The sequence below is a fragment of the Arthrobacter oryzae genome (genome assembly GCF_030812315.1).
Taxonomy (GTDB): Bacteria; Actinomycetota; Actinomycetes; order Actinomycetales; family Micrococcaceae; genus Arthrobacter; species Arthrobacter oryzae_B.
Map to the genome: position 1 here is coordinate 111,812 of NZ_JAUSSM010000002.1, position 54,624 is coordinate 166,435.

Annotated in this window: 62 protein-coding genes and 1 pseudogene (2 of these 63 only partly in view); 37 read left to right on the forward strand and 26 right to left on the reverse strand. The window is 64.1% G+C overall.

Translation table 11 applies throughout. The features are described from left to right. Both J2S97_RS03860 and J2S97_RS03865 read right to left on the reverse strand, forming a co-directional pair. On the reverse strand, positions 1-60 hold the 5' portion of the coding sequence (locus tag J2S97_RS03860; RefSeq protein ID WP_307046777.1) for a sugar porter family MFS transporter. 1,389 nt of this gene lie to the left of the window's left edge; only the first 60 of its 1,449 coding nucleotides appear in the window; it begins with the start codon at positions 58-60; the stop codon falls past the left edge of the window. A gap of 409 nt (positions 61-469) precedes the next feature. Next, on the reverse strand, positions 470-1,624 hold the full coding sequence (locus J2S97_RS03865; protein WP_307046779.1) for a flavin-containing monooxygenase: 1,155 nt from the start codon (positions 1,622-1,624) through the stop codon (positions 470-472). 330 nt (positions 1,625-1,954) lie between these two features. Between J2S97_RS03865 and J2S97_RS03870 the strand changes: the two genes are divergently transcribed. After that, positions 1,955-2,329 (forward strand): cupin domain-containing protein, encoded by a 375-nt coding sequence (locus J2S97_RS03870; protein WP_307046781.1) that lies wholly within the window; start codon positions 1,955-1,957, stop codon positions 2,327-2,329. A gap of 440 nt (positions 2,330-2,769) precedes the next feature. On the opposite strand, the gene J2S97_RS03875 is transcribed toward J2S97_RS03870, so the two are convergent. Beyond that, positions 2,770-3,429, reverse strand: a complete 660-nt coding sequence (locus tag J2S97_RS03875; RefSeq protein ID WP_307047734.1) for a DNA alkylation repair protein — start codon at positions 3,427-3,429, stop codon at positions 2,770-2,772. 89 nt (positions 3,430-3,518) lie between these two features. Next, positions 3,519-4,259, reverse strand: a complete 741-nt coding sequence (locus tag J2S97_RS03880) for a GAF and ANTAR domain-containing protein (RefSeq protein ID WP_307046783.1) — start codon at positions 4,257-4,259, stop codon at positions 3,519-3,521. A 221-nt stretch (positions 4,260-4,480) separates the two neighbouring features. Here J2S97_RS03880 and J2S97_RS03885 point away from each other — a divergent pair, with 221 nt between their 5' ends. Beyond that, complete coding sequence (locus tag J2S97_RS03885) at positions 4,481-4,939, forward strand: MarR family winged helix-turn-helix transcriptional regulator (RefSeq protein ID WP_307046785.1); 459 nt, start codon at positions 4,481-4,483, stop codon at positions 4,937-4,939. A gap of 56 nt (positions 4,940-4,995) precedes the next feature. Continuing rightward, positions 4,996-6,237, forward strand: coding sequence for an MFS transporter (locus tag J2S97_RS03890; protein ID WP_307047736.1), 1,242 nt, complete (start codon positions 4,996-4,998; stop codon positions 6,235-6,237). Between the two features lie 119 nt (positions 6,238-6,356). Here the strand turns inward: J2S97_RS03890 and arfB are convergent, their stop codons facing one another. Next, positions 6,357-6,779, reverse strand: coding sequence for an alternative ribosome rescue aminoacyl-tRNA hydrolase ArfB (arfB, locus tag J2S97_RS03895; RefSeq protein ID WP_307046787.1), 423 nt, complete (start codon positions 6,777-6,779; stop codon positions 6,357-6,359). A gap of 433 nt (positions 6,780-7,212) precedes the next feature. Here arfB and J2S97_RS03900 point away from each other — a divergent pair, with 433 nt between their 5' ends. From J2S97_RS03900 to J2S97_RS03910, 3 genes are all read left to right on the forward strand, one after another. Continuing rightward, positions 7,213-8,217, forward strand: a complete 1,005-nt coding sequence (locus J2S97_RS03900) for a manganese catalase family protein (RefSeq protein WP_307046790.1) — start codon at positions 7,213-7,215, stop codon at positions 8,215-8,217. Between the two features lie 165 nt (positions 8,218-8,382). Beyond that, on the forward strand, positions 8,383-9,183 hold the full coding sequence (locus tag J2S97_RS03905) for an alpha/beta fold hydrolase (RefSeq protein WP_307046792.1): 801 nt from the start codon (positions 8,383-8,385) through the stop codon (positions 9,181-9,183). Further along, complete coding sequence (locus tag J2S97_RS03910) at positions 9,180-9,866, forward strand: esterase/lipase family protein (protein WP_307046794.1); 687 nt, start codon at positions 9,180-9,182, stop codon at positions 9,864-9,866. Before J2S97_RS03905 ends, J2S97_RS03910 begins: the two co-directional genes overlap by 4 nt. Before the next feature lie 62 nt (positions 9,867-9,928). Here the strand turns inward: J2S97_RS03910 and J2S97_RS03915 are convergent, their stop codons facing one another. Both J2S97_RS03915 and J2S97_RS03920 read right to left on the reverse strand, forming a co-directional pair. Then, positions 9,929-10,279, reverse strand: a complete 351-nt coding sequence (locus tag J2S97_RS03915) for an ArsR/SmtB family transcription factor (protein WP_307046796.1) — start codon at positions 10,277-10,279, stop codon at positions 9,929-9,931. A 131-nt stretch (positions 10,280-10,410) separates the two neighbouring features. After that, positions 10,411-11,148: an aquaporin gene (locus J2S97_RS03920; RefSeq protein ID WP_307046798.1), complete on the reverse strand. Its 738-nt coding sequence runs from the start codon at positions 11,146-11,148 to the stop codon at positions 10,411-10,413. Between the two features lie 45 nt (positions 11,149-11,193). On the opposite strand from J2S97_RS03920, the gene J2S97_RS03925 reads away from it, so the two are divergent. From J2S97_RS03925 to J2S97_RS03970, 10 genes are all read left to right on the forward strand, one after another. After that, positions 11,194-11,868, forward strand: a complete 675-nt coding sequence (locus J2S97_RS03925; RefSeq protein WP_307046800.1) for an arsenate reductase/protein-tyrosine-phosphatase family protein — start codon at positions 11,194-11,196, stop codon at positions 11,866-11,868. A 102-nt stretch (positions 11,869-11,970) separates the two neighbouring features. After that, positions 11,971-12,393: an arsenate reductase ArsC gene (locus J2S97_RS03930; RefSeq protein WP_307046802.1), complete on the forward strand. Its 423-nt coding sequence runs from the start codon at positions 11,971-11,973 to the stop codon at positions 12,391-12,393. 46 nt (positions 12,394-12,439) lie between these two features. Continuing rightward, entirely contained in the window at positions 12,440-13,417 is a 978-nt protein-coding gene (gene trxB / locus J2S97_RS03935) for a thioredoxin-disulfide reductase (protein ID WP_307047738.1), read from the forward strand. Positions 13,418-13,628: 211 nt separating this feature from the next. Then, the gene (locus J2S97_RS03940; RefSeq protein ID WP_307046805.1) at positions 13,629-15,014 is read left to right on the forward strand and encodes an FAD-dependent oxidoreductase; all 1,386 of its coding nucleotides are present in this window, start codon (positions 13,629-13,631) and stop codon (positions 15,012-15,014) included. A 40-nt stretch (positions 15,015-15,054) separates the two neighbouring features. Continuing rightward, positions 15,055-15,714 (forward strand): arsenate reductase ArsC, encoded by a 660-nt coding sequence (locus tag J2S97_RS03945; protein ID WP_307046807.1) that lies wholly within the window; start codon positions 15,055-15,057, stop codon positions 15,712-15,714. Beyond that, positions 15,711-16,145, forward strand: a complete 435-nt coding sequence (locus J2S97_RS03950; RefSeq protein WP_307046809.1) for an arsenate-mycothiol transferase ArsC — start codon at positions 15,711-15,713, stop codon at positions 16,143-16,145. The genes J2S97_RS03945 and J2S97_RS03950 overlap by 4 nt, the downstream gene beginning before the upstream one ends. 54 nt (positions 16,146-16,199) lie before the next feature. Then, on the forward strand, positions 16,200-16,643 hold the full coding sequence (locus tag J2S97_RS03955; protein WP_307047740.1) for a universal stress protein: 444 nt from the start codon (positions 16,200-16,202) through the stop codon (positions 16,641-16,643). A gap of 217 nt (positions 16,644-16,860) precedes the next feature. Continuing rightward, positions 16,861-17,091 (forward strand): hypothetical protein, encoded by a 231-nt coding sequence (locus tag J2S97_RS03960; protein ID WP_307046812.1) that lies wholly within the window; start codon positions 16,861-16,863, stop codon positions 17,089-17,091. A 107-nt stretch (positions 17,092-17,198) separates the two neighbouring features. Further along, on the forward strand, positions 17,199-18,134 hold the full coding sequence (ppk2, locus tag J2S97_RS03965) for a polyphosphate kinase 2 (protein WP_307046814.1): 936 nt from the start codon (positions 17,199-17,201) through the stop codon (positions 18,132-18,134). Positions 18,135-18,312: 178 nt separating this feature from the next. Further along, positions 18,313-18,570, forward strand: coding sequence for a hypothetical protein (locus J2S97_RS03970; protein WP_307046816.1), 258 nt, complete (start codon positions 18,313-18,315; stop codon positions 18,568-18,570). Positions 18,571-18,715: 145 nt separating this feature from the next. Here the strand turns inward: J2S97_RS03970 and J2S97_RS03975 are convergent, their stop codons facing one another. Further along, positions 18,716-19,144, reverse strand: a complete 429-nt coding sequence (locus tag J2S97_RS03975) for an SRPBCC family protein (RefSeq protein ID WP_307046818.1) — start codon at positions 19,142-19,144, stop codon at positions 18,716-18,718. Between the two features lie 245 nt (positions 19,145-19,389). Between J2S97_RS03975 and J2S97_RS03980 the strand changes: the two genes are divergently transcribed. Next, positions 19,390-19,596, forward strand: a complete 207-nt coding sequence (locus tag J2S97_RS03980; protein ID WP_307046820.1) for a hypothetical protein — start codon at positions 19,390-19,392, stop codon at positions 19,594-19,596. A gap of 260 nt (positions 19,597-19,856) precedes the next feature. Here J2S97_RS03980 and J2S97_RS03985 read toward each other — a convergent pair whose 3' ends face one another. Both J2S97_RS03985 and J2S97_RS03990 read right to left on the reverse strand, forming a co-directional pair. Further along, on the reverse strand, positions 19,857-20,201 hold the full coding sequence (locus J2S97_RS03985) for a histone-like nucleoid-structuring protein Lsr2 (RefSeq protein WP_307046822.1): 345 nt from the start codon (positions 20,199-20,201) through the stop codon (positions 19,857-19,859). 208 nt (positions 20,202-20,409) lie between these two features. Continuing rightward, positions 20,410-20,667 (reverse strand): hypothetical protein, encoded by a 258-nt coding sequence (locus tag J2S97_RS03990; RefSeq protein WP_307046824.1) that lies wholly within the window; start codon positions 20,665-20,667, stop codon positions 20,410-20,412. A gap of 164 nt (positions 20,668-20,831) precedes the next feature. Here J2S97_RS03990 and J2S97_RS03995 point away from each other — a divergent pair, with 164 nt between their 5' ends. Then, complete coding sequence (locus J2S97_RS03995; RefSeq protein ID WP_307046826.1) at positions 20,832-21,491, forward strand: cyclodeaminase/cyclohydrolase family protein; 660 nt, start codon at positions 20,832-20,834, stop codon at positions 21,489-21,491. 30 nt (positions 21,492-21,521) lie between these two features. Here the strand turns inward: J2S97_RS03995 and J2S97_RS04000 are convergent, their stop codons facing one another. From J2S97_RS04000 to J2S97_RS04015, 4 genes are all read right to left on the reverse strand, one after another. Continuing rightward, on the reverse strand, positions 21,522-22,106 hold the full coding sequence (locus tag J2S97_RS04000) for a 5-formyltetrahydrofolate cyclo-ligase (RefSeq protein ID WP_307046828.1): 585 nt from the start codon (positions 22,104-22,106) through the stop codon (positions 21,522-21,524). Positions 22,107-22,534: 428 nt separating this feature from the next. Continuing rightward, positions 22,535-23,665: a hypothetical protein gene (locus tag J2S97_RS04005; protein ID WP_307046829.1), complete on the reverse strand. Its 1,131-nt coding sequence runs from the start codon at positions 23,663-23,665 to the stop codon at positions 22,535-22,537. 106 nt (positions 23,666-23,771) lie between these two features. Next, on the reverse strand, positions 23,772-24,557 hold the full coding sequence (locus J2S97_RS04010; protein WP_307046831.1) for a TIGR03943 family putative permease subunit: 786 nt from the start codon (positions 24,555-24,557) through the stop codon (positions 23,772-23,774). Next, entirely contained in the window at positions 24,547-25,608 is a 1,062-nt protein-coding gene (locus tag J2S97_RS04015; RefSeq protein ID WP_307046834.1) for a permease, read from the reverse strand. Before J2S97_RS04015 ends, J2S97_RS04010 begins: the two co-directional genes overlap by 11 nt. A 546-nt stretch (positions 25,609-26,154) precedes the next feature. Here J2S97_RS04015 and J2S97_RS04020 point away from each other — a divergent pair. Together J2S97_RS04020 and J2S97_RS04025 are read left to right on the forward strand one after the other, a co-directional pair. Further along, positions 26,155-26,418 (forward strand): GlsB/YeaQ/YmgE family stress response membrane protein, encoded by a 264-nt coding sequence (locus J2S97_RS04020; protein ID WP_307046836.1) that lies wholly within the window; start codon positions 26,155-26,157, stop codon positions 26,416-26,418. A gap of 165 nt (positions 26,419-26,583) precedes the next feature. After that, entirely contained in the window at positions 26,584-26,907 is a 324-nt protein-coding gene (locus J2S97_RS04025) for a hypothetical protein (protein ID WP_307046838.1), read from the forward strand. A gap of 7 nt (positions 26,908-26,914) precedes the next feature. Here the strand turns inward: J2S97_RS04025 and J2S97_RS04030 are convergent. Together J2S97_RS04030 and J2S97_RS04035 are read right to left on the reverse strand one after the other, a co-directional pair. Beyond that, a pseudogene (locus J2S97_RS04030) lies at positions 26,915-28,231 on the reverse strand (flavin monoamine oxidase family protein); the annotation flags it as partial. A 27-nt stretch (positions 28,232-28,258) separates the two neighbouring features. After that, entirely contained in the window at positions 28,259-28,612 is a 354-nt protein-coding gene (locus tag J2S97_RS04035; protein WP_307046840.1) for a cupin domain-containing protein, read from the reverse strand. Between the two features lie 123 nt (positions 28,613-28,735). On the opposite strand from J2S97_RS04035, the gene J2S97_RS04040 reads away from it, so the two are divergent. The 4 genes from J2S97_RS04040 (at position 28,736) to J2S97_RS04055 (ending at position 31,781) form a co-directional block, all read left to right on the forward strand. Further along, on the forward strand, positions 28,736-29,332 hold the full coding sequence (locus J2S97_RS04040; RefSeq protein WP_307046842.1) for a TetR/AcrR family transcriptional regulator: 597 nt from the start codon (positions 28,736-28,738) through the stop codon (positions 29,330-29,332). 77 nt (positions 29,333-29,409) lie between these two features. Continuing rightward, entirely contained in the window at positions 29,410-30,075 is a 666-nt protein-coding gene (locus tag J2S97_RS04045) for a lytic transglycosylase domain-containing protein (RefSeq protein ID WP_373460492.1), read from the forward strand. 71 nt (positions 30,076-30,146) lie between these two features. Further along, positions 30,147-30,785 (forward strand): MerR family transcriptional regulator, encoded by a 639-nt coding sequence (locus J2S97_RS04050; RefSeq protein WP_307046846.1) that lies wholly within the window; start codon positions 30,147-30,149, stop codon positions 30,783-30,785. Between the two features lie 9 nt (positions 30,786-30,794). Further along, positions 30,795-31,781 carry a hypothetical protein gene (locus tag J2S97_RS04055; protein WP_307046848.1) on the forward strand — a complete coding sequence of 329 codons (987 nt, stop codon included), beginning with the start codon at positions 30,795-30,797 and terminating at the stop codon, positions 31,779-31,781. On the opposite strand, the gene J2S97_RS04060 is transcribed toward J2S97_RS04055, so the two are convergent. Next, positions 31,754-32,296: a dihydrofolate reductase family protein gene (locus tag J2S97_RS04060; protein ID WP_307046849.1), complete on the reverse strand. Its 543-nt coding sequence runs from the start codon at positions 32,294-32,296 to the stop codon at positions 31,754-31,756. The two genes, J2S97_RS04055 and J2S97_RS04060, sit on opposite strands and share 28 nt — an antisense overlap. Before the next feature lie 210 nt (positions 32,297-32,506). Here J2S97_RS04060 and J2S97_RS04065 point away from each other — a divergent pair, with 210 nt between their 5' ends. From J2S97_RS04065 to J2S97_RS04080, 4 genes are all read left to right on the forward strand, one after another. After that, positions 32,507-34,033, forward strand: a complete 1,527-nt coding sequence (locus J2S97_RS04065) for an NCS1 family nucleobase:cation symporter-1 (protein ID WP_307046851.1) — start codon at positions 32,507-32,509, stop codon at positions 34,031-34,033. 182 nt (positions 34,034-34,215) lie between these two features. Continuing rightward, positions 34,216-34,986, forward strand: a complete 771-nt coding sequence (locus J2S97_RS04070; RefSeq protein ID WP_307046853.1) for a hypothetical protein — start codon at positions 34,216-34,218, stop codon at positions 34,984-34,986. A gap of 142 nt (positions 34,987-35,128) precedes the next feature. Next, positions 35,129-35,425, forward strand: a complete 297-nt coding sequence (locus tag J2S97_RS04075) for a hypothetical protein (protein ID WP_307046855.1) — start codon at positions 35,129-35,131, stop codon at positions 35,423-35,425. A gap of 80 nt (positions 35,426-35,505) precedes the next feature. Beyond that, positions 35,506-35,721, forward strand: a complete 216-nt coding sequence (locus J2S97_RS04080) for an AsnC family protein (protein WP_373460493.1) — start codon at positions 35,506-35,508, stop codon at positions 35,719-35,721. A gap of 41 nt (positions 35,722-35,762) precedes the next feature. Here the strand turns inward: J2S97_RS04080 and J2S97_RS04085 are convergent, their stop codons facing one another. From J2S97_RS04085 to J2S97_RS04095, 3 genes are read right to left on the reverse strand one after another with little or no spacing between them, the layout of a single operon-like run. Then, complete coding sequence (locus tag J2S97_RS04085; protein WP_307046859.1) at positions 35,763-36,425, reverse strand: hypothetical protein; 663 nt, start codon at positions 36,423-36,425, stop codon at positions 35,763-35,765. A 34-nt stretch (positions 36,426-36,459) separates the two neighbouring features. Then, positions 36,460-37,068: a hypothetical protein gene (locus J2S97_RS04090; protein ID WP_307046862.1), complete on the reverse strand. Its 609-nt coding sequence runs from the start codon at positions 37,066-37,068 to the stop codon at positions 36,460-36,462. Next, positions 37,065-37,421, reverse strand: coding sequence for a PEP-utilizing enzyme (locus J2S97_RS04095; RefSeq protein ID WP_307046864.1), 357 nt, complete (start codon positions 37,419-37,421; stop codon positions 37,065-37,067). The genes J2S97_RS04090 and J2S97_RS04095 overlap by 4 nt, the downstream gene beginning before the upstream one ends. Before the next feature lie 216 nt (positions 37,422-37,637). Here J2S97_RS04095 and J2S97_RS04100 point away from each other — a divergent pair, with 216 nt between their 5' ends. Beyond that, positions 37,638-38,057, forward strand: coding sequence for a YciI family protein (locus tag J2S97_RS04100; RefSeq protein WP_056626880.1), 420 nt, complete (start codon positions 37,638-37,640; stop codon positions 38,055-38,057). Between the two features lie 39 nt (positions 38,058-38,096). Beyond that, the gene (locus tag J2S97_RS04105; protein WP_307046867.1) at positions 38,097-39,353 is read left to right on the forward strand and encodes an RNA polymerase sigma factor; all 1,257 of its coding nucleotides are present in this window, start codon (positions 38,097-38,099) and stop codon (positions 39,351-39,353) included. Between the two features lie 188 nt (positions 39,354-39,541). On the opposite strand, the gene J2S97_RS04110 is transcribed toward J2S97_RS04105, so the two are convergent. After that, complete coding sequence (locus tag J2S97_RS04110; protein WP_307046869.1) at positions 39,542-40,465, reverse strand: AraC family transcriptional regulator; 924 nt, start codon at positions 40,463-40,465, stop codon at positions 39,542-39,544. Positions 40,466-40,742: 277 nt separating this feature from the next. Between J2S97_RS04110 and J2S97_RS04115 the strand changes: the two genes are divergently transcribed. From J2S97_RS04115 to J2S97_RS04140, 6 genes are all read left to right on the forward strand, one after another. Beyond that, positions 40,743-42,095, forward strand: a complete 1,353-nt coding sequence (locus tag J2S97_RS04115) for an ABC transporter substrate-binding protein (RefSeq protein WP_307046871.1) — start codon at positions 40,743-40,745, stop codon at positions 42,093-42,095. Positions 42,096-42,115: 20 nt separating this feature from the next. Then, positions 42,116-43,084 (forward strand): carbohydrate ABC transporter permease, encoded by a 969-nt coding sequence (locus J2S97_RS04120; protein ID WP_307046873.1) that lies wholly within the window; start codon positions 42,116-42,118, stop codon positions 43,082-43,084. Further along, positions 43,081-44,010, forward strand: coding sequence for a carbohydrate ABC transporter permease (locus J2S97_RS04125; RefSeq protein WP_307046875.1), 930 nt, complete (start codon positions 43,081-43,083; stop codon positions 44,008-44,010). Before J2S97_RS04120 ends, J2S97_RS04125 begins: the two co-directional genes overlap by 4 nt. A gap of 50 nt (positions 44,011-44,060) precedes the next feature. Next, positions 44,061-45,122 (forward strand): NAD(P)-dependent alcohol dehydrogenase, encoded by a 1,062-nt coding sequence (locus tag J2S97_RS04130; RefSeq protein WP_307046876.1) that lies wholly within the window; start codon positions 44,061-44,063, stop codon positions 45,120-45,122. Positions 45,123-45,160: 38 nt separating this feature from the next. Beyond that, positions 45,161-45,508, forward strand: coding sequence for a hypothetical protein (locus J2S97_RS23955; protein ID WP_373460494.1), 348 nt, complete (start codon positions 45,161-45,163; stop codon positions 45,506-45,508). A 147-nt stretch (positions 45,509-45,655) separates the two neighbouring features. Further along, the gene (locus tag J2S97_RS04140) at positions 45,656-46,171 is read left to right on the forward strand and encodes a flavin reductase family protein (RefSeq protein WP_307046878.1); all 516 of its coding nucleotides are present in this window, start codon (positions 45,656-45,658) and stop codon (positions 46,169-46,171) included. 25 nt (positions 46,172-46,196) lie between these two features. Here the strand turns inward: J2S97_RS04140 and J2S97_RS04145 are convergent, their stop codons facing one another. Further along, positions 46,197-48,212 carry an S-layer homology domain-containing protein gene (locus tag J2S97_RS04145; RefSeq protein ID WP_307046880.1) on the reverse strand — a complete coding sequence of 672 codons (2,016 nt, stop codon included), beginning with the start codon at positions 48,210-48,212 and terminating at the stop codon, positions 46,197-46,199. Positions 48,213-48,623: 411 nt separating this feature from the next. On the opposite strand from J2S97_RS04145, the gene ribA reads away from it, so the two are divergent. Next, the gene (gene ribA / locus J2S97_RS04150) at positions 48,624-50,498 is read left to right on the forward strand and encodes a GTP cyclohydrolase II RibA (protein ID WP_307046882.1); all 1,875 of its coding nucleotides are present in this window, start codon (positions 48,624-48,626) and stop codon (positions 50,496-50,498) included. Between the two features lie 67 nt (positions 50,499-50,565). Here ribA and J2S97_RS04155 read toward each other — a convergent pair whose 3' ends face one another. The 4 genes in view from J2S97_RS04155 to J2S97_RS04170 are tightly spaced (at most 56 nt apart) and all read right to left on the reverse strand, a layout consistent with a single transcriptional unit that may run on beyond the window. Further along, positions 50,566-51,699: a cytochrome P450 gene (locus tag J2S97_RS04155; protein ID WP_307046884.1), complete on the reverse strand. Its 1,134-nt coding sequence runs from the start codon at positions 51,697-51,699 to the stop codon at positions 50,566-50,568. Positions 51,700-51,755: 56 nt separating this feature from the next. Continuing rightward, positions 51,756-52,433 carry a dethiobiotin synthase gene (bioD, locus tag J2S97_RS04160; RefSeq protein ID WP_307046886.1) on the reverse strand — a complete coding sequence of 226 codons (678 nt, stop codon included), beginning with the start codon at positions 52,431-52,433 and terminating at the stop codon, positions 51,756-51,758. Continuing rightward, the gene (locus J2S97_RS04165) at positions 52,430-53,602 is read right to left on the reverse strand and encodes an 8-amino-7-oxononanoate synthase (protein WP_373460505.1); all 1,173 of its coding nucleotides are present in this window, start codon (positions 53,600-53,602) and stop codon (positions 52,430-52,432) included. The genes bioD and J2S97_RS04165 overlap by 4 nt, the downstream gene beginning before the upstream one ends. Before the next feature lie 8 nt (positions 53,603-53,610). Beyond that, positions 53,611-54,624, reverse strand: the 3' portion of a protein-coding gene (locus J2S97_RS04170) for an adenosylmethionine--8-amino-7-oxononanoate transaminase (RefSeq protein ID WP_307046889.1). It continues 327 nt past the right edge of the window; the window shows 1,014 of its 1,341 coding nt (coding positions 328-1,341); the start codon falls outside the window, past its right edge; the stop codon is at positions 53,611-53,613.

The window sequence follows — 54,624 nt, forward strand, 5'->3', positions numbered from 1 at the left end:
AGTCAGGGCCGGGAGCGAGGCCGGTCTGGACGTTCCGCTTTGCACGTGGGCAGTAGCCATCAGGGACTCCTTTGTCAGGGTTTCGCGGCAGATGTGAGCCGCATCTCAGCAATACTAACCCGCAAAAGGGCCTAATGTCAGGTCAAACTGACAAACTTCCTTGACGTGGCGCTTACAGGACACCACGTAGCACTCGGGGACGCTACCCCGAACCGTGCCGATGTCAGGAACGCCCGGTTGCGTGACTGAACCAGTCATCGTCGATGCCCAGGCGGCGTCGCTCTTCAGGGGTGTCCTCATAGACGCGCCATTCAGTCAGTTCCTCCCGGGCGGCAATAGCAGTCCACAGCGCAGGTCCCTCAAGAGCGGGGCCGCGCCAGCCCCGTCAGGTCTCGCGCGTTGATGCGTTCGTTGAATCCAACGGCCAATGCTGCTGCGTCATGCATGCGGAACGGTACCACCCGCTGTCCTATCCGTTGACGGGGGCTTCAGCCTTCTGCAGTTCGCGTGCGATCGCCTTTGCCGCCAGCTTCGCTTCCTTGGCGATGTAGCCGAGGGCTCCGGGCCGCGGCACGAAACCAACGAAACGCAGTCCTTCGGCAGCAGCCTTCTCGCCCCGCACCTTCGGTACTCCGCGGACGTCGAGGACGTCGAGATGCCCCACCAACGGCTCAAGGTTGCGGCGGTAACCGGTGGCGCAGATGACAGCGTCGGGCTCCACTTGCATACCGCGATCAAGCAGGACCGCTGAGCCGGCCAACGATCGCACGGCACCGACTACCTCAAAACGCCTTGCCTTGATCGCCTCTATTACCTCCCTGTCGATAATGGTCGGTTCCCCGCCGTTGCGCGCGATGCGTGCGAATACACCGTCGTCGGGGAAGGGCAGCCCGTACTCGCTGAGGTCGCCAAAATCAGAGCGCTGGCCATAACGGGTCACTGTGTCTGCCAACTTGAGCGGAAACTTCAGCAAAGCCACGCCGATGATATCGCTGGGGATAGGTCCGGGACTTGTTCTCAGCAGGATGTTGGGCGGGGTCCGAACCGCGAGCCACACTTTGGCGGCCCCTCCCGTTGCGAGGTCGTAGGCGATCTCCATGCCGGAACAGCCAGGCCCCACCACCAGAACCGCCTTGTCCTTATACGCGGAGGGATTCCGGTAGTCAGCCGAGTGGAGAATCGTACCTGCAAAGCTGTCGCGGCCCGGCCAGTCAGGGATAACGGCCTTGTTCTCGTATCCGGTGGCGACAACAACCTGCTCGGCTTCGATCCCTTCACCGGTGGACGTCCGGATCACCCATCCTTTGGAGCCAGGCTCGATGCGGTCGGCCCCTACCCCTAGCCGCAGTTTCACGTCCTGATTCTGCGAGTGCTGCTCAAGATACCCGACCAATTGGTCGCGCGTTGGGAACATGGGAGTACCCTTCGCGAACCGCCTTCCCGGAAGGTGAGAGAACGGACGGCTTGTGTTGAGGCGCAACCTGTCATAGCGGCCCCGCCACGACGAGGCGACGTTTTCGGCCCGGTCCAGGATCAAAGGTTGAACGCCGCGGTCCACGAGCGACAGCGCAACGGACAATCCGGCGGCGCCGGCGCCCACGATGACGGCACGGTTCCCGTTCATGACACTCCAACCCCGGCCCTCCGGCCCGTCAGCAATTTTCGGCAGCACCGCCGGTACGGACTCCGCGCCGGCGGTGTCTGGAGATCAAGCTGTTGCCAGTTTATCGCCGGCTTACCGCAGGCGACAGCGACGGGGCCCAGCCCGGATGACGGTCGGGGGAGTGGCGTCCGCATATTGACACCGCCTACCGCTGAGAGCACGCTGATATCGCCAGTTGGATGTTGGGCAGGCGCTGAACGGGCACAGCCCGTGCCTGCCGAACTCTTTCCCGGGGACCCTGATCGAGCCTCCGGATGACCAGTGAACTCACGCCACACTGAGGAGGGCAAAATGCCCGCAATGACTGTCAAGACCCTTGAGTCGAAGTCATTCAATGAACCCGATGAAAAGCGCCGACCGCCGAAGACTGAGGTTGACGTGGTCACCCTCGGTGACACCACGTTGGGCAGGTTCACTTTTGAGCCTGGCTGGCGATGGTCCGAAACCGTCAAGACCGTGGTTCATACCGAGAGCTGCCAGAACAACCATCTGGGATTCTGCACCGGCGGAACGTTAACAGTGGAGATGGAAGACGGAACGCGTGCCACGGTTCGTGCCGGGGACGCCTATGCAATTCCCGCCGGGCATGATGCCTGGGTAGAAGGTGATGAGACGTTTGTTGGCTACGAAATCATGAGTGCGGCCACCTACGCCAAGCCTGCCTAGGGGTTGCGGGGTCCAGAGGCTGGCGACGTCATGCTCCATTGCTTCCGTCGCACCAATGACCCTGTAGGGCCGGCACTGAAGCCCTGACCCGGGACTTCCGCCGTGATCCCATCTGGCTGCGCAAACAGTTGTCAGACTCCGTCATGCGCCCCACCGTACGTGCGGCGGTGGAGGATCACGGCCACCAGAAATTCATCCTTGCCACCAAAGAGAGCACCGAGCGGCCAACAGTATAGTCTCATGCCGCGGACGCCAGCGCGGCCGGCAAGCCGATATACGCCAGTTCGAACCATCATGGTTCCGAGGCGTCACAGTCCCGACCTGAAAGCTGATGTTTGCAGGGTGGGAAACCCGCTGCAGATAACGTGAATCGAGAGATAGCGACCGACCGAACGCGCGGCTGGGGCTGCCCAGCCAGGCGTTTGCGTGGCCGTTCGTACTTATCGTGCTTGTCGGCGCACCATCTCGTTGATCCAGATGGGCGCGAACGGAGACGTGCAGTTCGGGGGAGTCGGGTAGTCCTTGAGCACTTCCAGGCACTCACCGATTCCGATGGCACGGGCACGGTGCCCGGCATGCTCGATCCCGATCTGGGCCAGGCAGTGGTTCATCGCCCACTGCAGGCGATCCGGGGCGTCCTTCATCTCTGCCTCGATGACGTCGAGCAGTCCTGCGAGGTCGAGGCCCCCGGGCGTCTTCGCCACGCGTTCGGTAGTCAGCGCCCAGCCGGCGCTCGCGACCACTGGATCCGGATCGGCGGACCAGGCCAGACGCAGCTCTTCGGAGTGCGCGCTCTTCTTCACCACGTAGTTCACGAGCCAGTCGTGCACCTTGGGAGTGCGTACTGAGCGCAACATAACGTCCAATTGCTCACGCTCGAACCCCTTCGGGCGGCAAATCAGGAGCGCCAGCAGTCTCCCGGCGGTGTCTTCCGTCTCCCAGAGTTGGCGCGCGAGTTCCTGCTGCGTCTTCAGCCGCTTCCCGAGCTCGCGCAGTTTGCTGAGGTTCACACCGTGATCGTCACCGTGCTTCCCGTTCACCTCGCGTATCCTCGGGTCCTCGAGCGCGGCCAGCTCAGCCATCACCTCGGTCACCGTCATCCCGGCCAGTGTCGTCTCAGCCACCTCAGCCTCCTGTCCTCTCGCGTGAGCATCAGCCTACTAGGAGGGGGGCGGTCAAACCCCGCGCTTCACTTCTTGCGAGTGGTGATGACTTCCCCACTGTGCGTCAAGTGCGCGGCCACGTCCCTAAGTTTGATGTTTGACTCCGAGCTTGCCCGGGTGAGGATGACGAAAGCCTGCTGATGGGTGATCTTGAACCTTTCCATCAGGATGCCCTTGGCCTGCCCGATCAAGTCCCTGGTTCCCAAGGCCTCCGTCAATTGATCGATTTCGCGTGCGTCTGACAGCGCTACCGCGGCGTGGGCGCCAATAAGAAGGGCCGTCTGTTCTGAATCCTCATCAAAGGGATTTACATCAGCGCCATACAGGTTCAGGGCGCCCAGGTTGTCACCGTTCACGAAGAGCTGGATGCACAGCATGCTGCGGGCACCGATGTCGTACGCTGCCCGGGCGAACGCCGGCCAACGTACCTCATTGCTGAGGTCCGGTACCCGTACAACGCGCTGTTCATACGCAGCATCAAGGCAGGGCCCCTGGCGCATTTCGCTTTGGAGTTCGTCGGCCTTCCTGGGGAGCTCACCTGACGCTGCCCGCGACTCAACGGTCCGGCGGCCAGTAACCAGGCTGATCGAAGCATCCACCGCGCCGGGGACCAGTTCCAGAACCGCACGGACCACGTCCGTCAGGACCGCTTCGGTGTCCTGATCATGCTGCAGGTCCCTGGCCAGTTCACTCAGCCGGCCAGCAAGAATTGCGCTGATCACCGAGGCTCGGTCAGCAGAATCCTGGGTATTCGTGAAGGCCGTCATCTTTCGTCTCCTCGGAGTAGTGTCACCGCGGCCAAGACGGGGGTGGCGCTGTGGTTGATGTTTGTATTTTCCCGCAATCCGGGCTTTTTGTGGATGTGCGCGAACAGCGCGATTTAGCGGGTCCCTCGCATCCGGCCGGCTGGGAACAAAGGCGCTATGATATTACTTAGCACTGCTAATTAGCGTCGCTAACTATCTTGCCGTAAAGGCCAGGAGGCACAATGACCACCAGCACAGGGGACGCTGGCCACCCAGCGGATGGCATCCGGCCGGACATATTGGCGATTGAGCTCCGGACTGCCGTTATGCGGACATCCCGCCGGCTACGCATCGAGGCAACCGGCGATGTGATTACGCCAGGACAGTACACGGTCCTGGCGCATCTTCGTGCGGGCTCCCAAACCCTGCGCGAACTGGCCGAGCGGGAGCACGTCCAGGCGCCGTCGATGACCCGGATAGTTAACGCGTTGACCGACCAAGGCTTTGTGTCGCGGTCAGCGCACCCCGACGACGGCCGCCAGATTCTCGTCTGGATCACCCCGGCCGGTGAGGAAGTCCTGAACGAGGCCCGCAGCCAGCGGACGGCCTGGCTAGCACAGCGGGTCGCCGTACTCAGTGAAGGGGACCGTCTGACGCTCAGCCGCGCCGCACACATCATGCAGGAGCTGAGCGCCAAATGAGCGCCACATTCCGGGCGCTGGGGAACCACAACTACCGCTGATGGGCCGGTGGTGCGCTGGTATCCAACATCGGCACGTGGATGCAGCGGGTGGCGCAGGACTGGCTGGTGCTGACGGTGTTGACCGACCATTCCGGTACGGCGGTCGGCATCACGACGGGGCTGCAGTTCCTGCCGATGCTGCTGCTTGGCCCCTATGCGGGAGTGCTCGCGGACCGCTACCACAAACGCATCATCCTACTTTGGACGCAGTCGGCCATGGGCCTCTGCGGATTGCTGGTCGGGCTCTTGGTGCTGACCGGCTCGGCGCAGTTGTGGCAGGTCTATGTGGCGGCACTGTGCCTTGGGGTAGCCAGCGCCATCGACGGACCGGCGCGCCAGGCCTTTGTCTCCGAACTGGTCGGGCAGGAAAACATTTCCAATGCCGTGGCACTCAACTCTGCATCCTTCAACACTGCCCGGCTCACCGGACCCGCCATCGCCGGAGTGCTCATCGCCTGGATCGGCACCGGACCGGTGTTGCTGCTCAACGCTGCCAGCTTCGCCGCCGTCCTCCTGTCCCTGTGGCGCATCCGCCCTTCGGGGCTGTTCCCGACAGCGTCCGCGACCCGTGGCAAGCATCAGGTTGCCGAGGGCTTGGGGTACGTCAGACGGCGCCCGGATCTGGTGCTGATCCTCGTTATGGTTGGAATCCTTGGGGCATTCGGCATGAATTTCCCTATCACTAATGCGCTGATGTCCACCGCGGAATTCGGGATGGGACCGGGGGAGTTCGGGTTGCTTGGCTCCATCATGGCCGTAGGCACGCTGGCCGGTGCGTTGCTGGCGGCCCGCCGTTCCGGCCCCCGGCTGCGATTCCTGCTCGGCGGAGCCCTCGGCTTAGGCTTCTTTACCCTCGTTGGCAGCGTGTCCCCGTCTTTCTGGCTCTACGCAGCCGTCCTGGTGCCGGTCGGCCTTGCCTCGATCACCTTCCTGAACAGCTGCAACACAAGTATCCAGCTCACGGTGCACCCAGAATTCAGGGGCCGTGTGTTGGCACTGTACCTGGCCGTCCTACAGGGCGGGACCGCTCTCGGGGCGCCCCTGACGGGATGGATCGGCACTGAATTCGGTCCGCGCTGGTCGGTGGCGGCCGGCGGAACAATCGTCCTGCTCACCGGCCTGTGCTCCGTGATCGTGGTCAGCCGGAGCAGCACGATGACATGGCGGCAGCAACTTCGGACTGTGTTCGCTCGGAAGCAATCGCGCAACCGGTGGGGTCGGGGCCCGGAAACCGCCGGCCAGGCCGAGGGCATCTGAAGCGCCCACACCGCGAGGCATCCGCTGCGCCCCCAACCACAGCACGCAAAAGCGTACGACGCCGGGAAGTCCCCGCCGTCGTACGCCTGACCCGTGATTGGGGTGCTTCGCCGATGCCGCTACTCCGCGGCCGGCCGCTGCCGTTGCCGCTTAGTTGCGGAGCGCTGTTGTTTTGTCACGAGGTGTCGCCGCTTCGAGCCCCGGGTGGGCTTGGTCGGTCGGCGGTGTGCCGCCTCGGGAGCAAGGCCCTCGATGACGATTTCGGCGAGTTTGACCAGGGCAATCTCGCGGTTCCGGAGCTGGGATCGACGCTCGGAGGCGGTCACGGTGATTACTCCGGCTATGAGGCGTCGTCCGAGGCGGCTAACCAACATCGTCCGCTGTTCGTCGGAGACCGCAGCCGAGTCGGCGACGTTCCACGAGAGTTCAACACGGCTGTCCGAGGTGTTCACGTGCTGACCGCCCGGTCCGGATGAGCGCGAGAACCTCCAGCTGAGTTCCGACGCCGGAATGGTGAGCGCTGGCGACACCTCCAAATCCATGCACCCAGTGTTGCACGGATGCATCGAGCGGCGTTGGAGCGATGTAGGCAGCCTTGGGATCCTTCGGCTGGATCGCATCGGGATCCTTGCCAAAAATACTAAGTATGCTTATGGTAGCGGTGGACTGGATGGCATAAAGACAACACCAGAACCAGCGCAGAAGACCGAACCGGGAGACGACGTGATCGCAGGAACGAAGTCTGACCGCATGATGCGGCCCATCCCGCGGCCGCCGTCAACATTCGGGACCCCCTTAGTCGCGGCCCAAGCCCAAGGTTCGCCGGGCGCAGCGTGCCGGGCGCCGCCGTCGCCCGGCGGGCAAGACACGGACCTGCCACCCAAACCGAAACCACCCCCGGGCGCCGAAGGGCAGCCCTGACCCACGGGCTACCGAGCCCAGCACAGCAGCAGATCGAACCGTGAGGAAACAACGATGTACCTACACACACAGCTTCTGATCAACGAAATTGCCGCCGACGAGCCGGATCCTGCGGCAGCCAACGCCCTGCAGGAAGGCCTGGGCGGGCAATTCGGTGAGATGCGCACCATGATGCAGTATCTGTTCCAGAGCATGAACTTCCGCGGGGACGCAGCTGCAAAACCTTACAAGGATCTGCTTCAGGGCGTCGGTACCGAGGAGATCAGCCATGTTGAGCTCATCGGAACGACCATCTCCCAACTGCTGGACGGATCCCCGCGGTATCAGGGCAAGAAGACCGACCCGCTGGACGAGCCCGGAGCCAAGGGGGCCACGCCGCTGAAAATCGCCCTGGACACCAGCAACATCCATCACTACCTCGTCGGTGCCCAGGGCGCCCTGCCCGTGGATGCCGCCGGCAACCCGTGGAGCGGTTCCTACGTGTACAACAGCGGCAACCTGGTCCTGGACCTGCTCTACAACCTGATGCTTGAATCCACCGGCCGGCTGCAGAAATGCCGGATCTACGAGATGACGGAAAACAAGACCGCCCGCTCCACGATCGCGTATCTCATCGTCCGGGACCAGGCGCATGAGAACGCCTTCGCCAAGGCCCTGGAAAGCCTTGGCATGAACTGGGGCAAGGTGCTGCCGATCCCGAAGACCAATGCCGAGCAGTTCCCGGAAGTAAAGAAGCTACTGGATAAAGGCCTGCAGAGCATCCAGTACACCTTCAGCGCCGACAATCTCAGCGAAGCCGGCAAGCTGTACCGCGGTGCCTCGCCATCGAACGACGGTACCGAGCTGAGCACGGATGTAATGCCCGAAGGCTTCCCCATGACGATCTCTCCGGAACGACGCGAAGAGTTCGCGCCGGGTCTTGACCCGGACCTGCTGGCACTGATTCAGGCCACCGCGGAAGTCGAACTCAAGGAAGCGAACAATCCGAAGGGAACCAGCGCTCCCAAACAGGATAAGAATCCCACGCCGGCAAAGAGTCCCAAGCAAACCAAGAAGTAACCGGTTCGAAAAGGAACTGGGGCGGGCAGCCCATGCCCCACGACTTGTGGCGGGCCGCTTTCAGGACAGGAAGCGGGCCGCCGCCGGGGGAGGGCCCTATCCTCAGGTATTTTCGGGCGTCCAATGATTCGGTCCATGCAGCGCGCCACTCGAGGGAGCATCAAATTGACAACCACCCAAGTCGGTGACGCCTTCATTTCCGACGTCCGCCTTGGGGACCTGGTGGGGCGACTGTATGCCTCGCGCCGTCCCGGCGTGGAACGCTCGGGGCCGCCAATGGTCCTCGTCCACGGGATAGGCGTATCCCACCGCTACCTGAACCGGCTGCACAGGCTCCTGGCCGAATCGGCAGATACGTATTCACTGGATCTTCCCGGGTTCGGCGGAACACCGAACCCGGGCCGTCAGCTGACCGTCGCGGACTACGCAGGCTTTGTCCTGGCGGCCCTGGACCAGGCAGGCGTTGGGCCGTGCGTCCTCATTGGGCATTCGATGGGAGTTCAGTTCGCCGTGGAGGCCGCACGGCAACAACCGGGCCGGTTCACACAGCTCGTTCTGATGGGGCCGGTGGTCGACGAGAAACGCCGTACGGTGGCCCGCCAGGCCCTTGACCTGACTCTTGACTGCCTCTTCTTCGAGACCGCGGCCTCGAACTTCCTAGTCCTCACCGACTATTTCCGCTGCGGGCCACGCTGGTACCTGACCGAATTACCCGTGATGATGTCCTACCGCACCGAGGAATCTATCGCCGAGGTGGCAACGCCGGTTCTTATCCTGCGGGGATCCCGGGATCCGGTGGCATCCCGGGACTGGTGCCGCCTGCTCGAGCAGCGAGCCGGTGACGGTGAATTCCATGAGATCCCCGGTTGCGGTCATGTCGTTCAACACGCCGGCGCCGGAAGAGTCGCGGAAGCCATCCAAGACTTTGCGCGCACCCCGGGCAACCCGCTGGAAGCACCCGCATGAACGGAGCGTTCCGGAGGGCGGTCTGGTGGATCCGGGACTACGCCTATGCGGCCGGGTGGCAGGTCCGGGGCGCGGTGTCCCGCACTCCCGCCGATGCCTTCCACAGCGGTGACCGCACTCCCGTCGTCGTGATTCCGGGCGTTTACGAGAACTGGCAGTTTATGCTGCCCCTGATTACAGCCCTGCACCGCGCCGGGCACCCCGTCCACGTCGTGACCCTTCTGCAGAGGAACCGGCTGGACGTGCCCGTCGCTGCCCGGCTCGTGGCTGACCACATCGCAGCCGCCCGGCTGACGGACACTGTGATCGTCGCCCACAGCAAGGGCGGCCTCATAGGCAAATACATCATGCTTGCCTTGGATCCGGACGGACTCATCGATCGCATGATCGCCGTCTGCACGCCCTTCTCCGGATCGCGCTATGCCCGCTACCTGCTCATCCCCAGCCTCCGCGTCTTTTCACCCCGAAACGCACTGACTGTGCAAATGGCACGGGAAGAAGCCATCAATCACCGGATCACGTCCATCTACGGCGTCTATGACCCGCATATCCCCGAAGGCAGCATTCTGCCCGGAGCCACGAATATCCGGCTCCAGGCAACCGGGCACTTCCGGATCCTGGGGGATGAACAGACCGCCCGGACCATTCTGGAGCAGCTACAAGTGGAGCTTCCCGGGCAGTAGAACCCTATGCCGCAAGCCGCGGAAGCAACTGATGGTGCTCCCTCGGACTGAGTTCTGCACGGTCACAGGGTGGCCAGGAGCCCGGCCGTCTGTTCAAGGGCCCCGGGTACCAGGGAGTAATAGGCCCAGGTTCCGCGCTTTTCCCGGTGCAGCAGGCCGGCATCAACCAGGATCTTGAGGTGGTGGGAGACCGTGGGCTGGCCCAGGTCCAGCGGCCCGGTAAGGTCGCATACGCAGGATTCGCCGGAGGCCTCGGCCTTGACGATCGAGAGAAGCCGCAGCCTGTTCGGATCGGCCAGTGCCTTGAAGACCAAGGCTTTCTGCTTAGCGTCCTCGGCGCTCAGGGCGGGCGGCCCTCCCGGGACGCAGCACGCTTCATCCGTGGCTGTCTCGAGTACGGGCAGTAAGTTCATGTACCCATTATGCCTCAATATTGATCATCATCAATGTATGGAGGACAAGGCCAAGGGGGCGCGCTCTCCGGCGCCGGTCCCGCCGAGGCTGAGGCGCGGCCGGCCGGCCGGCAGGCAGGTGTGGGCGAATGCTAGGGCGTGGCCCTCTCGGTGTGCGGTAGAACGACGTTGTCCGCGGTGCGGTTGGCGGCGGGAAATAGGATGAGCAAGAGCCCAAGGCCTATTCCCGCGCCGATCAGCTGCGCGATCACGAAGCCGGGAACGGACCCCGGAGCGATGCCGGCGAAGGTGTCACTGAAGATGCGGCCGACTGTCACGGCCGGGTTTGCGAACGACGTCGAGGACGTGAACCAGTAGGCGGCTCCGATGTAGGCGCCCACCGCCGGCGCGGCGAGTGCGCTCCGCTTGGTGGCGGCGAGGGCGAAGATCAGCAGGATGAGCCCGGCGGTAGCAATAACCTCACCCAGCAGGTGTCCGGCGGTTGCCCGCTCCTTGGCAGAGATGGACGTGCCCACTTCAAACATGGCGTTTGCGGCCACACTGCCGCTGATCGCACCCACGGTCTGCGCAATGGCATAGGTGCCGAGCTCCGGCAGGGTCAGTCCGCTGCCGCTGCGTCGGCCCAGGATCCAGTCGGCGAGGGTCACCGCGGGATTGAAGTGCGCTCCGCTCACGGGGCCGAGCACGAGGATCAGCACCGTCAAACCCAGCACGGTCGCGGTGCTGTTCTGGAGCAGTTGCAGGCCAACGTCATTGGGGGAGAGCTGCTGCGCAGCGATCCCGGAGCCCACGACGATCATCACGAGCAGGCTGGTGCCCAGTAGTTCAGCAACGGCACGACGCCACAGTGGAGGCTGGTTGGAAGTCATGCCAACAGCTTGACCGAAAGAATTACCTCAGTCAAAATTGAATCAATGAATACTGAGGCAGTTATCGGATTTCAGGCGAGGGTAGCAAAACATGCCGCCCTTGCCGACCCTGCGCGGCTGCGCATCGTTGACCTGCTGACTATGGGTGACTTCTCTCCGACAGAGCTGCAGGCAGAGCTGGGGATGCCGTCGAATCTGGTGTCGCATCATCTGCGCGCACTGGAAGAGGCCGGCCTGACAATCCGCCACCGCTCAGAAGCCGACAGGCGCCGGAGCTACATTCGGCTTGCTGCCGGGGCGCTGGAGGGCCTGCTGCCGGGGGTTGAGCACGGAGCGCGCCGCATCCTCTTCGTCTGCACGCGAAACAGTGCGCGGTCCCAACTGGCCACGGCACTCTGGAGACAGGTCAGCGAAATCCCGTCGACGTCGGCGGGGACGCACCCGGCGGAACGCATCGCCCAAGGCGCCATCGACGTCGCCCGCCGTCACGGCGTTGCCCTCTTGGACCTTCCTCCGCGCAACCTGGACCGGGTGGCGGGGAAGGGTGACTTCGTGGTGACCGTGTGCGACAGTGCCCATGAGGAGCTGGCGGGCTTGGGTGGTGTCCATTGGTCGGTGCCGGATCCGCTGCGCCTGGGCACCGAGGAAGCCTTCGAGAACGCCTTCGAGGACATCGCCCAGCGCATCAATGGCCTGGCGCCGCGCATGTCGGCCGCCTGATACGCGCCGGATCAATATTGACAATCATCAATCTATGGCCCGATACTCACTGTATCGATGAATATCAATGTATTGCGCACTAACTGATTCCAGGAGAACCCCGTGAGCACCGCAACCGCCAAGAAGCCCTCCGTCCTGTTCGTCTGCGTCCACAACGCCGGCCGCTCCCAGATGGCCGCCGCCTTCCTGACGACCCTTGCCAAGGGTGAGATCGAAGTCCGCTCCGCCGGGTCCCGGCCCGCCGACACGGTGAATCCGGCCGCCGTCACCGCGATGGCCGAACTGGGCATCGACATGTCCGCCGAAATTCCGAAAGTCCTCACTACCGAGGCTGTCAAAGAATCGGATGTGGTGATCACCATGGGATGCGGCGACGAGTGCCCGTACTTCCCCGGCAAGCGTTACGAAGACTGGGTCCTGGAGGACCCGGCAGGCCAAGGCGTGGACGCCGTCCGCCCCATCCGCGATGAAATCAAGACTCGCATCGAGGGCCTGATCGCTTCCCTCATCCCTGCCGCCAAGTAACCGCGGCCCCGAAACGAGGAGACACGTCGTGAGCACTCAAAACAACGTGAGCACCGAGCAGCTGATCATTATCGGGTCCGGGCCTGCGGGCTATACGGCGGCCATTTACGCTGCCCGGGCAGGTCTGAAACCGCTTGTCATCGCGGGGTCCGTGACCGCGGGCGGTGCGTTGATGAACACCACCGAGGTGGAGAACTTCCCCGGCTTCCCGGCCGGTATCCAGGGACCGGAACTCATGGACGGCCTGCAGCAGCAGGCGGAGCGGTTCGGCGCGCAGGTGGTGTTCGACGACGTCACCGAAGTGACCCTCACCGGGCACCTCAAGCGCGTGGTGACCGGCGCCGGCGACACGCACGAGGCGCCGGCGGTCATCCTCGCCACCGGCTCCGCGTACAAGGAACTCGGCCTGCCGGAGGAGAAGAAGTTCAGCGGCCACGGCGTGTCCTGGTGCGCCACGTGCGATGGCTTCTTCTTCCGCGACCAGGACATCATCGTCGTCGGCGGCGGGGACTCCGCCATGGAGGAAGCCACGTTCCTGACCCGCTTCGGGCGGTCCGTCACCGTCGTCGTCCGGAAGGACGAACTCCGGGCCTCCCGGATCATGGCCCAGCGGGCCAAGGACAACCCGAAGATCAGCTTCGCCTGGAACTCCGCCATCACCGCCATTCACGGGGACGGCAAGGTCACCGGCGTCACGCTCAAGGACACGCGCACCGGCGAGACCCGCGAACAGGCAGCCACCGGCATCTTCGTGGCCATCGGGCACGTGCCGCGCACCGAACTGGTGGCCGGCCAGGTGGAGCTGGATGCCGAGGGCTACATCACGGTGGATTCCCCCACCACGGTCACCAACCTCACCGGCGTGTTCGCCTGCGGAGACGCCGTGGACCACCGCTACCGCCAGGCCATCACCGCCGCCGGCACCGGCTGCGCCGCCGCCCTCGACGCAGAGCGCTACCTGGCCGCCCTCGACGACGCCGACAGCATCGCCACCGCCCTGGTGGAAGAACCCACCCACGCCTGACCCAAAGACGGGAGAGGGGGTGAGCTGAATGAACACCGGATGCTGCGACGACGGTTGCTGCGACAACGATCAGGACTGCTGCTAACACCCGGCTCCTGCCCAACTAGGTAGCAGCAGGTGTCGTTATGAGCCTCAAAACGGCACTTACTGCCACCTAGTTGGGCGCCTTCCGCACTACCCGACAAACTTACGGATGAGAACGAGGACAGACATGGATTCGACGAAGAACCTTCCCGTGGCAGTGATCGGTGCCGGCCCCGTGGGCCTGGCCGCCGCAGCCCACCTGCTCGAGCGCGGCATGGAACCGCTGATCTTCGAAGCCGGCCCGTCTGCCGGTGCCGCCATCGAGCAGTGGCGCCACATCCGGCTCTTCTCCCCATGGCGGTTCAACATCGATGCCGCCGCCGTCCGCCTGCTCGAGACCACCGGCTGGGAATCGCCGCGGCCCACAGCCCTTCCCTACGGCGGGGAGCTCATCGACCAATACCTGACACCGCTGGCCGCCCTTCCCGAGATCGCTTCCCGGTTGCAGACCGGCGCCCGTGTCATCGCTGTGACCCGCGCCGGCCTGGACAAGACCCATACCCGCAACCGCGACACCACACCGTTCGTCGTCCGGGTCCAGCACGAGGATGGAGAAACCCGCGACCACACCGTGGCAGCGGTCATTGACGCCTCCGGCACCTGGTCCATCCGCAACCCGCTCGGGACCTCGGGCCTGGCCGCCATCGGCGAGGACGCCGCGGCGGGCAGGATTTCCGCCCCGCTCCCGGACGTCACCGGCCGCGACCGCGCAGGCTTCGCCGGCCGCCGTGTCCTGGTCGTCGGCGCCGGCCACTCCGCCGCCAACACTCTGATCAGCCTCGCCGATCTCGCAAAGGAAGAACCGGACACCCGGATCCTGTGGGCGGTCCGCGGCGCGTCCGCCGAGAAGGTCTACGGAGGCGGCGATGCCGACGGGCTGCCCGCCCGCGGCCAGCTCGGCGCCCGCCTGCGCCGCCTAGTCGAGGCCGGCACCATCGAACTGCACACGGGCTTTGGCATCAGCTCGCTGAAATCCCTCGACTCGCAGGTGACCGTTGAATCCGTTGACGGCCGGACTCTGGATGCGGACGTCGTAGTTCCCTGCACCGGGTTCCGGCCGGACCTGGGCATCCTGCGCGAACTCCGCCTCGAACTGGATCCGGCCGTCGAAGCTCCCCGGGAGCTGGGCCCGTTGATCGACCCCGAATTCCACTCCTGCGGCACCGTCCAGCCGCACGGCGCGAAGCTGCTGGCCCACCCGGACAAGGACTTCTACATCGTCGGCATGAAATCCTACGGACGGGCACCGACCTTCCTCCTGGCCACCGGCTACGAGCAGGTCCGCTCCGTGGCGGCAGCCCTGGCCGGAGACCGGGTGGCTGCGGACACCGTCAGGCTCGTACTGCCCGAGTCCGGAGTCTGCTCCTCCGATGCCGGCACCAGCTGCGACGTTCCCGCCGCCTCCGTCGAGGACGCGGCCGGCTCGGCTGAGTCAGGCTGCTGCGCTGCTCCGGACCCGGTGCTGGTCGGCTTCCGCACCGGACTGTCCCACGGGCGCTCCGTCAGCAACTGAACAACACCATCCGTCGGTAAACCCATCATTGGAGTGCTGTATGACTGAACACCGTGAAATCAGCCTGGGCCTGCAGGACACTACCGAGCTACTGCACCGCATCAGTGCGCGCCTCTCGGACAGGTTCGCCGGGGTCTTCGCTGCCGAAACCGTCGAACGCTACGTTTTCGAGTCGTACACGGCGCTGGCCAGGACAGCGAAGATCACCACTTACCTGGCCGCCACCACCGAACACTTCGCCAGCGACCGGCTCAACGCCCTGGCCAAATCCAAGGGAGCGGTCGCCTCCGCGGTGCCCGAGGTCTTGTTCGTTTGCGTGCAGAACGCCGGACGTTCCCAGATGGCAGCCGCGCTTCTCGCCGTCGAGGCCAAGGGCAGGATCCATGTCCGCTCCGCCGGCTCCCTTCCCGAAGCCGAACTCGATCCCGCAGTCGTGACGGTGATGTCCGAGATGGGCCTGGACCTGTCCCGGAACTACCCCAAGCCCCTCACCGATGATGTCGTGCGCGCCTCCGATGTGGTGATCACGATGGGCTGCGGTGATTCCTGCCCGATTTATCCCGGTAAACGCTACGAGGACTGGGAACTTCCGGACCCCGCGGAACAGCCCCTCGAAACGGTCCGGGAAATCCGGGACCAGATCCACGACCGGGTCAAGGCCCTGGTCGACTCACTAACAAAGGAAACAACGCACTCATGACCCAGGAAACACCGGACGCCCGGAAGACCCCCGCAGTGCTCTTCGTCTGCAGCAAGAACGGCGGAAAATCCCAAGTCGCCGCAGGCTTGATGAAGCAACTGGCAGGCGGGGCGGTCACGGTCTACTCCGCAGGGACCAAACCCGGCAAGTCCCTCAACCCACAGGCCGTGGAGTCCCTGACCGAACTCGGCATCGACATCACCGGCGAACACCCGAAGCCTGTCACAGCTGAGGTCCTGGACGCCGTGGACGCAGTCATCGTCCTGGGCACCGAAGCGAAGCTCGAACCGCACGAAGGCACACGGTTTGAGGTGTGGGAAACGGACGAACCGTCCGAACGCGGCATCGAAGGCATGGAGCGCATGCGCCTGGTTCGGGACGACATCCAGGCCCGGGTCCAGACGCTCTACGCGGAGCTCACCGGGAACTAGGCATGCCCACCGAACGTGTCCGTGCCGGGTGAAGGATGGCCGGACGGGCCAGTTGTGCTCGGAGTAGGGTGGAAGTTTTCCGCGTTTGTGGTCCGCACTGCAGCTGAGCTCGCGGACGCCCTGGGAGCGCATCTTGTCTGTGCCTTTGTGGATCCAGCCAGTTACCTGACGGAATGGGAACCAGAGGGCCAACGGGCAGCCCTTTCCTTGGAACCGATCATCAACGAAGAGGCCGACTTCCCCTCTCAGGAGCTACAGCGGAAGCTGGAAGCCATTCTCGGGCAGCCGGGGGAGACGTGGTCCTTCCGCGTGCTGAACGGCGATGTCTCCAAGGCCCTCAGCCGACTGGCAGAGAGCACAAGCGCATCATTGCTGGTTGTTGGCGCTGGCCGGCCAGGATCATTGGCATGGGTGGATAGACTCCTCGAGGGATCCGTTTCCGCGTCCCTGATGCACAGCCAGCAGCGACCGGTCCTCGTTGTCCCCTCTAACCGATGAAGGTCCTCCGGCGTTGTGCACTATTTTTTCAGCGGTCCCTGGGGGACAGGAAGATGGGGTTAGGATGCTTGACCAGTTCGCAGCAATGGCCGCGTGTACGGTTTTGGCCGGCCTTGCCGTTTTTCAGGGTGCACTGATCGGCGGGGCGTCTCTGGGGAGGTTGGCTTGGGGCGGACAGCACGAGGTGCTGCCGGCCGGTCTGAGGGTCGGCAGTGCCGTGTCCATAATCCTTTATGCCCTGTTCGGGTACGCGGCGATGGCCAAAGCAGGCATGGTTCCTCCGTTGGTAAGCGAGACTGTCACGTCGGTCTCAATGTGGGTGCTGACCGCATATTTCGCCCTCGGTGTGATCATGAACGGGATCTCCCGCAGCAAACCGGAGCGCCTCATCATGACGCCCACCGCGCTGGTCCTCGCGGGCCTCTACCTGATCCTTGCCCTCAGCTGATTCTCGACCGGCGTCTGCCCAAGCGGGCCTTCCATGCAATCTTCTCGGCTCCCTGTTCGTCCTGTAAACTGCCGTCGACGCTATGGCGGTGCCGGAAGGAGACCCTGATGGCGCAGGCACACAGGCCGTGGATGCCCGGGGATCAGTGGTGGGTCAGGGACAATCTCCGCCACGCCATCGACCGTCTTGTGGAGTTGGGCTACACCGTGAGGGGCGGGCAGGGCGAGGACCCGGAACTCATTGACCCCGGCGGCTCGGCGGTGGAGACCTGGCGGGAGGACTACCCGTACGAGGAACGGATGTCCCGGGAGGAATACGAGCTCGAGAAGTACCGACTCCAGGTCGAACTCCTGAAGTTCCAGTACTGGGGCCAGGACCGCGGCCTCAAGAACGTGATCGTTTTCGAGGGCCGCGACGCCGCCGGCAAGGGCGGGACGATCAAGCGATTCACCGAACACCTGGATCCCCGTTCGGCCCGGACCGTGGCACTGAGTAAGCCATCGGATCGCGAACAGGGCCAGTGGTACTTCCAGCGCTACATCCAGCACCTGCCCACCGCAGGTGAAATCGTGATGTTCGACCGTTCCTGGTACAACCGGGGAAACGTGGAACGGGTCATGGGTTTCTGCACCGACGGGGAGTACCAAACTTTCATGGAGCAGGCGCCGGTCTTTGAGAAGATGCTGGTGGACTCGGGAATCCACCTGAACAAGTTCTGGTTCTCGGTGACCCGCCACGAACAGCGCACCCGGTTTGCAATCCGCCAGATCGACCCGGTGCGGCGCTGGAAGCTGTCGCCCGTGGACCTCGCCTCCCTGGACCGGTGGGAGGCTTACACGGAGGCCAAGGAACAGACGTTCCTGCGCACCGATACCGACCACGCGCCGTGGATCACCATCAAGTCCAACGACAAGAAACGCGGGCGAATCAACGCCATCCGATTCTTCCTCAATCAATTCGACTATGACGATAAGAACACCTCAGTCGTCTACGACCCCGACCCGCTCATCGTGCGCCGCGGCCGCGAAGCCGTCGGAGACTGAACCTGGGCCCCGACCGCGTGGAGTTGGCCCATGGCCGGCTGACCTCCCGGATGTCACATCTCCGAACGGGCTGAGGGAACGCTGCGCATTAGCACGAAAAAATCATGCGGCGGAAACTTTGGAGCAACCTTGAACGTGCACTCTGAGAGAGCGGAACACTTCGGAAGGGATGCGACTCATGACCATGGGTGAAGAGACTGTTGTTGATACCTGCTACGACCTCACTGCCGGGGACGTCATCGTAGCCCGGTACAAGGGTTCCCTCGTTCACCGGGGGAGCGTGACAGAGCGGGTCCCCGAGCATGGCCTGTTCTGGATCCTGGACGAGCTGTCCGGCGGGCGGCGCCTGTTGGACATGGCCGATCTTGAAATCGTCCGCGTGCGCAGTGCCGGTTCCGTGCCAAAGGAACCGGGCGCCGAACCGGCGGCTGCCTGAGTCACACCGCCTAGGGGACCCGTTCACCAAGGAGCGTGGGGAGGTCCCTGACCCCATCCGGAATGTGGTGGTGCGGGTACTGTTCCAAGGCGCGGCCAGCAGGTCATTTTGCGGTGTCCCGGGAGGACCCGGGCCTGGTGGTGGGCTATGAGCTCCGGTCAAGGAGCTCGGCGCGTTTGGTGACCGCATGGACGTAATCGTTCAGGGTCCGGGCGGTGTCCGGCCGGGTATTTCCGAGGAGCCCCGCCAGAAGACCGCTGACTTCTTCTTTGACCTTCAGATGGGTGAGGCCGGCCCGTGGCGAGAGGGTGAACGTGCGTATCCGCTTGAACAGCCCCAGCGGCAGGCTACTGGTCCAGGTCATGACCTCTCCCGGCATCTGCTGGACACGGAGCCGGAGGCTGCGCCCGCGGGCGTCGGTGGTTTTGATTCGGATAGTGCCGCCGTTGCGCAGCTCGCCGTCGATGGCGGTGATACCGGACTCCCAGACAGTGAGGTTTCCGGTATCGGTAATGATTTCCCACACTGTCGACGCGCGTGCATTGATCAACGCTTCCGACTCAAAGTACTCCACCAGCCCAGATTAGACAGGAGAAAATTCGGCTGCCCCCGAAGTGGGCCTAATTATGTCAGACTTCACCAAGAATTCGTTTCGCTACGGTTCCGTCTTGCCCCAGCAGAATCTGGCTCGTTTGTGCTGACCAGTAAGGCGCCGTTTCCCTGGCGTATCCTCCGCAGATGGCTGACTCGAAGCAGGCTTACGGTTCCCCTGCCCCGGTGCTAGCGTGAATATCCCACGACAGGATTCAGGAGGCCGATATGAACGATGAAGAACAGGTTGAGAGGGAGCGCCCGGAAGACGACGCTGCCGCCAACCAGAAGCTGCCGGGTTCTAAGGCACCTGACCGAAGTGACGGGATTCCCGTCTCCGGAGACGGCGTTGGGCTCGGTGCCGGCACTGAGGCGAACACGTTCGAACCGGAAGAGGATCCGGAAGCCACCGACGACGAAAACGCATCGGGGTAAACTGGCGAGAATCGGCATAAAGCCCGCCACGAGGTTCCCGTACTTGTGGAATTCACCGGCAGGGCGGACGTTTATGCCTGTTCATTCCGTCCGTGTTTGAGCGGAGAATGTCAGCAGCCCGAATCAAAAAATGACTTCATCAATAGACAAATGGGGACCGGAAGCAATCGTGCTTCCGATCCCGATTCTGTTTTTCATAGAGATCAATCTCAGGTCTTTACCGTTGCCGTAGGGACTGCGTCCCGCTCCGGGTGTCCGCCCTAGTGGGCGGCTGAGTAGCGCTCCATCACGTCAGCCTGGACCCGTCCGCGGGCGCTTACGGGGATGCCGTTCGCGATCGCCCAGGCGCGGATCGCTTTTGTGTCCTTTGCGCCGCCCGTGCCCGCGCGGCGTGCCAGCCTGCCGCGGGCGGCTGATTTGCGTGAAACAGACGTGTATTTGCTCATTGCCGTGCGGAGTTCGCGCGCGTTGGTTTCATTGAGATCAATCTCATATTCGGCGCCGTCGAGCGAGAAGGTGATTGTCTCGCTCGCTTCAGTGCCGTCGAGATCATCTTCAAGTGTGGTTATTACTCGTTGTGCCATGCGGGAAAGATTATCATTCATGTTCCGGACTGAATCCAGTATCGCCATTGCCGAATTTAAAGGAGACATTTGGCCGGAATGGAGGTCCATATCTGCATCCGTCGGATCCAACAAAGATTTACTGGGCGGATCGCGGATGTGGCACGGAATGACGTGCTGCGGCGATAGCTACAGCAGGAACACGATTCCCCAGGAGGGGCTGGCACACGCCGGCCCCTCCTGCTGCGGATCAGACGACGTTCGGCGCGCTGGAGACGATATAACCCGTAGCGGCCGGGCCGGTCATGGACAGATCGTTGTTCTTCGGTTCGATGCGCTCGTCCCTGAGCGCGGCCCAGAGAACTTTAGGGCATTCCGGCTGGAGTCGGTTGATGACGCACCAACTGGTGGACAACCCGTACAGTTCATCCTCGCCCAGGCCGCCGTCCGTTTCCCGGTCGGTTCTCACGGCTTCCTTGAGGAACCTGTCAAAATGTATTGAATCCAAGTCAGTTCCTTTACGCCGTCACAGGTGCACCGGTCTTCTTCAGTGCGAAATGAGATTCGCGCCCTCCGCACGGCTCAAGCCCAAAACTAGCGATAGACAGACCGTTCTGTCTATCCGTTGTTCCAAAATGTCCTCTAGGACCGGCTAAGGGGCACACTTGTGTCATGGCTGATTCTGAAGCGGTTACCACCCGGAACTCGACGGTTAACGATTGGACGCGGGCTTTGGCAGAGTCCGCCGGTTCGCCAGGCGGCGGCGCCGGGACCGGAGTAATGCTTGCCATTGCCGCATCCTTGACGTCGATGGTTGCCGGATACACCGAAGCTGAGGAGCACCTGCGCACGGAACTCGCTGATGTTCATGCGAGGGCGGGTTGCCTCCGGGAAGCCGCCCTTCAACTAGCAGATGACGACGCTGCAGCATCCGAAGCTTTCGGTGCAGCGTTTCGTCTGGAACCGGGGCCGGAACGCGAGGACGCGGTACACCGGGCATCAGTGGACGCTGCCAAGGCATCTGCCGTGCTCGGCGAACGGGGCATCGATGCCATTGGAGATCTGGAGTGGCTTGCTAGAAGGGGTAATCCGGCGCTCATTGCCGACATCGTCGTCGCATTCGGTGCCCTCAGGGCAGCGGTGACAGGGGCACGCACCAACGTCAGTTTCGATCTCGCCGCGCTCACCTCCGCGGGTGCCACCCTCGAACAGATCCGGGAACAGCATCCCGACTTGTGGGCGACGGTCGAGCGTCTCAACACCGCACTTGACCGAATCGACAGACTCACTGCTGATATCGATCACCGTGCCGCCCCCACGGATGCCATCTAAGCCGGCGAGGGTTCGTCCAGGCAAAGCTGGTCAGAAGTGGCGGGTCTGACGTGGGGTGACAACCCCGTCAACGGGCCTGTCGTGGCTCTCGTTCGGAACCGACTCACGCAGCTCATCGTCGTAGACAACCGCGAACACCGGAGGCGGTTCCTCCAACGACGCGAGAGCCCGGTCAAAGTAACCACGCCCCCAGCCCATCCTCATTCCCGAAGAGTCGACGGCGGCAGCGGGAATGAGCAGCAGGTCAACACTCTGGAACACGCCGGCTGCCACAGCATCACCGACGATTTCAGAGATACCGAAGAGCCCAGGTTGTTCGGTCCCTCCGCGGGCATGTACCCAGTCCAGGAGCCCGTCCGGTCTGCTGACGGGGACGAGGACGTCCACGCCATTTGCGTCGGCCCAGCTCAGGAATGGCCGCGTGTTCGGTTCATCCGCAGCCGACAAGTAGCACCCCACCAAAGTGGGGGAACGGCCAAGGACCAGAGCGATCAGATTCTCCGTCAGGTCCGCTGTAGCAGCCTCGCGCTCGCTCACCGATCGGGTGCTGCGACGGAGGCGAATCTCGGCGCGCAAAATACTCTTCGTATCCCTCACTACAGCGTCCGACACCATTCCACGACACTAGCTGCAGTTCCCGCTTCCTGCACGTCGGCGGACGTGTCGCAGGCGGGATGCGACAGCGAAGATCCAGGCCATGAAAGTGACCAGAACGATCCGCTGCACCAGACCCTTCCACTCGAAGAGTCCGTTCCCGGGGTCCTGATGATTCTGAGCACGGCAATCCCGAAGGTGAGGACGACACCGCGACGGGTCGGTGGTGAATGGTCCGGACGCCATCAGGCTGAGTCCGATGTCCAGCGTGGGCGAGTATCCGGGGGACATCCACCCATAAATGGTGAAGACGGAGACGAATAGGACTGACCCGAGCATGCCCGCTGCTGCGGCGAGTTCGACTCGCCGTTGTTGGTCCGGCGTCCCTCCGGGGGCCGACCTCGACGTCACAAGGTGAAGCCTAGTGCGCCAGCGACACGCATCGGAAACTATCTGCACCAGCTCGGAAGAAATCCCGGGAGGCTGCGGGCCTGTCTGCCGGTGTCCAGCTCGACGATCTCGGTCCGCATTGGTGCATAGGCAGGGAGGACCGGATAGCGGTCGGTGGCACCCTCAGGCGCTGTTGCTTCTACTGCAATGTACTTCCCGTCCGGGGAGAGGCAGTACTCCGTAATGCGGGACCAGGCCGGATCCGGCCGGAAGAGCGTTTCTGAGCCCTCCAGACCCGTCACCGTGAGAACGGACGTGATCTTGCCTGCGGCGTTTTCGCTGATGCTCTGGGCGTACCGGCCGCTTCCGTTGAGGAGAACCGTAGCACCCGGCCATGACCTGTCGTTTCGGATGACAGCCTTGATGTCTAGCGGGCGGACGGTCCCGTTGGTGAGATCGATGGTTGAGTTCTTTGCGAGTTTGTCCGCGGGGTCCGACGATGCGTCGACGACGTAAATTTCCTTTGTTCCGGGAATGAAGCCGCGAAACTCGGCGTGCAGACCCAGCGGCGCCGGTTTCCCTGAGCCTAGGGCGTCCACGAGGAACATTGACCCGGCTGCGTTCTGCACGACCAGTGAGAAGGTGTCCGGGACGAAGTCCCAGTTCATAACGGACACGGGCTTTCCATCGTGCCCCCGGATTTCCTGCGGGGGCGTCGAGGGATCCTCGGTGTCGTAGACGAACAGGGTCTTCCAGTGCTGCTGTGACGGCGGGGCGCTCGAGAAGGCGAAGCCCACAAATCTCTTGGAAGCCGCGCGCAGGAATTCGACCTTTCCTGCCCCCGGAAGCGGCACGTGGACCGCCGGTCCGCCGGAGAGTGGGACGATTTCAAGGGAGCTGGTGTTGTCGTCATTGATCGTGACAGCGGCGAGGACGGTCGGGAGCGCGGCGTATTCCTGGATTCGCGGGGCGGTAAGGATAACGGCGCCGTCGCCCGTATCGGCGATGTTGGTTCCGCGAATGGTGTCAGGCTTCTTCCCGGCGTCGTCGTAATTGACGTCGCGTTCCAGCGTGTAGAGCTCGAAGCCGGAGGTGCCGGACGTCCCTTGTAGTGCCGACACCGCGTTCGGGCGTGGTTCCGAGACGATATTCGCAGCCGTGAGGGCTGCACAGAGCACCAGAAGAAGCACGATCGTGCCATGGAGCCGTCCGGCAAATGAGAGGCTGTCCCGGGTCCGGGTAGGGGCCTGGTTGCGTTTGACCGGACGGGGACGCTTCCGTTGGGCCCCGGAGCGCTTAGTAGACATATGGCGAATCCGGCTCCGGAACAGGGGCGATGGAGTCCGGGACCATCACCAAAATCTCATTGCCGATCTGGCTGGGGTTAGTTCGGAAGCCACCGGAGACGGTCACCCAACTGTCGGTTTCGAACCGGTCCTGCCAACCCGGGGAGTAAACGGGTAGGCCGATTGGCTGGGCGTCCACGGCGCAGCATGTCACGACGAAGCGGGCCGCGAAGAACACGTTCTCCGGGTCGCTCTCGTCCGGCGTCACGAATCCGGTGACGGTTGCCGTCTTTCCGGCCAGAACGTCCTCCCCAACCCCCTGTCGCAGCAGGGAGATCCAGTCCTTCATTGTGAACGTTGTGTAGTCAGCGCCCACGAGTTCAACCGCCTCGTCCCTCGAAAGCGTCGAGGCTGAGCCGTTGAGGTCGCGCTGGGTGACCGTCGCACTGCTGAGCGTGGACGGGGGCAGGACCAGGAGTCCCACGACGGCGGCGGCGGCGATCAGTGTGCTTCCTGCAGCGCCCAGCCATCTCCAGTGGCGCTTGCCGGCGTCGGCGTTCCCGTGCCCTTCGGCGTACCCGTGCCCTTCGGCGTGCCCGTGCCCGTCGGGAACAACGACGAACGCGGCCAGCGCCAGTACCCCGGCGATCACGGCCATGATGATGGTGAACTCGAAGTACCGCGGGTGAATGTAGAGAGCAAGCCGCCCTGTGACGCCCAGCCAGAGCGTGGCAACGACGCCGATGATGCTCAGCAGCACGCCTAGCCAGCGGTCAAGAATCCGCCTATAGAACATAGTTGACCGCCAATCCGAGGACAGCGGAGCACAGTGCCACCACCATGGTGAGCTGCAGGAGTGTCTTCGCTGTGAAGGTGGTGCGAAGGAGGGCCAGCATCTTCACATCGATCATCGGCCCGAACACCAGGAACGCCACGATTGAGCCCGGCATGAACGTTGCGCCGAAGGACAGGATGAAGAACGCGTCCACGTTGGAGCACACTGCCACGACGAACGCGAGGACCATCAACGCCGCTACCGACCAAACCGGGCTGTTCCCCACTGAGACCAGGACGTCCCGCGGAACCCCCACCTGGATCATGCCTGCGATGCCGGCGCCGATGAACAGGGCAGGCATCATGGCGCCGGTTTCCCGGACGAACAACTGGACGCTGCGTCCCACCTTCCCCGCGGCCTGCCCGGAGTGGTCCTCCAGGGAACACTCCTCCTGGAACCGGGACGTCAACAGGACCTCGGGCCGGGGATGGCGGCTATAGATCCACCCGATCAGGTTGGCGATCAGGAAGCCGCCTGCAATCCGGGAAACGAGGATGCCGTTGTCCCAGCCGAATGCCTGCTGGGTGGTGATGATTGTGACCGGATTTAGGATCGGCGCGGCAAATAGAAACGTCATGGATTCGGAGACGGTCAGACCCCGGACCATCAGCCCGCGGGCCAGCGGAACGTTCCCGCACTCGCACACGGGAAGCAACATGCCCAGCAGGGAAAGGATGGGCCGCCTGAGCGCCGGACTCGCAGGCAGCCGGCGGAGCAGGAAGCCGTCCGGCAACCAGATCTGCACGCCGATCGAGAGAACGATGCCTAGGAAGACGAAAGGCAGGGATTCGATCACCACGCTGATCGACAGCGAAACAAAATCACGGGCAGCATCCGCCAGCCGGGAGCTTCCCCCTGCCGCGGGTGCCAGCATCCGGAGCGCCAGCAGTGCCGCGAAGACCGCCATTCCGATGATCAGCCCCACAACGGGCCGGCGCCGACTTGCGGGTAGCGGATGAGCGTGGGCGTCACGGGGCGCCTCGACGCGTTTGTCTATGGCTGGCACCGGCACGGGCACTCCCTACTGAGTCGCATCCGCCTGACCCCGGCACGGACGCGACTGCCAGGGACAGCCCATCGGCGGTCGGTGATCGACGGACACAGCGAAGCTACATTCCACAAAACACCGGACAGGACAGGGACTGACTGGGCCTGTTTGCCAGGCCCCGCCCGGTCCGGTGCGATGCCCCACTCTAGGCAGAGGACCGCGGGAGGCTCTTGAGTGGCTCCTACTTGATTTCTCACCCGCAACTACTCGTATCAAGGGCCTCATACGTATCAGGGTGAGCTTTCGGAACTCGACGATCGCTCGTGGCGTTCCGTCCCTCCCGGTGGGGATGCAGGGAACGGGAGCCGCCCGTCCAGGAAGCATGCACCGAACTGGAGCTCGCAACAGATGCGTACTGCTTGCCCCGCCGTGCAGGTAGTGGGTCATATATGCGGGTGATGGTTACTCGTGACGGCCCTGGATGCGGTCCTTAAACTAGGCGCACCGGCACCAGGCAGGGAATATGCCTCGTGGCCAACAGTACGATCGTCCAGCGGAAGGAAGTGTGTCATGGGATTTCTCGGATTTCTCTTGCTCGGCTTGATTGCGGGAGCCATCGCAAAGGCCATTCTTCCCGGAAGGCAGGGTGGCGGCTGGCTGCTCACGTTGGTTCTGGGCGTTGTGGGGGCGGTTCTTGGCGGCTGGATTGGCTCACTGATTTTCGGTGGCGGTCTTGGGGACTTCTTCGATCTCAGGACCTGGCTGCTGTCCATTCTCGGCGCTGTCATCGTGCTTCTCATCTTCGGGGCCGTCACGCGCAGAAGCCGCGTCTGATCCCGACCGCGGCCCCAAGGGGTTTCGGAATCTCATTCAGCTGTACCTTCGCAGCCTTGCACTAAAACGCTGCGGAGCAAAGGTCCTATCGTCCGCTTGACGTCAGGAGTAATCTGGACGGAATTAACCTTCGGGAAGCGACACAGGAAGGCGGTATCTGCGGGCATGAGCCTCAAGGACGAATGGGACCGGCTCGATTCCGAGACGCGGACATGGCTTCTCGAAAATCCGGGATGCCTGATCGTGCCCCGCGCCATGTCGGCCAAAATCACCAAGGACGCGCACGGCGATCTTACGTGTGACCCGCACGGACAGGTTGTCCTCTCTCGGGACGACCACGATTTCATCCGGGAGAAAGCGGAGGCCGCCGGAACAATCCGCGTCCCCGCCACGACCGAATACCAGTTCTTCGACACAGCACCCGTGCCTGTTATTAGGAGAACACCGCCGGGACGGCATGCCGCCGCTTCCCCGGACAAGGCTCAGTAGAGGCCTGTCACGAGAGGCCCTTGTCGTGGACGGTTCGGGCTGCTTCGAGGCCGCTTTCGATGGCACCGTCGATGAAGCCACCCCAGCCGTTGGCGTAGTCAGCTCCCGCAATCACCAGCCGTCCCTGTGGTTTCTGGAAGTCGGCGAGGGATTCCGTGAGAAACCCGGCCCGGTGCATCGGCCAGGTCTCCCCGGAGAGGGGGTCCGCCGTCCAGTCGTGGCTCGCGATGTCCAGGACTTCACAATCAGGCAGAAGTAGATCGAGGGCAGCCTGAACCTGCTTGAGGTTGCTTGCGTCCAGCCTCGCGCTATCCGGGCCAAAGGCGACCAGTATGCTGTCGCCATCCTGGTCGTACTCGGTCTGGGCGAAATTGAGCGGCCAGTCGGCGGATCCCAGCGCAACAAACGGCTTCCGCGTTCCTTTGATCGCGATCCAGGCCTTGATGCCCTTCGAGACCTGCCCTTCAGCGACGGCCTTCCTGCTGGAGTCCGGCAGCGGCGGCTCAAAGGAGATCCCGGGCAAGGCGCCCAGCGGAAGAGTGCAGATCACATGCTTCCCCCGGTACTTGGAGCCGTCCGCTGCCCGGACGGACACGCCGTCGTCGTGCTGCTCGACAGCAAGGACCGTGGTGCCCAGCCTAACATCAGTGCCGTCCGCCATGGCGATGATCAGCGCGCCGGTCCCACCCTGGATCTTGAAGGTAGCGCACGCTTCAAAGTTGACCATCCAGTCGCCGTTGGTCAACGCCACCCACCTGAGCGCCTGCGTGAATGCTGCGTCGTCGATGGGGCCGTTGAAGTTCAGGGCCCAGAAGGACTCGAGGATGTCCTTCGAATAATCGCTCACCGGCAGTTCTGCGATCTTCTTGGGCAACGACGTTGCGTCAATCCCGCTGACATCCGGGTTCGCAAACGGTGTGAAGGGTTCGGGGAAATACCGCCTCGAGTCCGCCACGAGTTTGCGGTTGGATGCATCGATTTCATTCAGGAGCTGCTCCGGGTCGCCCTGGTGGCGCTTGCCGTCACCCCACCAGTATGCCGTTTCGGGGACCGGGCTCTGCACGGTTCCCAGGCCGTACCGCTTCATTTCGGCCCAGACGTACGGCTGGGTCCAGTGCACCCACGTGCCGCCCATCTCCAGCGGGCGCCCCAGCTGGGTGTCCAGCCAGGTGCGTCCGCCAATGCGGTCCCGGGCTTCCAGGACGATTACAGTCTGGCCGGCATGGCGCAGTTCACGGGCAGCGGTGAGACCCGCAAAACCGGCACCGATGATGACGACGTCGGCAGTAGCGGTCGGGGTGGTGGTTTCAGTCATGACAAAGCCTTCTTGGTGGTGATTGTGGAGCCGGTATCAGGAGTAGACGAAGAACTCGGTGGTGGTTTCGACAACGGTCCACCGGGTCTGGGCGCCTTTGTTGAACGACGCCGCCGAGCCTGGCTTCAGGTCGAAGGCTTCACCGCCGACGACTTCAATGTGCAGGTGACCCTCGATGATGTGGATGGATTCATCCGCCTCAATGAGCAGGTCGAACGGTTCCGGAGCTTCCTCAGGGGTGACGTGCCAGAAGCCAGCGGAGAGGGCCGGGCGGTTTCCGTCCCCCGGGCGGCGTACCCACTGCACCTGCCCCAGGATGAACGGCTCGTATTTTTCCGGATCAAACGCGTCGTGCACGGTGAATTCGATGGCGTTCGTTGAGGTAGTCATGGCTACTCCTAAAAAAGGGACAAAAGGAAAATCAGCAAATGCTTAGTTGTGTGATGAATCACATCTAAGCATTTGCTTAGTCGGTTCGTCAATACCCTCTTCGGGACGGTTAGACTCGCTGATATGAATGGGTATTCTCACGCCGGATACGGCACCGGCCGGGAAGCGCTGCTTGCCGCAACGGTGTATGTCGTGGCACAGAAAGGCCTGCGCGGGCTGACATATCGCGCCGTGGCGGAACTCGCCGGTGTAAACAACACACTGGTTGCGCACCACTTCGGCAGCCGCGACGCCTTGATCGAAGCCGCGTTGGAGTGGTCCGTCAACCAGTCCATCGGCCAATCCGGGCTCGAATCCTTGCCCTCCACGGAGGACGAATTCTGCCGCAGCATCATGGAGCTCATCCGGGAAAATCCGGACATGCAGACCTTCCAGTACGAGATGATCCTTGAAGCCAGGAGGCGCCCGGAGCTGGCAAGGGCAGTCCGCCGCCTCTACGAGAGCTACATCGCCGCGTTGTCCAAAGGTCTTCGAAACCTGGGAATCAGCAACGAATACAAGGTGGCCCAGACGACTTTCGCCGCCCTTGACGGCCTCGTGCTCCAACTCATCGCCGGAGCCGACCCGGGCGATGTCGAACGCGCCATTCGCTATCTGTGGTCGTCCCTGCTGAAACCGGTGGATTCAGGTCTCCCCGGCCACTCTCCATGCTCCGCCTGAAGCGCCATGCAGTATTCTGCCTCGTCGCAATCTCTGTCCTAACCGGGCTCCTATTCTGGGCACGCCACCCGTCCGGTGTGCCAGCATTTTGGGACCAGTCCCCGCCGCCGCAATCAGGAGCCAAGCTCTCGACGCTGTCCAGCATCAGCGCCCCTGCCCTTGACGTCACTGAGGGTTCAATTGACGCCGAATGGCTGGCGCGCTCTGCGGCGCAGACCGGCATACCTGCCAGGGCGCTCCGGGCCTATGCAGCAGCGGCCGAATTGGCCAACACGACCGCACCCACGTGCCGGATCGGCTGGAATACGCTGGCGGCCATCGGCTTCGTCGAGTCAGCTCATGGAAGTCACGGAGGCGGAAGCCTTACAGCCGCCGGGCAGGCGAGCCAGCCAATTGTCGGGCCCAGCCTCAACGGGGACAGGTTCGCAGCCATCCCTGACACGGACGCGGGTGTTCTGGACGGCGATGCGCTCTGGGACCACGCCGTCGGACCAATGCAGTTCATTCCCTCGACCTGGCAGATGGCCGGGCGCGACGGGAACGGAGACGGGGTAGCCGACCCGCTGAACATCGACGACGCCGCACTCAGTGCCGCCTCATACTTATGCGCCGGCGGCCGTGACCTCACCACCGCGCGGGGATGGACGGACGCCGTCCTCGCCTACAACCAGTCCGACACCTATGTGCGCCAAGTGCGCGACCAGGCCACCGCATACGACGCTCAATCGCCCACGGCCGGCTGACTCCTCTGTGCCGACGCTCCACATCAACATGGACAGTTGAACTATCCGATAGTTATACTATCCATGTGCGAATGGCTGAATTGAGCAGGGCCAGCGGCATCCCGGTCGCAACCATCAAGTTCTACCTGCGCGAGCGGCTGCTTCCCGCGGGTGAGCGGACCGGGCCGAACCAGGCTAGCTACGGCGAGGAGCACCTGCGCCGTCTGCGGCTAATCCGCGGCCTCCTGGAGATCGGCGGACTCAGCGTTGCGACGGCCCGCGGCGTCATCGACGCGGTCGATTCGGAGCTTCCACTGACCCAGTCCTTCGGCGTGGCGCAACGGGCAGTCTCGGACAAGATAGATCCGGGCGACATCGACCCCGACGCGCTGGCCGGGATCGATCGGCTGGTTGAGGGCTGGCTCGTCTCCGGGGACAACCCTGGCCGGCTCGCCGCTGCCCAGGTCCTGCAGACCTTCGAGTCTCTGGGCCAGAAGGATGAACGGAGTTGGTTCTCCCGCTATGCCGCCGCGGCCCTGCTGGTCGCCGAGGCCGACCTTGACCAGGTCGAGGCCCAGGCCAGCCGTGAGGACATGGCCGAAACCGTAGTCATCGGCACCGTGTTGGGCGACGCTCTCTTTTCCGGGCTTCGCCGTGCAGCGCAGGAGCATGTCTCTACCCTGCGTTATCCCGTTCTACCCGAGCCCGACCCCACACCCACCCGGGAGTGAAAAATGTCCATGACCGCACCCACTTCATTTCCTGCCGTCCAGACCCGCTGGCACCGCCCGCTTCTCTGGCTCAGCCTCGCGATGGCAGCCTCGACACTCGTAACCCTGGCGGGACTGATCTTCGACCCCCGGCTGCTGGACGGGGCACCCCTCTGGGCCAAGCCCTTCAAGTTCTCCACGTCCATCCTGATCTATGCCGTGACGTTGTCCTGGTTACTGGGCCAGCTGCCGCGCCGGCGGCGGCTGGCCTGGTGGGCCGGCACGGTCTCCGCCGTCTTCCTCGCACTGGAAATGGTCATCATTGGGGGAGCCGCGGCGGCGGGCAACACGAGCCACTTCAACGTCTCCACGCCCCTTGCGGCCAGCCCCTGGTCCGTCATGGCCGTATCGATTGTCATCGTTTGGCTCGCGGCACTGCTCGTGGCGCTGCTGCTCTTCAGGGCTCCGCTCGGTGACCCCGCGCGTTCCCTGGCGATCCGCGCCGGGCTGATCGTCGCGCTTATCGGAATGGGGCTGGCGTTCCTCATGACAAGCCCGACGGGGGATCAGATCAACAGTTTCCAAGGCATCGCAGGTGCCCACACGGTGGGCCGTCCCGACGGCGGTCCAGGCCTTCCGGTGCTGGGCTGGAGCACCGAGGCGGGCGACCTCCGCGTGCCCCATTTCGTGGGAATGCACGCCCTCCAGCTCATCCCGCTCGCAGCCCTGTTACTCGAACTTGGTGCCCGCCGCATTCCGCTGTTGCGGGCCGCCAGGATGCGCTTGGGACTGATCTGGATCCTCGTCGTGTCCTATCTGGGAATCCTGGCGATCCTCACCGTGCAGGCCCTGGCCGGGCAGTCAGCCGTGCGCCCTGGCGCGGCCGTCATGACTTGGGGCGTGACTCTGCTCGCGGCGGCGGGCCTTGCCGCCGTCGTCCTCATCAGCGGTGGGCAACGCCAGGCTGCGAAGGTGGTTCCGGAAAGCGTTCAAGCAGAAAGCCGTCTCAGCGCATAGTTGAGCAGCACGATGCCGGAGGGGTAGGAGCGGCACTCCAGGAGCTCGAGCTTCGTCCATCGGCTTATCCTTCCAAAGAATGGCACCCCGCCGCCGAGGATCACCGGCACTACCGCGACGCCGAGTTCATCCAGCAAGCCCAACTCGATGAATTCCGTCACGAGCTGGCCTCCTCCAAAGACGCAAATATCCTTGTCGGCGGGGATGGATGCCTTGATACGGCCAACCAGGTCTCCCAGATCGCCTGAAAAGAGTTGGGTCTTTCCCGCAGTGGCAAGCGTTTGATCATGGGTGACAACGTGGGTCGGAACCGCAGAGCTCCCGCCGCCGCCCATTCCGGCGACTTCACGGTAGGTATTGGCCCCCATCACGTAGGCGCCGGTCCTGAGCTCGGCCGCAGCAAAGCCGTAGTCCTCATCCTTGGCCATGGCATCGTTCAGCCACGACGAGTCCCCGTTCTCGGAACGGATGTATCCATCGAGGCTGACCGCCATTCCGCCGAAAACGGTGCCCATGAACGCAGACGCTATCCACCCCCGTCTCCACGGTCAAGACCAGCACCCCGGGATCAAACCCGCCAACCATCCGAGGCGAGGGGCCAGCTCGATCTATTTCCCCGGAGCCAAGCTGAGTATATTGGCACCAACAGATGCGCCATCGGATCCCATGCTGGCAAGGACGTCGGACTTCGGTCAGCGTGTGAACGTTTGGGAAGCGAGGAGTAGGTGTCTCACGTCATTCCGCCGGGGGCCAGCAGCCGCCTGTATAACGAAGACCTCGCACCGACCGAACATCGCACATGGGGTTTCTATTCACTGTTTGCGATGTGGATGTCGGACATTCATTCGCTCGGCGGCTACACGTTCGCGGCGGGGCTCTTCGCGCTGGGCCTGGGTGCCTGGCAGGTGTTCCTTGCCCTGGTTGCGGGGATTGTGATCGTTTTTGTCCTGATGAACTTCTCCGGATACGCCGGCCAGAAGACCGGAGTTCCGTACCCCGTGCTCGCCAGGATCTCGTTTGGAACGTTCGGTGCCAACCTTCCCGCCCTGCTTCGTGCCCTGGTCGCTATTGCCTGGTACGGCATCCAGACGTGGCTGGCCTCCCGTGCCGTCATTATCATCGCCCTCAAGATCTGGCCCGAACTGCAAGGCCTGACCGAGAACAATTTCCTGGGCGAATCCACCCTGGGCTGGCTGGCCTTCCTGTTGATGTGGTCGCTCCAACTTCTTCTGCTTCGAAACGGCATGGAGACGATCCGGAGGTTTCAGGACTGGGCCGGTCCGGCCGTCTGGGCGGTGATGGGCCTGTTGGTCGTTTACATCCTGGTCAATGCCGGGTGGAAGATTTCCCTGGACCTGCCTGGAGGTACCGCGGAATGGGGGGTCACACACGCCTTCTTCGCCGCCGTGGCGCTGACGGTGACGTATTTCTCCACCCTGATGCTCAACTTTTGCGACTTTTCCCGGTTCGCGCCTTCCCGCAAAGCAGTGCGGACGGCGAACCTGTGGGGGCTTCCGGTGAACTTCATCGCATTCTCCGTGGTTTCCGTCGTTGTCACCGCCGGAACATTCACGGTTTACGGGGAGTACATCTACGACCCGGTAGAGATCGTGGGGCGAATAGACAGCATTTGGGCGCTTCTGCTTGGTGCGGTCACCTTCGCTGTGGCAACGCTGGGGATCAATGTGGTGGCAAACTTCGTTTCCCCGGCTTACGACCTCGCGAACGTCTGGCCCGCGCGGATTGATTTCAGGCGCGGTGGCCTGATGGCCGCAATGATCGCCCTCGTCATTACACCCTGGAACCTGTTCAACAGTCCGGTGGTGATTAACCTCTTCCTCGGAGGGCTCGGGGCGCTTCTCGGGCCGCTGTTCGGGATCATCATGGTTGACTACTACGTGCTCCGCAGGCAACACGTGCTGGTTCGGGACCTGTTCAGGGAACAGGGGTACTACACGTATACGGGCGGCTGGAACCAGAAAGCGGTCATCTCGTTCATCGTCTCGGCCGTTCCGGCGGTGGTCTTCGCCCTGGTTCCGTTATTTGGCGCCCTCTCGGCGTTCTCTTGGTTCATCGGAGCAATCGCGGCGGCCGCGGTGCATTACCTGATCTCCCGCAACGACACGAGTCTGGCCGAATCCGTCGCGGCCGCTGCCGCCGAAGAGGCCGATCCGGGCGCGCCATGGACGCATGTTCCCGGACGCGGAGAGCCAGGGGAGGCTTCGGGAGGCCGGGGGACAGGGCGTAGCTGATGCCGACGGCGGCGGGCGGCCTCCAGCGGAGCCGGCCGCCGTCTGCGCGCCGCGACATTCAGCACGTGCAGTTGCAGGCCAAATACCCTGATCTGTCATTAGACTCGGGCCATCAGTTCACGTCGGGGGCCGTGGAAGTGTGCCCTGACGGTCCGTGCAGCACCGACTTTGCAGAGGCTCACATGGCAACCAGGGATTCAGTGGAGGCGTTGCCTCCCGTCATCGTTTACGCCGCGCTGAACCCGGGTGTGCCGATACGGGAAACTTCCGTGGCCCCGATGCTGAACGCCGGCCTCACGGCCGCTGAAGCAGCCGGGGTGACCGGGCCGATAGCCGAAAAGAATGGCTGGAACTGGGGAACGAAGTCGGCCGCGGCCATGGCGCCCCTGCTGATCGCGTTCAACCTCCTGTGTGCACATTTCTTACCGGGGTGGCTGGAGACCTTGCCTCAGTGGGCGGTCTATGAGTATCTTTTCGGGCTGGTGCCGGCGTTCGCGTTGGCGGGGTTCGTGACGGCCAGGATCCGGCGTGGCCGGTATCGGCGCTGGCTCCTGAGGGCTCAAGAGGTGGGGGCAGAATATGGGGACAGGCTTGTTTACATGGGCGACGTTGAGGGCGAAAATCTCGAACTGACTTCAGCGCTGATCCAGCGCGTACTGAAAGCCAGAAACGCCCTTCTGACCGGGCGGGCCGTGGCCGGTGAATCGGAAGCGAAGGTCTTGGCTGCCCTGTCAACGCTCGCCGAGTACCTCACGCACCCCGTTCCGCAGCCGCTTCCGTCAACGGCCGGGATGCTGTTCAGTGCCATCCGGGAGTTGGAGGATCGTCAGACGGAAACAGCGGAGTCGCTACGCGGGGCGTCCCGGCGAATGCTGGCGGCTCTGGACGATCTGGAGTTCCTGGCTGGCACGGCGAGGGGCAGCAGGGCTGGGATGACTGCGGGCCACCGTTGATTGCACGACTGCGGCTGCAGCGCGGAGCGTCTGCTGAAATCCGAGCATGGCCGCGGCGGGCAGCACCATTGGCCCGGACTTTCATAGGTTCTCCACAGGGCATTGTGGATCGGTTCACAAGGTGCGGCATCATGATCGGGTCATGAGGCTTTGGAGAAAGAACGTAGTACCTATGCTCGCAGCCCTGGCTGCTGTTCTCATGGCTGCTGCTGGCGCCTCCGGGGTGGACCAAATGGCAAACACCAAGGTGACGAATGCGGACTCAGTCATCATCCAGGCTGTCGTTGCGGACGGCCAGCCGTCGCTGCGCCATTTGGTTATTGGCGGCCTGGCGGAGGGAGCCCTTCCAGGAGGTTTCCCGTACGACGAACCGCGTGATGAAAGGGACGACGAGAACTATCAGGAAACACTTCGGATTGGGCCGGCCACCCCGGCTTAGCTCGGGTTGCAGAGGGCGTCATGGGATTTCTCGGTCAACTTATGTTGACGGCCACCCCTGCGTCAACTAATGTTGACGCCATGGAGGTGGAGCGGATGAAAACACTGGTGGCATCGATGGACGGGAAGGGCCCCGCTGAGGCCCTATATGCTGTAGCGGAACTGCAGAAGGAAGTCGGACGCAGCGAAGCTACCCTGGTCCGTAAGGCCCGGCAGGCGGGCTTATCCTGGGAGGCGATCGCGCTGTGTCTTGGGGTCAGCAAGCAGGCTGTCCACCGCAAGTACGGAAAGAAATAATTTCAAGATCAGGCCGAATCAACTCTTGACTATGGGCGGCCTCACTCCGCCCGCGGCGCACCTTCGAAGCGGACGGCGTCAACAGCGATCACAGCAACCGAGTGCTCCGCTGGCCGCCAATAGACGGTCAAATCGATCACAGCGGGCGGATGCGAGGAATCGAACAAGACATTACCGGTCAGGTCGCCGTGGATGATCCCAGGAGGATCTAAGACCTGCCGCCGGGCGCTCACCAGGTCTGCGACGTGGGGAGCGGCGACCGGCGGACCGCCGTCGTCTACGCCCCAAGCGAAGCGGTCAGCCCTAGCCCAGGCGTGATTTCGCATGTCGACAAAGTCCGGCCGCTTTGCTTCAGCGAAAAGCGGGGCGAATTCACGGGCAATTTTCGCGAGTTCCAACCATCTGCCCGGCTGATGTTCGCCGGCGAGATACGGGAATGCCGTCCAGCCGTCAACGATCAATTTCCCCGACGTGCTCCTGATCGGGAGGCTCAGGCGCAGGGCACCGCCGACGCTGTGTTCACGTGCGACTTCGTCCAGCCAATGCAACTCGTCGGGAAGCCCGTCAAGGGGCTTCAGCGTCACATCGCCGATCCTCCAAGCCGTTCCTTGGCCGCCCTCAGGCTTTAATGCGGTCCCGGCGGCTCGGAACTCAGTTTGGGTCTCGTTCGATGGGCCCACCTGATCACTGTAGGAGATGAACATCCCGGGCCGATCTGCCAGAACCCTCTAAAATCGCTCACCTCTGGATGCCCAGGGTGGCGATGAGGTCTTCGTGCAGCTCGAACCAGACACGGTGGAAGGAGTCGCGGTCTGTGGCCGTGAGCCAGGCGGGGTCCGTCGCAGCGTTTGCGACGGCCATCTCCAGGCGGTTGGCGTAGCCGCTGAACCGCGGCAGCACCGCTGTCAGGCGGACTTCAAGGTCGCGCAGGGACGTCAGTGCCTGAATGAAGGTTCGGCGTGTTTCCTCGTCAATCCCATCCGTTGGCGGATGCCCGTCGGAGAGCCACTGGAGCTGAATCCTGCTGCAGGCGGCGACGACATTCGTATTGAGGGATAGGAAGTCCGAGTGCGCTCGGGAGACCGCTGAATAGCCGCGGACACTGTTCAGTTCCGCTGCCAGGAGACCCTCGTTTTCGGCCCTGCCGGCGACCGTCAGTGACCACCCCCGGGTTCCCGCGAAGGAGGAGCGCAGTGCCCAACCCTTGGCACCCGCCGCTATAAGGGATCGTTCGACGTCGGCCGGATCCTGACCGAATCGTTCGACAATTGAGTTCGTGTCAGCGAAGCCGTGCAGCCTCACGGCGTGGAGGGTAAGCAGCAGGGATCGGTGCTGCGGGCTCGTCACGAAGTTGTTCCGACATCGAGTGGCTTCGCCCGGACGGTTCCGTAAGTTCCATCGACCACGAGCGTCGTTCCGCTCGTGATGCGGGTCAGGGTGTTGGTGACGCCCAGGACGGCCGGGATGCCATACTCGCGGGCCACTATGGCGGCATGCGAAAGCATCCCCCCTGTTTCCGTGATGATTGCCGAGGCCACTGCGAAGAGTGGTGTCCAGGCCGGATCAGTGGTGCGGCAGACCAGGACGTCGCCGGGCCTCACCTCGGAGAACTCGTCGATGTTGTGAACGGTCCGTGCAGTGCCACAGGCAGTACCGGGACTTGCGCCCGTTCCAGTGAGGACGTGGCTGGAGATTTCCATCCCTGCCTTTCCCGTCCGGGCTTCAGACGTAGCTTCCATGTCAGCCGGCCGCCCCCGCTGCGCTTCCGACATCTTATGGTCAACAACCTGTTGGGGCATGAACGCCCCCGAGCAGAACGCAAAGTATTTTTCAGACCCGTGTCGAGTTACCCTCGCGCTGTTCGACCTGTGGGTGAGAAGGTCGAAGGGCGACCTTCCAAAACCTAGGAGAATGAAATGGCAAAGTACATGTTGATCATGCGCGGAACCGACGAGTCGTACGCCAACCTTGAGAAGGCCGACTTCAACGAAATGCTCGAGACCATGGGCAAGTTCAATGACGAACTTATCCGCGCCGGAGTCCTGCTCGCAGCCGAAGGCCTCGACGATCCGAAAGAGGGCGTCGTCGTGGACTTTACCGGCGAAACCCCGGTGGTCACCGACGGGCCCTACGGCGAAACCAAAGAGCTGTTCGGCGGCTACTACATCCTGGATGTGGCATCGAAGCAGGAAGCAATTGAGTGGGCCAAGCGGGCACCCATGACGGCTGGAACCAAAACGGAAATCCGTCGGGTACCTTCGATCGACGAGTTCCCGCAGGACAACGAATGGATCCAGAAGGAACGCGCATGGCGCGAGCAGACCGGACAGCTCTGAACCTGGACCAGACCTGAACCAGCAACTCTGTATCCACCAGTGAGCAGCAGACCGGCAAGGGCCGCCGTCGAGGCAGTGTGGCGCAGTGAGTCCGCCCGCATCGTCGGCGCCCTTGCCCGCTACACCGGCGATTTCCCACTGGCCGAAGACCTTGCCCAGGAGGCACTGGCCGAAGCCCTGGTCTCCTGGTCGGTGAATGGCATCCCCGCCGAACCGGTGGGTTGGCTGCTGACAACCGGCCGGCGTCGTGCGATTGATACCTTTCGACGGCGTGCCGCCCGGGACGAAAAATACGCGCTGCTGGCCCGGGACCTCTCCGAGGAGGAGCCAGGTGCGGATTCCCTGTTCAATCCCGAAGCGATCAACGACGACGTACTGGCACTGATGTTCATCTCATGCCATCCGGTGCTTTCCAGGGAAGCGCGGATCGCGCTGACCCTGCGCGTAGTGGGCGGCATGGGCACGGACGAGATCGCCAAGGCGTTCCTGGTTTCGGTGCCCACGATCCAGGCGAGGATCACGCGTGCCAAGAAGACGCTGGCCGCCGCGCACGTTCCGTTCGCTGTGCCGGAAGCCCATGAAGTGCCTGAACGGCTTGGCTCCGTGCTCCACGTCGTCTACCTGATCTTCACGGAGGGATCTTTCGCATCCGGCGGTGAGTCCTGGATGCGCACGGACCTCGCAAGCGAAGCACGCCGCCTGGCCCGCGTGCTCGTGCGGCTGGCACCCGGGCCCGAAGTGTTCGGTTTGCTGGCGCTGATGGAACTGACTGCGGCGCGGTTCCCTGCGAGGCTCGACGCGTCCGGCCGGCCCGTCCTCCTGGAAGACCAGGACCGGCGGCGGTGGGACCAGTCCGCAATCCGGCGCGGTCGTGCGGCGCTTGCGACGGCGATGGCAGCGGGCCGGGGACTGGGAGCCTACGGACTGCAGGCGTCCATCGCTGAATGCCATGCGGTGGCCCGCTCGGTGGGGGAAACGGACTGGCAACGGATCGTGATCCTGTACGAGGCACTCGGGCGATTGACGCCGTCGCCCATCATCGAATTGAACCGCGCGGTGGCGGTGGCCATGGCCACGGGCCCGGCCGCCGGGCTGGACCTGGTGGACGCGCTGGCGTCCCGGGGCGAATTAGACGGTTCGCACCTGTTGCCAGCCGTCAGGGGCGAGATGCTGACCAGGCTCGGCCGGCGTGAAGAGGCAAAGTCTGCACTTCAACAGGCAGCCAGCCTGTGCGCGAATGCGGCCGAACGGGCAGCCCTGGAACGCAAGATCGACGAGCTTCGCAAGCCGGCGTAGGGTCTTCCTAGGGAGGCAGGACGGCTCCTGTCATCCCGTCGGTGCGGGCCTGAAACGGCAGAGAACAACCTGGGTCAGTGCGCTGGCCGTGTTGGGCGCATGGCTCCACAGGAGCGATACCAATGATTCAGGTGGCCCGCACTCGCCCGGCTTCCGGACCGCGCGAAATCGGAGCGCTTCCTGAAACGTCAGTTCTGGGCCCGTTGGCGGTAGTTCCGGGGGGTTTCGCCGGTGTCGTTGAGGAAGTGCCGGTTGAAGTTGGACAGGTTCGAGAATCCGACTTCATAGCAGATGTCGGAAATGGCTTTGTCGCTGCTCTCAAGTAAACGCCGGGCGTGGGCCAGACGGAGTTTGCGGACGAGGTCGCTGAAGTTCTGGCCCGTGGCCCGCTTGAAGTACTTCGAGAAGGTGGGTTCCGCCATTCCCACCAGGGCTGCGGCCTCGGACATCTTGATAGTGCCGGCGTGGTTGCTGAACACGTACTCCAGGATGATGTCGACCACGGCAGCGGCCTGGCCGTCCAGCTGCGGCCTGAACCATTCCTCGGCCAGGAAGCGCCGTTCTTCCTGCGGCGCCCTGGCCAGGATTCCAAAGAGCTCAAACAGGTGTTGGAGCCGCTCCAGCCCTGTGGTGGCACCTATCGCCTCGATGGATGCGGCTGCCATCCCGGCTGAACGGCCCATGAATTCGATACCGCGTGCCGACTGTTCCAGCAGGGGCTTGACCTCGGCCAACTCGGGGACAAGGGCTGCGGTCTGCTCGACCCATTTGCCGTCGAACTGGATGACGGCGTCCCGGTTCTTCAGTACTTCGCCGGGTTCAAGGTCGCTGACCCAGTCGTGGGGGAGGCCCGATCCAACGATGGACACGTGGCCGGCCTCAAAAGTGCCGATGTGGTCTCCCACGATGAATTTCCCGGTGCCCTTCCGGATGAGGTGGATCTCGTACTCGGGATGGTAGTTCCACCGTGCCACCGGGCTGGGGTAGTCGTGTTGGTTCCACCGGACTGAGTGGTTGGGGTCAGGGGGGATGACTTCCCGGTTCGCGCGCATCCCCAGCAGTCTTTCGGCCAGTCTGGCGGTCGCTCCGTCAATGGGGTCCGCGGCAGTCATGGTGGTTCTCTCTGAATCGGCTGTTTATGAAATATGGACAGCACCTAAGGTGCTTTACCCCAGAATAGCGCCTCCCGCAGGGAATGGCCGTGGAAAATAAGTATCAGAAATCGGCAAGCAGGGCGCTAGTTGTGCCCTATCCCACACGCCTAAAGTTGAGGAACACCAGCGAGGCATAACGGAATTTCCCGGTCACTTGCCTCACCCCGGTCCGGTACGTCGAGCAGCAGTCGAGGTCCGGTGACCGTGCACCCCCTGAAGAACAAAGGAGTCCTTAATGCGCCCGAAAATGCGTGCTGCGACCCTGGCCGCCGGCGCCCTGTGCGTCGCGCTGAGTGCCTCGGCCTGTGCAGGTGCCGGCGGAGGCAATTCCGCCGGAGACCCGAACAGCATCAATGTCCTGATGGTGAACAACCCCCAGATGGAGGACCTGCAGCGGCTCACCGCGGACAACTTCACCAAAGAAACCGGCATCAGGGTCAACTACACGATCCTGCCCGAGAACGATGTCCGGGCCAAGATCAGCCAGGAGTTCTCCAGCCAGGCAGGCCAGTACGACGTGGCGTCGCTGTCCAACTATGAGATCCCGTTCTATTCCGCCAACGGCTGGCTCGCGCCGCTGGACAATGTGGCCCAGGCCCCCGGATTTAACCAGGACGACATCCTGCCGGCCTACACGGCGTCCCTCACCGGCGAGGACGGCAAGCTTTACGGCGAACCGTTCTACGGCGAATCCTCCTTCTTGATGTACCGGAAGGACATTCTGGAGGCCAAGGGCCTGACCATGCCGGAGAAGCCCACCTGGGATGAGGTCGCGGACATAGCAGCGCAGGTCGACGGCGCAACCCCGGGAATGAAGGGCATCTGCCTGCGCGGCCAGCCAGGCTGGGGCCAGGTCTTCGCGCCGCTGACCACCGTGGTGAACACCTTCGGCGGGACCTGGTTCGACAAGGACTGGAACGCCCAGGTCAACAGCCCGGAATTCACCGCAGCAGTCGAGTTCTACACCAAACTGGTCCGCGAGCACGGCGAAGCAGGCGCCGCCCAGGCCGGCTTCACCGAGTGCCTGAACAACATGAGCCAAAGCAAAGTGGCCATGTGGTACGACGCAACCTCGGCCGCCGGCGCCCTGGAAGCCGAAGCGTCACCTGTGAAGGGGAAGATCGGCTACGCCCAGGCCCCGGTAAAGGAAACGAAGTCGTCCGGCTGGCTGTGGACCTGGTCCTGGGCTATGCAGGCGGCATCAAAGAAGCAGGACGCCGCCGGGAAGTTCATCGCCTGGGCCAGTTCGAGCGAATACGAGGAACTGGTCGCCTCCGAGCTCGGCTGGGCGAAGGTTCCGTCCGGCAAGCGCATCTCCACTTACGAGAATGCCGGGTTCCAGAAGGCGGCTCCGTTCTTCGAGGCCGAACGGTTCGCCATCGAGAATGCCGACCCGAAGAACCCGGGCGCGCAGGAACGCCCGGCCGTCGGCATCCAGTTTGTGGGCATTCCCGAGTTCGCTGCCCTGGGCACCAACGTCTCCCAGGGTGTCAGCTCCGCCATTGCAGGCCAGGGCAGCGTGGCTGATGCACTGGCCAAGGGCCAGGAAGCCGCCCAAAAAATCGGCAATAAGTACAAGTGGCAATGACCGAATCGCAGGAGAACATCATGACTACCGCAACGGCGCGCATCTCCCGCCCGGGACGCAACGCAGCCAAACCTTCACGAGACAGCCGGTCGCGGGAACGCGCCCTGGCCTGGGCACGGCGTGCGCCGCTGCTTCCGGCCCTGATCTTCCTCATCATCGTCACCCAGCTTCCGTTCGTGGTGACGCTGATCATCTCGTTCCTGAACTGGAACAGCCTGAGCCCTGACAAGACCGCCTTCGCCGGCTTGGAGAACTACGCCACGGTCCTCACGGACCCGGACCTGCGGCAGGCGATCTTCACCACAATCCTCCTCACCGTCTCCGTGGTCCTGGCCAGCCTGGTCATCGGGCTGGGCCTGGCACTGCTGCTGGACAAGAAGTTCATCGGCCGCGGATTGGCACGGACCCTGCTGATCGCACCGTTCCTGGTGGTGCCCGTGGCAGCCGCCCTCATCTGGAAGCACGCCCTACTCAACCCCACTTACGGGCTGATCAACGGCATCCTGACCTGGGTGTGGGCCCTCTTCGGCGGCGACACGGCGCCCCAACTGGACCTCCTGTCCCAGGCGCCGATGATGGCCGTCATCGTCTCGCTGGTCTGGCAGTGGACCCCGTTTATGATGCTCATCCTGCTGGCGGGCCTGCAGTCCCGTCCTATGGACACTGTCGAAGCGGCCCAGATGGACGGCGCCACGCCCTGGGCGATCTTCCGGCACCTCACCCTGCCGCACCTGCGCCAGTACCTGGAGCTGGGCGGCCTGCTCGGAGCCATCTATATCGTGCAGAACTTCGACGCCGTCTTCACCCTCACCGCAGGCGGACTGGGCACGGCCAACCTGCCCTATGCCATCTACCAGACGTTCTACTTCGCCAACGAATACGGCCTGGCATCCGCCGCCGGCGTCGTGGTGGTCATCGGCACCATCATCGTTGCCACTTTCGCCCTCCGCACCGTCTTTTCGCTCTTCAAGAAGGAGGCAGCACGATGAGCACCCTCACTCCTGCCGCGCCCCGCAAGTCGGGCCATGCCCGTTCAACGTCACGTGCCAGTTCGACCACCGGACCACTCCGGCACGGCAAGTCACGCATGGACCCCACGCGCAACAACACGGCCGCCGGCATCGCAGCCTGGCTGCTCGCCCTGCTCTTCGCCGCCCCCGTCATGTGGATGATCCTGACCTCCTTCCACTCCGAAACCGACGCAGCAACCAACCCGCCGTCCATCGCCGCGAACCTCACCCTGGACGCGTACAGGGAGTTCTTCGGCGAAACGTCCGGCGTCAGTCCGTGGCCGTCGCTGATTAACTCCGCCACCGCCTCGATCCTGTCCACGGTCCTCGTCCTGGTCCTGGCCATTCCCGCGGCGTATGCACTGTCCATCCGGCCGGTGAAGAAGTGGACCGACGTGATGTTCTTCTTCCTCTCCACGAAGATGATGCCCGTGGTCGCTGCGATCCTGCCGCTCTACCTCTTCGCCAGGACGGTCGGGGCCCTCGACAACATCTGGTTCCTGATCCTGATGTACACGTCCATGAACCTCCCCATCGCGGTCTGGATGATGCGGTCATTCCTCGCAGAAGTACCGGTCGAAATGCTGGAAGCAGCCCAGATCGACGGCGCCAACCTCCTCCTCACCCTCCGCAAGATCATCGCCCCCGTGGCCATGCCCGGCATCGCCGCGACCGCCCTGATCTGCTTCATCTTCAGCTGGAACGAACTGCTACTGGCCCGGGTCCTCACCGGCGTGGTGGCAGGTACCGCCCCCGTCTTCCTGACGGGCTTCGTGTCAGGCCAGGGCCTCTTCCTCGCCAAGGTGTGCGCCGCCGCCGTCGTGATTTCCCTCCCGGTGCTGTTCGCCGGCTTCGCAGCCCAGGACAAGCTCGTCCAGGGCCTCTCTCTCGGCGCCGTCAAGTAACGCCGTCAATGAGCCGGCCCCACCACTTCGATTCTCAAAGGATTTCACCGATGACAACATCAACCGCCCAGTCCGCGACCCTCGGACAGCCGGAGCTGCCAACCACCATGCGCGCCTCCATCCTGAAACGCCAAGGCGACATGGCTATGGAAACTCTGCCCCTGCCGCAGCCCGACGCCGACCAGGTCCTGGTCCAGGTCGCCGCCGTCGGCGTCTGCGGCAGCGACGTCCACTATTACGAGCACGGCCGGATCGGCGACTACGTGGTGGACCACCCGCTGATCCTCGGCCACGAACTCTCCGGCCGGATCGCCGCCGTCGGAAGCGCCGTTGACCCTGCCCGCATCGGCAACCGGGTCGCCGTCGAACCCCAGCGCCCCTGCCGCACGTGCAAGCAGTGCAAGGCCGGCCGCTACAACCTGTGCCCGGACGTCGAGTTCTATGCCACCCCGCCGATCGACGGCGCCTTCGCTGAATACGTGACCATCCAGAGCGACTTCGCCTATGACATCCCGGACAGCGTCAGCGACGAAGCTGCGGCCCTAATCGAACCGCTCTCCGTGGGGCTGTGGGCCTGCGAACGAGCGGAGATCAAGCCCGGCAGCCGGGTCCTGATCGCCGGCGCCGGACCGATCGGCATCATCGCCGCCCAGGCCGCCCGCGCTTACGGCGCCACCGAAATCCACATCAGCGACATCACAGAGGACAGGCTTGCGTTCGCCCTGGAACACGGCGCCACGCACGCGCTCAACGCCAGGACGGACAGCGTGGAGGGGCTCGACGTCGATGCGTTCATTGACGCTTCCGGCGCCCCTCAGGCGGTCCGTTCCGGGATCAAAGCGGTGGGGCCGGCCGGCCGGGTCATCCTGGTCGGGTTGGGAGCGGACGACGTTGAACTCCCCGTTTCGTACATCCAGAACCGCGAGATCTGGCTCTCCGGCGTATTCCGCTACACCAATACCTGGCCCCTGGCCATCCAGCTGATCGCCGACGGGAAAGTGGACCTGGACATCCTGGTCACCGGTAAGTTCGCACTCGCCGAATCCGAAGACGCGCTCAAAGCCGGAAAGCAGCCCGGACAGCTCAAAGCCGTGGTCTACCCGGGCCGCTGAAAACACATGTGAAGTACTAGAACTGCAAGGAAGCAGCCATGCCATCAACTGACGCCTCATCCGCCTCCGTCCAGGCTGTCGGGAACTACGTCCTGACCGTGATCGGCGAATCGCTCGTCGACATCATCAGCAACCCCCGCCGGCCGGAGGAGATCCAAACCCACCCCGGAGGGAGCCCCCTCAACGTGGCGGTGGGGGCGGCCCGCCTGGACCTGCAGACGACCCTGCTCCGGCCGGGGGACAAAGCCACCCTGGCCCTGGTGAAGGCAGCACGGCGGCCGTCCCTGGCAACCATCTATTGCCCACGGCCCTGGCTGAGCGCACCAGCACAAAGCGTCACCGTGCCTGACCGCAAACGAAACGGACATCGAAAGATGGCGACGTGACCGCAGGTCCCGGCGGCCTGGGCAGTCTTTTACGCCATGCTTCGGAGGGTGAACCCGTGTTTCCCCGCGCGTCCGTTCGTTTCACCCGGGGGTTGGGAACCGGTATGGAGGGTGATTGATTGGGTGGACAAGCTCGAAAGGACCCCCTTGACGGAACATTCTGATCTCACTCCGCGCCGACTCCGCACCATTCTGGGCCATTTCGCGACCGGTCTGACCGTGATCACTGCCGCAACAAAGGACGGCCCGGCAGGCTTCACCTGCCAGTCCTTCTCGTCCCTGTCGCTGGAACCGGCACTGGTTACGTTCAGCCCGGCACGGACTTCGAGGACGTGGCCGCTGCTGCGGGAGACAGGACGGTTCACCATCAACATCCTGCCAGCCGAACACCAGCACCTCGCGGGCAAGTTCGCCCGTTCGGGAACCGACAAGTTTGCCGGCGTCGACCATGCGCCGTCGCCCCTTGGCAACCCGGTGCTGGACCAGGCCCTTGCCTGGGTGGACTGCGAACTGCACGCGGAGTACGACGGCGGCGACCACACCATTGTGGTCGCGGCGGTCCGGGCCCTGAGTGCGCGGGCCGATGCCGAACCGCTGCTCTTCTTCAAGGGCGACTACTTCGGCGTGCAGTCCCGGGCCGGTGCGCTGGAGAGCGTGGCGTGACCGTGGTGAAGTCCACGTCCCGGCGTCAGTGCTTTGCGTCGAAGCGGTAAAGGAAGGCTGCCATGGCGTCGCGGTTGACGGGCTCATACGGGCGGAAGGTGTGATCGGACCAGCCGGTGCTGATGCCGGTTTGAGCCAGCCAGGTGATTTCTTTGTAGAACTGGTTGGCTGTGGTCAGGTCCGCGAACGGCGATTGGGCCGGTGGAGTGAATGAGGGGCTGCCGGCCAGCCGGTACAGGAAGGCGGCCATGGCGTCCCGGTTCACCGGCGCGATTGGTCGGAAGGTCTCGTCGGGCCAGCCGGTGGTGATTTCCTGCGCTGACAGCCAGGAGATGTGGGGGTAGTAGGGGTGGTCGGGCCTGAGATCGGCGAAGGGTGACTCAGCAGGGAGTGTTGTGGTCGGGGTGCCCTGGAGCCTGTACATGAACGCAGCGACGGCGTCGCGGTGGACCGGGTCGAGCGGCCTGAACGTGCCGTCCGTCCATCCGGTGATCACACCCTTGGCGTGCAGGTCTGCGATTTCACCGGCAAACTGGCTGCCGGCCGGAACATCAGCGAAGGCCGTGGAAGGGACCGTCCCTATCACCGGGAAGCTGAAGCCGAAGCGGTAGAGGTTCAAAGCGTGCGCCATCATGCCGCGTTCGATGCGTTGATCGGGCCCGAATGTTCCGTCGGGGTTCCCAACGATGACAAACGTGGATGCCAGCCAGGCCAATTCCTCGTAGTTGGCAACTCCGGGCTGGATGTCGGAGTACGGGGCGTAAATGTGGGCATCGGCAGGCACGGGAGGTCGATCGGCCAGCCGGTGGAGGAAGACTGCCAGCGTCCTGCGGGTGATCTCCTGGTCCGGCCGGAACGTACCGTCGGCGTAGCCGGTATCGATGTCCCAAGCTGCAACCCAGCGGATGGCGTCATTGTCGTCAGACCCGGCAGGCACGTCGGTGAAGGTGTAGGCACTATCGGGAACCGGCGGACTTCCCGCATACCGGTAAAGGATCGACGCCAGGGATCCGCGGTCCACCAGGGTTTCCGGCCGGAACGTGCCGTCCGGATAGCCGGCAAGATAGCCGCTGGCTGCCGCCCATGTGATGTTGCTAAAGTGCGGGTGCTCCGGCGGGATGTCCGTGAACAGACGGGGCTTCTCCAGGCCAACGTCAATGCCCGGTATGACTCCTCCCGAGCTGACCTGGACGGGAGTGGCCTCAGCGCCGGGGCCTTCGGTGCTGTACCACTGATCCAGGGCGCCGCTGGTTCCGCCGACGAACTTGATCCGGTAGGTTCCCGGCGCCAGCCCTGTCAGCTCGTACGTGCCGTCGTTGTCCACTGTCGTGCGGCCGCCAAGCGAACCATCGGCCGCGTAGGCTTCCACTCGGAGCAGGCGGAACACGGTTCCCGCGCTGCCCACCTGCCCGATGATCGCCGCCGATCCCCGCCCCGGCGTTAGGCCGCGTTCCGGAACGCCCGTGCCCACGGGGCAGTTGTCGCTGAGCATCTGCACCAGGGCGGCGTACTCCGCGGCGTCCACGCTGAGGTTCCACCGGGACTTCACGAAGATCCACAAATCTGCATACTTGCAGTGCACCCCCTGGTACGGCGGGCGCCACTCGGCCGGGTCCTGGGACCCCTTTTGCGCGTCAATGGCGGATCGCGCGGTGACCAGGGTGGTCTGCGCGTACCTGAGGTCGTTGGCGAAGTCGCGCCGCTGCGCGGCAGTCCAGGCCCACGCCCCCGACTCCCAGGCTTCCTCCAGAGGCACTGTGTGATCGACAGTCAACTGTGCCGGGTCGGATTCAAAACTGTTGTCGTACAGTGAATGCCAACTCCCTGCAGCCACCGTGCAGGGAGGCTCGACGACGATCATGGACGGGTGGGATGCAGCTATCAGCACCTCGCGTGCGGAGTCGCAGCCGTCTGCGTCCGCATCGATCCAGCGCTCGAAGCCGTCGGCTTCAAACGGGACGGTTGCCTCGGGGCGCACTTCCAGTGTGTCCAGCAGATCCGTGGACGTCGTCAGTCCGCTGCGGAAGCTCAGTGCGGGCACCGGCACCGCCAAACCAACGAGGAATACCGGCACTAGCGCCGAGGCAATCAATGGTCGGATAAAGCGGCGCTTCTGTTGCAGTGGGTTTCCCGGCATTACGTTCCCCCAGTGTCTCCAAGTGCCCCGTCAGGTTCGCCAATCCTTGCATTTGTAAATACGAAGGAATAGAGAGCCGACTACCTGAATCTCACAGCCCTCACCGGTGTGTGGGCGTTGCCGAAGGAGAGCCGTTTGCATCGTCGGCGCCAAGCCCTTGGTGACGTCCACTACCGCCTTGGAGCCATCTCCCGAAAGTCCTTCCCGCGTCGCATCCTGCTCGCAATTTACTTGAAACTTTAACTAATCGACGATACGGTTAACTTCAATCTTCAACTACTTTCACGTCCCATACGTCGAAACCAGGAACCACAGATGAACATTGCTTTCGAGACCATCGCCGCGCAGCCCGTGGCTCTTCCCGCGGCTACGGTACGCAGCCGGGTTACCGTTCCGCTGCGCTTCCCGGACGGCTATGCGACGGATGCCGTGGTCCTCACTTTCCATGGGCTGGCAGACGACAAGGAGCACTTGCTGCTCGCCCTGGGTGACTGGGAGCAGTCATTGCCGGATCCGGCGCGGGGGTACGGGGCCCCGCTGGTCCGCTTGCACAGTGAATGTCTGACGGGCGACGTGTTCGGCAGCGAGCGCTGTGACTGCGGACCGCAGTTGCGCGAAGCAGTTGAGGAGATCGCCGCCGTCGGAGGATTCCTGCTCTACCTCCGCCAGGAAGGACGCGGCATCGGCCTGTACTCCAAGCTGGACGCCTATGCGCTGCAGGACGCCGGCTTTGACACGTACGAAGCCAATCTTGCCCTAGGGCACAGGGAGGACGAACGTGACTACACAGCGGCCGCCCAGATGTTGGCCGCCGTCGGGGTCACCACCGTCCGTCTCCTCAGCAACAACCCCGACAAGTCCGCGCAGCTGATCTCCCTCGGCATCGACATCACGGCGCAGATCCCCACCGGGGTCCACCTGTCCCCGTCGAATTTTCGCTACCTCGCCGCCAAACGCGACCACACCGCGCATACGCTCGATCTGCCGCGGACCGGCGCCGGCTCATCCGGGGACGCGGCAACGTCCGGGGCTATCCCCAGTCCCGACGAGTTGCTCGCCCGGGTGGACGCGCTCATTCCCCGGCTCCGGGAACGGGCCGAGGAAACGGAGGGCTTGCGCCGCCTCCCGGACGCCACGATGGCGGAGCTGACGGCGGCGGGCGTCTTCCGGATCCTTGCACCTAAGGCCGTGGGCGGATTCGGAATGGGCATGGAAACCTATGCCAACGTCATTCGGCGCCTGGCCCGGGGGTGTACCTCCACAGCCTGGACCGTCGGGCACCTGGCCGAGCACGTGTGGATGCTGGCCCGCTGGCCGCGACGGGTCCAGCAGGAAGTCTTCGCGAACGGACCTGCGCCGATGGCGGCCGCCAGCGGCGCGCCGCTGGGCACGGCGGAGAAGGTCCCGGGAGGCTACTCCATCTCCGGCACGTGGAGCTTCGCGTCCGGTGTGATGCACTCCGAATGGGCACTGCTGGCCGTGCACGACGGCGACACGCGCCTGCAGTGTCTGGTCCCCGTCTCCGAGCTGGAGCTGCTGGACGTATGGCACACCGCCGGGCTGCGGGGGACAGGCAGCAATGATCTTGAGGCCCACTCGTTGTTTGTCCCGGGCTATCGGACATTGGACTGGTCCCTGTTAGTGGCAGCCGACAACCCCGGAAGCAGGATCCACCCGGACCCCATCATGCATGCTCCAGTGGCCATGCTCCTGAACATGGTGGCGCCTGCCGCCGCCTTGGGAGCCGCCGAGTACGCCGTCGAACTGTTTCGTGAACGCATGATGGTGCGCAAGGTGAAGAACACGGCTGAAAACCGCCAGGCGGATTCGCCGCTCGCCCAGGCCCGCTTTTCACAGGCCTACGGGCTGCTAGCCACCGCCCGCCTGCACTGGGACGAGGCCCTCCGGATGGTCTCTGCTTCGCATAAACGCCGGCTTCCGCCACCGACGGACGAGGAACGGGCAGCGTACCGGCTGTCACTCGCCTTGAGCGGGGTTGCATCGGCCGAGGCAGTTCAACTCGTGGCCTCGGGGTCGGGCGGAAGCATCCACCGCCTTGCCCACCCGCTCCAGCGGATCCAGCGTGACGTGAATGTCCTCGGCAACCACCCCACGGTGTCCATCGATCCGATTCTGGAGCAGGCGGGCCGGGGCCTGCTGGGCCTCGGGTTCACGGTTCCCTCATTCTGAGGGTTCCTGTCCCGGGCGGCAGGGTGCAGGCCCAGCAGTCCCGGCGTCATGACGAACCGTCAGCGCGTCAGCGGGGCCTGTCCGTCACCGTGACTGTCCGTGGGGCCTGGAAGGACAGCAGCCGTATCCATTCGGGCTGGTGCTCCCGCAAACGGATTCCGGGCAACGCTGCAGCGGTTTCCTGGAGGGTGACGGCTGCCTCCAGTTCCGCGAGCTTGGCCCCGAGGCAGCGGTGGATGCCGGAGCCGAACACCAGGCCGTAGGCCGTTGGTTGTCCGGGGCCTGCCGGCGTCGTGACCTGGTTGCCGCTCAGTTCGAGGAGGAGTTCGGCGCCCGCCGGGATCAGGGCGTCACCGAGGTTCGTGTCGTGGGCGGCCACGCGGCGCCACGTCGGGACTGATGATTCGGTGGTGAGCACGTGCCGGACCACAGACCTGGAGCCTGCTTCGGACACCGCGTCACTCCAGCCCGCCGGCGCGGACCCCTCCAGGAGCCGGAACAGCGTGGTGCTGATCAGCTGCGTGGTTGTTTCCTGTCCGGCGATCAGCAGGAAGTAGCCCAGCGAGCACATCTCAGGTGTGGACAGTCCGTGTTCGGCCAGGGATTTGAACAGGTTGCGCCCGGGCGCTTTGAGGGATGCCCCTACGAGCTTGCGCAGCCAGACGTAGAAATCGGCGGCGCTGTGGGCCAGTTCGAGTTGCCGGTCCTCGTCGGGCCAGCCCCAGAACAGCTCCATGGAGTCAATGCCCCAGCGCTTGAGCTCCGCAAGATCCCGGACGGGCAACCCGAGGAGTTCGAGCATCACGACTGCCGGGGGAAACGCCGCCACTGTCTGCACCAGGTCCACGTGGCCGGAGAAACGGAGCTGGTCCGCGGCGTTTCGTGCCGCTTCCCGGGCCAGTTCCCGGATCCGCGGCTCCATGGCGGCAACTGTGGCTGGCGTGAAAAAGCCCGCCACGACCTTGCGGATCCCGGCATGCGTGTCCGTGTCGTTGCTGGCCAGCACGGGCGGCAACGCAAATCCAACACGCTGCAGCGCGCGCAGGGCGGGTCCCTCCAAGGGCGTCACAGCGACCAGGGCATTGCCGGGGCTGAAGTCGGCAGGACGGTGCAGCACCTCACGGACCGCGTCCGTGTCACGCACCACGAGGTACGGGCAGCGGGCCTGGCTGGAGTCTTCAATCCGGTGAGCGCTTTCCATCTGGCCCGGGCTTTCCACCCGCGGCTCAGCTGGTCCGGCGGTCATCATCGCCGGGTTCATGCCGGCAGGCCGTTCAGCCAGGCAGCTGCCCCGGCACGGAAATCCGCGGGGGACAGTTCCGCGGCCTGCTCGGGAAGCGCACCGAGGAGGGGCACCCGCAGCGATCCGAGCACCTGCCGGTTGCTGTGGTGCACAGCGCCGGGAATGACGGGCCAGCTGCCCAGCACGACGCCCAGGACATAGAGGCCACGCACGGCCAGTGCTTCGAGGGTCAGGGCGGTATGGTTCAGGGTGCCCAGCGCCGGCCGGGCAACGAGCACGATCGCGGCAGCCACGAGCGATCCGAGATCCGCCAGGGTGCCGCCGTCGGAATCCAGCTCCACCAGCAGGCCGCCCGCGCCCTCAACCAGGACGTGGTCGTGGCACGCAGCGAGCTCGAGGACCCTGCCGGCGTGCGCGGCCACCGTGGGGAGCTGCGCTCCGTCGACGGCGGCAGCGGCGACGGGCGCCAGCGGCTCCTGCAGGACGACCCCGGTTTCCGCCGTCACGGCGCCGGCGAGCCGGACAATTTCGGCAGCGTCGGAATCGCCGTCGGCGGCGCCCGACTGACACGGTTTATAGACCGCGACGCTACGCCCCAGTCTGTGGAGGACGGCGGCGAGGGCCGCCGTCGTTATGGTCTTGCCGACGCCGGTGTCCGTTCCGGTGACAAGGATGATGCCGGGCAGGTTCATGAAAGTTCCTCCAAAATACCGCGCAGCACTGCGCAGCTGACTTCGATTTCCTCGGGTGCAAGGGTGGCGCGGGCGGTGAGCCGCAGCCGCGAAATTCCGTCGGGAACGGACGGCGGGCGGAAGCAGCCGATCCGGACGCCGGCCGCCCGCGCGGCCCCGGCGACCCCCAGAGCCGTTTCGGCGGACGGCATGGCGATGGACTGGACGGCTCCCGCTGCATGCCCGACGGCGGGCCCGTCGATGGCAGCGCCGCGGGAGGCTAGGACCGGGGCGAGGCCGGCGGCCAGCGCCGCCGCGTTGCTTCGCACGGATGCCGCCCGCCAGGGCTCATCCCGGATGATCCGCACTCCGGCGAGGGCGGCTGCGGCGGAGGCGGGCGCCAGTCCGGTGTCGAAAATGAAGCTCCGGGCACGGTTGACGAGGTGTTCCCGAAGCAGGGCGGATCCCAGAACCGCTCCGCCCTGGCTGCCCAGGGCCTTGGACAGCGTCGCGGTCACGATCACGTTCGGATGCCCGGCGAGGGCTGTCCCGGCCACCGAGCCGCGGCCCTGGAAGCTGCCCGTACCGGTGACTCCCAGGCTGTGGGCCTCGTCGATGAGCAGCACGGCGTCGTACTGCTCGGCCAAGGCCAGCAGGCCGGCGAACGGGGCTTCGTCGCCCAGGACGCTGTACACGGACTCGACGGCGATCAGTGCGCGCGGCTCCGGCCGGTCGGCCAGCAGCCGGCCGGCTTCCGCCACCCTGTTGTGGGTGAACGATTCGGTGCGGGAACGGCTGAGCCGAAAACCGTCGATCATCGAGGCGTGGCAGTGTTCATCCGCGACGATCAGGGTCCCGGGGCCGCCGAGCGCCGTGATCACCCCGATATTGGCCAGATACCCGGAGGAGAACACCAGCGCCGTTTCCATCCCGGCAAGCATGGCCAGTTCCTGCTCCAGGTCCAGATGCAGGCGCGTGGTTCCGGCCACCAGACGCGAGGACGTGGCGCCCGCGCCCCACAGCGAGGCCGCCGCCGCAGCTGCCTCGGCCACCCGCGGGTCCGCCGCGAGGCCCAGATAGTCGTTGCTGGCCAGGTCGATGAACTGTTCGCCCGCGGCGCGGGGGAGCGGGCGGCGGACCAGGCCCCGGCGGTCCCGGACTGCGGCCTGCCGCTCGAGCCATTGGGTCATCGAGTTGCTCATACCGCTGCTCCGAACGGTGCCCGGTCGCGCTCATGGACTTCGGCGACGGCTGCCGTCATGCCCGCGGTGATCTGTTCAACGTCCGCCGCGGTGCTGACGTATGGGGGCATGGTGTAGACGAGGTTCCGGAACGGGCGGACCCAGACCCCGTGACGGATGGCGGCGGTGGTGACCGCCGTGACGTCGACGGCGTCGTGCAGCTCGATGACTCCGACGGCGCCGATGGTGCGGACCTCCCGGACGGCCTCGAGATCCAGGGCGGGGGCCAGCCCGGACACCAGGCCCGCACCGATCCTCGCGACGTCGGCCCGCCAGCCGCCGTCGCCGATGATGCCAAGGCTCGCGTTCGCCACCGCACACGCCAGCGGGTTCCCCATGAAGGTGGGACCGTGCAGCAGGGCCCCGGCCTCGCCGTTGGAGACTGTCTCGGCCACGTCCCCGGTGCAGAGCACGGCGGCCAGGGTCAGGTACCCGCCGGTCAGGGCTTTGCCCACGCACATGATGTCCGGCACGACGCCGCCATGATCGGCCGCGAACAGCTCGCCGGTGCGTCCGAAGCCGGTGGCGATCTCATCGAAGATCAGCAGCAGACCGTGTGCGTCCGCCACCTCCCGCATGGCTGTCAGGCATTCGGCCGGATAGGCATGCATGCCGCCGGCGCCCTGGAGGACCGGTTCAGCGATGATCGCGGCGAGCTCCCCGGAATGCTCAGCCGCGATGTCCCCGAGCTCGGCGGCCCATGCCTGCACGATTTCCGGTGTCGCGGAAGAAGCCGCCGGGGGACGCGGTGCAAACACGTTGCCGCCAAGCAGGCCCGGGAAGGCGGAATGCATGCCGTCCACGGGATCGCAGACCCCCATCGCCGCGAACGTGTCGCCGTGGTAGCCGCCGCGGATGCTGAGGAACCGCTGCCTTTGCGGGTGCCCGGACGCGGTCTGGAACTGTACCGCCAGCTTCAGGGCAACCTCAACGGCGACCGAACCCGAGTCTGCGAGGAACACCCTCTCCAG

Bases quoted from the DNA above. Each gene is read 5' to 3' on its own strand.
- J2S97_RS03865 (WP_307046779.1), bottom strand. From the start codon at position 1,624: ATGAACGGGAACCGTGCCGTCATCGTGGGCGCCGGCGCCGCCGGATTG.
- J2S97_RS03870 (WP_307046781.1), top strand. From the start codon at position 1,955: ATGCCCGCAATGACTGTCAAGACCCTTGAGTCGAAGTCATTCAATGAA.
- J2S97_RS03875 (WP_307047734.1), bottom strand. From the start codon at position 3,429: ATGACGGTGACCGAGGTGATGGCTGAGCTGGCCGCGCTCGAGGACCCG.
- J2S97_RS03880 (WP_307046783.1), bottom strand. From the start codon at position 4,259: ATGACGGCCTTCACGAATACCCAGGATTCTGCTGACCGAGCCTCGGTG.
- J2S97_RS03885 (WP_307046785.1), top strand. From the start codon at position 4,481: ATGACCACCAGCACAGGGGACGCTGGCCACCCAGCGGATGGCATCCGG.
- arfB (WP_307046787.1), bottom strand. From the start codon at position 6,779: ATGGATTTGGAGGTGTCGCCAGCGCTCACCATTCCGGCGTCGGAACTC.
- J2S97_RS03900 (WP_307046790.1), top strand. From the start codon at position 7,213: ATGTACCTACACACACAGCTTCTGATCAACGAAATTGCCGCCGACGAG.
- J2S97_RS03910 (WP_307046794.1), top strand. From the start codon at position 9,180: ATGAACGGAGCGTTCCGGAGGGCGGTCTGGTGGATCCGGGACTACGCC.
- J2S97_RS03915 (WP_307046796.1), bottom strand. From the start codon at position 10,279: ATGAACTTACTGCCCGTACTCGAGACAGCCACGGATGAAGCGTGCTGC.
- J2S97_RS03920 (WP_307046798.1), bottom strand. From the start codon at position 11,148: ATGACTTCCAACCAGCCTCCACTGTGGCGTCGTGCCGTTGCTGAACTA.
- J2S97_RS03925 (WP_307046800.1), top strand. From the start codon at position 11,194: ATGAATACTGAGGCAGTTATCGGATTTCAGGCGAGGGTAGCAAAACAT.
- J2S97_RS03940 (WP_307046805.1), top strand. From the start codon at position 13,629: ATGGATTCGACGAAGAACCTTCCCGTGGCAGTGATCGGTGCCGGCCCC.
- J2S97_RS03945 (WP_307046807.1), top strand. From the start codon at position 15,055: ATGACTGAACACCGTGAAATCAGCCTGGGCCTGCAGGACACTACCGAG.
- J2S97_RS03950 (WP_307046809.1), top strand. From the start codon at position 15,711: ATGACCCAGGAAACACCGGACGCCCGGAAGACCCCCGCAGTGCTCTTC.
- ppk2 (WP_307046814.1), top strand. From the start codon at position 17,199: ATGGCGCAGGCACACAGGCCGTGGATGCCCGGGGATCAGTGGTGGGTC.
- J2S97_RS03970 (WP_307046816.1), top strand. From the start codon at position 18,313: ATGACCATGGGTGAAGAGACTGTTGTTGATACCTGCTACGACCTCACT.
- J2S97_RS03980 (WP_307046820.1), top strand. From the start codon at position 19,390: ATGAACGATGAAGAACAGGTTGAGAGGGAGCGCCCGGAAGACGACGCT.
- J2S97_RS03985 (WP_307046822.1), bottom strand. From the start codon at position 20,201: ATGAATGATAATCTTTCCCGCATGGCACAACGAGTAATAACCACACTT.
- J2S97_RS03995 (WP_307046826.1), top strand. From the start codon at position 20,832: ATGGCTGATTCTGAAGCGGTTACCACCCGGAACTCGACGGTTAACGAT.
- J2S97_RS04000 (WP_307046828.1), bottom strand. From the start codon at position 22,106: ATGGTGTCGGACGCTGTAGTGAGGGATACGAAGAGTATTTTGCGCGCC.
- J2S97_RS04010 (WP_307046831.1), bottom strand. From the start codon at position 24,557: ATGTTCTATAGGCGGATTCTTGACCGCTGGCTAGGCGTGCTGCTGAGC.
- J2S97_RS04020 (WP_307046836.1), top strand. From the start codon at position 26,155: ATGGGATTTCTCGGATTTCTCTTGCTCGGCTTGATTGCGGGAGCCATC.
- J2S97_RS04025 (WP_307046838.1), top strand. From the start codon at position 26,584: ATGAGCCTCAAGGACGAATGGGACCGGCTCGATTCCGAGACGCGGACA.
- J2S97_RS04035 (WP_307046840.1), bottom strand. From the start codon at position 28,612: ATGACTACCTCAACGAACGCCATCGAATTCACCGTGCACGACGCGTTT.
- J2S97_RS04040 (WP_307046842.1), top strand. From the start codon at position 28,736: ATGAATGGGTATTCTCACGCCGGATACGGCACCGGCCGGGAAGCGCTG.
- J2S97_RS04050 (WP_307046846.1), top strand. From the start codon at position 30,147: ATGGCTGAATTGAGCAGGGCCAGCGGCATCCCGGTCGCAACCATCAAG.
- J2S97_RS04055 (WP_307046848.1), top strand. From the start codon at position 30,795: ATGACCGCACCCACTTCATTTCCTGCCGTCCAGACCCGCTGGCACCGC.
- J2S97_RS04060 (WP_307046849.1), bottom strand. From the start codon at position 32,296: ATGGGCACCGTTTTCGGCGGAATGGCGGTCAGCCTCGATGGATACATC.
- J2S97_RS04070 (WP_307046853.1), top strand. From the start codon at position 34,216: ATGGCAACCAGGGATTCAGTGGAGGCGTTGCCTCCCGTCATCGTTTAC.
- J2S97_RS04075 (WP_307046855.1), top strand. From the start codon at position 35,129: ATGAGGCTTTGGAGAAAGAACGTAGTACCTATGCTCGCAGCCCTGGCT.
- J2S97_RS04080 (WP_373460493.1), top strand. From the start codon at position 35,506: ATGGAGGTGGAGCGGATGAAAACACTGGTGGCATCGATGGACGGGAAG.
- J2S97_RS04085 (WP_307046859.1), bottom strand. From the start codon at position 36,425: ATGTTCATCTCCTACAGTGATCAGGTGGGCCCATCGAACGAGACCCAA.
- J2S97_RS04095 (WP_307046864.1), bottom strand. From the start codon at position 37,421: ATGGAAATCTCCAGCCACGTCCTCACTGGAACGGGCGCAAGTCCCGGT.
- J2S97_RS04100 (WP_056626880.1), top strand. From the start codon at position 37,638: ATGGCAAAGTACATGTTGATCATGCGCGGAACCGACGAGTCGTACGCC.
- J2S97_RS04110 (WP_307046869.1), bottom strand. From the start codon at position 40,465: ATGACTGCCGCGGACCCCATTGACGGAGCGACCGCCAGACTGGCCGAA.
- J2S97_RS04115 (WP_307046871.1), top strand. From the start codon at position 40,743: ATGCGCCCGAAAATGCGTGCTGCGACCCTGGCCGCCGGCGCCCTGTGC.
- J2S97_RS04120 (WP_307046873.1), top strand. From the start codon at position 42,116: ATGACTACCGCAACGGCGCGCATCTCCCGCCCGGGACGCAACGCAGCC.
- J2S97_RS04125 (WP_307046875.1), top strand. From the start codon at position 43,081: ATGAGCACCCTCACTCCTGCCGCGCCCCGCAAGTCGGGCCATGCCCGT.
- J2S97_RS04130 (WP_307046876.1), top strand. From the start codon at position 44,061: ATGACAACATCAACCGCCCAGTCCGCGACCCTCGGACAGCCGGAGCTG.
- J2S97_RS23955 (WP_373460494.1), top strand. From the start codon at position 45,161: ATGCCATCAACTGACGCCTCATCCGCCTCCGTCCAGGCTGTCGGGAAC.
- ribA (WP_307046882.1), top strand. From the start codon at position 48,624: ATGAACATTGCTTTCGAGACCATCGCCGCGCAGCCCGTGGCTCTTCCC.
- J2S97_RS04155 (WP_307046884.1), bottom strand. From the start codon at position 51,699: ATGGAAAGCGCTCACCGGATTGAAGACTCCAGCCAGGCCCGCTGCCCG.
- bioD (WP_307046886.1), bottom strand. From the start codon at position 52,433: ATGAACCTGCCCGGCATCATCCTTGTCACCGGAACGGACACCGGCGTC.
- J2S97_RS04165 (WP_373460505.1), bottom strand. From the start codon at position 53,602: ATGACCCAATGGCTCGAGCGGCAGGCCGCAGTCCGGGACCGCCGGGGC.